The following is a 53,691-nucleotide window of genomic DNA, read 5'->3' as shown; positions in this document are numbered from 1 at the left end:
GGCCGGCGGCGCCGTGGCGCGCCGTCCCCTCCGGCGCTCCGAACAGCCAGACGGTGAAGCCGCCCAGCGCCCGTAGCCGCCGCCACAGCAGCCGGGCGGTGGAGGGCGGCGCGGGCGGCGGCGCGCCGCCGGGACCGCCGCCCAGGGCGGCCAGCATTTGCAGCATCTGCTCCGGGCTGGCCTGCGGCGTCGCCGGGGGTGGGGGAGGCGACGCCGATGGGGACGGTGGCGGCAGGCCGGTCATGTGGCCCCCCCGACGCCGATGCGGACGCCGCCGCCCAGCGGCGCGCTCGGTTGGGTGCCGATGCCGTGCGGCGGCGAAGGTGGCTGCGGCTGGCGCACGCCGAACAGGCGTTGCAGGGTCTCGGCGGCCGGGCCGGCGGCGGCGACCGAGCCCTTGTCCAGCACCACCACGTCGCGGCAGATGGGCAGCAGCACCGGGCTGTGGGTGACGATGACGATGGTGTGGGTCTTGGCCAGTTCCGCCAAGGTGGCGCGCAGATCCTCCTCGGCCTGACGGTCCAGGCTGGCCGAGGGTTCGTCCAGCAGCAGCACCGGCGGGTCGCCGATCAGGGCGCGGGCGATGGCGATGCGCTGGCGCTGTCCCGCCGACAGGCGCGACCCGGCCTCGCCGATGGGGGTGGCGTAGCCGTCGGGCAGGTCGACGATGTACTGGTGCACGCCGGCGATGCGGGCGGCGGCCAGGATGGCCTCGTCCGAACAGCCCGGCGCGCCGTAGGCGACGTTGTCGCGGATCGAGGCGTTGAACAGCACGCATTCCTGCGGCACGTAGCCGATCCAGCCGGCCAGTTCGGCGCGGGTGAACTGGGCGATGTCGGCGCCGTCCAGCAGGACGCGCCCCTTGGCGGGGTGATAGAGCCCCATGATGATCTTGAGCAGGGTGGTCTTGCCGCTGCCGTTGCGCCCCAGGATGGCGGTGATGCCGTTCGGACGGATGTCCAGGCGGTCGATGGCGGCGGCGGCCTGGCTTTTCTGGTCGTAGGCGAACGAGATGTCCTCCAGCGTCACCAGCCCGGCGGGACGTTCGCGGGTGATGCCGCTTTCCCGCCGTTCCTCGGCCTCGGCGAAGACCTCGCCAAGCCGCTCGACCGACTGGTGGAAGGCGGAAAAGCTCTTCCACGCCCCCACCAACTGGTTGATGGGGCCGTAGAGCCTGGACGACAGCATGTTGCAGGCCACCAGCGCCCCCATGGAAAGCTCGTGGTCCATGATGTAGACGGCGCCCACCGTGGTCAGGGCGACGCTGCCCAGCATGGTCAGCATCTGCCCCATGTTGACGTAGCCGTCGGCGGTGGCGCCGCGCTGGATGGATTGCTCGATGGTGCCGGCCTGCTTCTCCTCCCAGATGGGGCGGATGGCGCGGTCCAGCGCCACCGCCTTGACGGTGCCGCGTCCGGCGATGATCTCGGCCACCAGATTATCCCGCGCCGTCTGGACGTTCTTTTCCCTGTCGGCGCTTTCGGACACCGCCGTGCCCGAACGCCAGGCCAGCACGATGAAGATGGCGAACAAGACGATGAACACCATCGCCAGCGGCTTGCCGATCACGAAGATGACGCCCAGGAAGATCATGACGAAGGGCAGGTCGGCCAGCAGGGTGGCGGTGGCGCCCGAAATGGTGTTGCGGATGGTGTCGACGTCGCGGAACAGGGTCTGCCAGAACGAGGCCGGCCGGCTTTCCAGGGTGCGGAGCGGCAGGTGCATCACCTTGTCGAACAGCTTGGTTCCGACCTCGACGTCGATGCGCAGCGCCGCCGTCTGCATGATGCGCCCGCGCGAGGTGCGGATGATCAGGTCGAAGGCCAGCAGAATGCCGACGCCGATCACCAGCCCCTTCAGGGTGGCGAAGCCGTTGTGGCCGATCACCCGGTCGTAGACCTGCATGACGAAGATGGGAACCGCCAGCGCCATCAGGTTGATGAACAGCGACGCGGTCAGCAATTCGCGCATGACCGGGCGCAACGGCTCCATGATCGGCTTCAGCCAGACTTTCTTTTCGGTGCTCATGTCGCCTTGATTTGGGACCGGGACGGGCGGGGATGCAAATGGAAATTGGCGGGTCGAGGCTATTTTTCCGGTTGCCCGGGCGCCTCACCGCCAATAGTGGGATGCCACGGTCCGGCTGCGCTATTCCTTGCGGCCGAGGGCGTGCGGCCGGCGGGAGGGCGGTTTGTCAGCGCGTTGATATCAAACAATAAATCTTGGGGAGTTAAAAATATTTCGAACAAGGGAAAATTTTCACTTTTCATCGTCCGAAAACGGCGTATATAGCGGCCTTAGGACAGACGTACAGCGCACGTGCCTCTGACCACGGGTGGTCAGGCAACGACGTCAAAGGCGTCTTCTGGGTGCAAGCGGGGTGAAAGCCCCCGGTGCTTGGAGGAACTCTTATGAACTCGATTGCTCGGCACGCTTCGGCGTCGTCCGCTCTTCTTTTCTCCGCGTACAAGACGCCCGTAACGCGGCAGGGCTGGGCCCTGCTGTGGTCGGATGTCCGAAGTACGTCCAAACGGGCCTGACGGCATCCCTTCCATTGCCGTCACCGTCGGGTTCCCTCAGGTCGCCACCCGGCTGACCTAGGGGCTTCGACTCTGCCTTTTCGGCCGCAAGCCGTAGACCATCCGGTCCGTTTGGAGCATTTGCCATGACCGCCAAGATCGCCCGTTTCCTGGAAGAAGTTCAGCCCCCCACCCCCTGCCTGGTGGTCGACCTCGACGTGGTTCGCCAGAACTATCTCGACATCCGACGTTGGCTGCCGGTGGCCGAGGTGTTCTACGCGGTGAAGGCCAATCCGGCCCCCGAGATCGTCTCGCTGCTGACCGGCCTGGGATCGAACTTCGACGTCGCCAGCCCCGGCGAGATCGACCTGTGCCTGGAAGCCGGCGCCTCGGCCGACCGCATCTCGTTCGGCAACACCATCAAGAAGCAGCGCGACATCGCCTACGCCTATTCCAAGGGCGTGACCCTGTACGCCTTCGATTCCGAGGCCGAGTTGGAGAAGCTGGCCGAATCCGCCCCCGGCTCGCGGGTGTTCTGCCGCATCCTGATGACCTGCGAGGGGGCCGAGTGGCCGCTGTCGCGCAAGTTCGGCTGCGAGGTCGACATGGCCCGCGACCTGCTGGTCCGCGCCCGCGACCTGGGCCTTGATCCCTATGGCGTGTCGTTCCACGTGGGCAGCCAGCAGACCGACCTGGGGCAGTGGGACATCGCGGTGGGCAAGACCGCCATGCTGTTCACCGCTCTGGCCGAGGCCGGCATCGATCTGCGCATGGTCAACCTGGGCGGTGGTCTGCCCACCAAGTACCGCACCGACATTCCCGCCATGGACCGCTACGCCGACGCCATCATGACCGCCATGACCGATCATTTCGGCAACAACATCCCGACCATGATCATCGAGCCGGGCCGCGGCATGGTGGGCAATTCCGGCGTGCTGGAATCCGAGGTGGTGCTGATCAGCCGCAAGGGCTACGACGACGACGTGCGCTGGGTCTATCTGGACGTGGGCAAGTTCGGCGGCCTGGCCGAGACGATGGACGAGGCCATCAAGTACCGCATCGAGACCCCCCATGGTGACGACGAGACCGGTCCGGTGGCCCTGGCCGGTCCCACCTGCGATTCCGCCGACATCCTCTACGAGAAGTCGGGCTATCGCATGCCGTTGTCCCTGAAGGTCGGCGACAAGGTGCGCATCCTGTCCACCGGCGCCTATACCAGCAGCTATTCGGCGGTCAATTTCAACGGCTTCGCCCCGCTGAAGACCTATTTCGTCTGAGGATGCCGGAATGTCGGCGGGGGCGGGACGCCGGGCGTGTCCCGCCCCTTTTCCGTTCGCGCCGGCGCGGCCATGGGGAGGGGCGGGGTGAGCGGCCCGGCGATCGAGACCAGGGGATTGGGGCGGGTCCTGCCGGGCGAGGTGCCGGTGACCCTGGTCCAGGACATCGACCTGACCGTCGCGGCCGGCGAGTTCGTCGCGGTCACCGGCCCGTCGGGCTCGGGCAAGTCGTCGCTGCTCTACCTGCTGGGATTGCTGGATCTGCCGACCGCCGGCAGCGTCCGGATCGAGGGCGCCGACACCGCCGGGCTGTCGCCGGACCAACTGGCGGCCATCCGGCTGTCCCGCATCGGCTTCGTCTTCCAGTTCCACTTCCTGCTGCCCGAATTCACCTGCATGGCCAATGTGGAGATTCCCATCCGCCGGCTGGGGCGGCTGAGCGCCGCCCAGGCCCGGGAGCGTGCCGCCCTGCTGCTCGATTCGCTGGAACTGGCCGATCACCGCCGGAAATATCCCGACCAGTTGTCGGGCGGCCAGCGTCAGCGGGTCGCCATCGCCCGCGCCCTGGCCAACGATCCTCCGCTGCTGCTGGCCGACGAGCCCACCGGCAATCTCGACACCCGCACCGCCCATCTGGTGTTCGAACTGTTCGGCACCCTGGCCCGCCAGCAGGGCCGCAGCGTGGTGGTGGTGACCCACGACAACGATCTGGCCGCCATGGCGGATCGCCGCATCCATCTGGTTGACGGGCGCATCGTGGCCGATTGAGTATCGTCCGCCGCTGATTATCGTTACTGGTTGTCGGGCGAGAGCTGGGATACAGTTCCGGCTGGGAATGGCGCAAGGGGGGATGGCCATGGGGAAAGCGGGTATTTCTGTCAAGCTGATGTCGACGGCCGTTCTGGCGCTGTTCGGCTTTATCGTCCTGTCGTGGGTGGCGCTGGGCGAGTTGCGGCGGACCATGGTCGAGGACCGGCTGTCCAAGGTGGAGGCCCTGACCCAGGTCGCCGTCGCGACCGCCAAGGCGTTCGACGACCGCGCCAGGGCCGGCGAGTTCGATCAGGCCACCGCCCGCGCCCAGGCCATCGAGACGCTCCGCCACGTCCGCTACCAGGGGCAGGAATACTTCTTCATCTACACCGATGACGGCACCACCGTCATGCTGCCGCCCAAGCCGGAGCGGGAGGGCAAGAATTTCATGGACACCAAGGATGCCGACGGCGTCCCGTTCATCCGGCAGCTGGTCGAGGGCGCCAAGGCCGGCGGCGGCAAGGTGTTCTACAAGTTTCCCCGCGCCAATTCCGACCAGCCGGTGGCCAAGGTCTCCTATGCCGGCCCCTACCAGCCCTGGGGCTGGGTGATCGGGACGGGAATCTACCTGGACGACGTCGACGCCGAGTTCCGTTCGGCGGCGTGGCGATTCGCCCTGATCGCCCTGGCGGTCACCCTGGTTTCCCTGGTGCTGGCCGGCCTGCTGGCCCGGGGAATCGCCCGTCCGATCCTGCGCCTGTCCCACGCCGCCGAACGTCTCGCCCAGCGGGATTTCAGCATCGAGATCGACCGGACCGAACGTCACGACGAGATCGGCGCCCTGACCAGGGCCATCGCCGTGCTGCGTGACGAGGCCGCCCAGGTCGAGGCCACCCGCGCCGAACAGCAGGAAGGCTACAGGCTGGCGTCGATCCAGCGGCGCGAGGCGCGGCTGAAGCTGGCCGACGACGTCGAGGCCACCATCAAGCGGGTTTCCGACGTGCTGGTGGACGCGGTGGCCGATATGGAAGGCGCCGCCCGCACCGTGTCGGGCGCGGTGCAGAGCGCCGGCAACCAGGCGGCCGGCGTGGTCGCCACCGCCGAGCAGGCCTCGGCCAACGTCGCCACCGTCGCCGCCGCCGCCGAGCAGTTGTCGGCCTCGATTCACGAAATCGCCAGCCAGGTCCACCGTTCGTCCGACATGTCGCGCCAGGCGGTCGGCGAGGCCGAGCGCACCAACGCCCTGGTGCTCAGCCTGGCCGAGGCCGCCGGCCGCATCGGCGAGGTGGTCACCCTGATCAACGATATCGCCGCCCAGACCAACCTGCTGGCCTTGAACGCCACCATCGAGGCCGCCCGCGCCGGCGACGCCGGCAAGGGCTTCGCCGTGGTGGCGGGCGAGGTCAAGACCCTGGCCAACCAGACCGCCAGGGCGACCGAGGAGATTTCCAACCAGATCGGCGCGGTTCAGTCCCGCACCCGCGAGGCGGTGGCGGCCATCCGCGGTATCGGCGACACCATCGGCATCCTGAACGACATTGCCGGGGCCATCGCCGCCGCGGTCGAGCAGCAAGGCGCCGCCACCCAGGAAATCGCCCGCAATGTCCAGGAGGCGGCCAGCGGCACCCAGGAGGTGGCCGGCGTGCTGGGCCATCTCTCTGCCGCCACCGCCGAGGCCGGCGGCAGCGCCGAATCCGTGCTCTACATCGCCGGTCGCCTGACGTCCGAGGCCGGCAGCCTGGAAACCGAGATTCACAATTTCATGGATACGGTCCGCTCGGACAAGGGCGCCCAGGGATAGGGATCACCTCTTCCTTCGGTGCCGGGCCAGATAGAGCGGCGTCCGCGACTTCGGCACCTTGTGGATGAAGTTGTAGCGGGCGACGTGGTAGCTGGGATCGAAGCCGTAGAAGTTCAGCGTCATATGTTCCAGTTCCTCGGCCCGGTAGGATTCCAGCGGCTTGTCGGCCTCGTCGGCGGCGCGGGCCAGGCGCTTGGCGATCAGGCGTTCCTCCAGGGCCGGGTCGGCGGCGTGGGCCTCGGCCATCCCTTCGACCATCCGGCGGAATTCGGCCGGATCGCTTCCGAAATGGGCGTCGATCAGGCCCAGGCGTTCGGCCTCGGCGGTGCCCATGGGCAGGCGGGCCTCCACCACCTCCCTTGCCTTGTCGGCGCCGCAGCGCCGGGGCAGCAGATAGGTCCAGTATTCCGAGCCGTACAGGTTGCCCATGCCCTTGTAATGGGGGTTCAGCACCACGCCGTCGCGGGCCAGCACCAGATCGGCGGCCAGGGCCATGAACACCCCGCCGGCGCCGGCATTGCCCTGCATGGCCGCGATGGTGAGGTGGCTGCCGCAGGTGATGATCTCGCGGCACAGATCGTTCATGGCATTGATGTTGCGCCAGGATTCGTCCGCCGGGCTGGCGGCGGATTCGATGGTGCAGAGATGGATGCCGTTGGACCAGAAATCCGGCCCGCCCATCAGCGCGATCACCTTGGTGGGGCGGGAAGCCGCCTTGCGGAAGGCCGCCGTCAGCCGCTGGCAGCGTTCGGTGCTCATGGCGCCGTTGACGAACGGGAAGTGGAGATATCCCACGCCGTGGCGCTCGTCGTACCAGATGTCGTGATAGCCGGGGAGTTCCGGAAGATCGAGGCCATCCAGCACGGTGGCGGCCGGCAGCTTGAGGGCGTGGGGCTGCTTCAGGCGCAGATGGCCGATCCACACCGCGCCGTCGGTGGTGGCCCTGGCCACCGCGTCGCCGCTCCGCGCGATCAGGGCGCCGGGTTCGCCGTCCAGGCCGGCGGCGGCGTGGGCGTCGTGAAGGTAGACGTCCTGCCCATTGATGCGGTCCAGCAGACCCGGCGTGCCGTCGGCGGAACGGATCTTGCGCAGCACCGTGGCGGTGTCGTCCCTGGTCCAGTCGATAACGCGGTCGGCCTGCTTCATGGCCGGTTTCCAGGTGGTGGCGGTGGGACGGCGAGGCTCCGACGAGCCGGCGGCGGCCATTTCCACCGCCTCCATCACCGCATCGACCGCCGAATCCGCCACTTCGTTGCGGTACAGGCTGGATTTGGTCGCCGGACGCATGGGAAAGGTCCGGCTGGCCCAGACCGGGCCGCCGTCCATCTCGACCTCGGCCTGGAGCACGGTGACACCCCAGGTCTCGCGCCCTTCCAGGATGGCCCAGTCCAGTGCCGCCGGTCCCCGGTCGCCGGGGGGGCCGGGATGGACCACCAGACAGAGATGGTCGCGCCAGATCGCCTCGGGAATGGCGCGCTTCAGGAACGGCGCGATGATCAGGTCGGGCCGGGCAAGCCGGACCGCCTCGACGGTGACGGCATCGTTGACGTCGAACTCGCAGGTGACGTCGTGGCCGAGTTCGCCCAGCGCCACCCACAGCCGCTGGGTCAGCGAGTTGAACGAATGGGCGAGCAGCAAGATCCGCATCAGCAGATCCTCGGCAATTGCTCGCCGGCCAGCCAGTCCACCACCCGCATTCCGCCCATGCCGGTGCGCATCTGGACGAAGTGGTGGGAATCCTCGCGGCAGGTGCCGATGCGGGCGGCGTTGGCGCCCAGCGGATGGGCGCGCATTACCGCCAGCAGCGCTTCGGCGTCGTCCTCGGCGCAGATGCAGATCAGCTTGCCCTCGTTGGCGACGTAAAGCGGGTCGAGGCCCAGCAACTCGCAGGCGCCCCTGACCTCGGGGGCGACCGGCACCGCGTTCTCCTCGATCAGCATGCCGACCGCCGATTGCGAGGCGATCTCGTTCAGCGTCGCCGCCAGCCCGCCACGGGTGGGGTCGCGCAGCACATGGATGGCCGGCTGCGCCGCCACCATGGCGGCCACCATGGTGTGCAGCGCCGCCGAATCCGACAAGATGGCGGTCTCGAAGCCCAGGCCCTCGCGCTGGCTCATCACCGCCACGCCGTGATCGCCCATGGTGCCCGACACCAGGATGGCGTCGCCCGGCCGCGCCCGGTCGCCGGAAATCATGACGCCCGCCGGCACCATGCCGATGCCGGCGGTGGTGATGAACAGGCCGTCACCCTTGCCCTTCTCCACCACCTTGGTGTCGCCGGTGACCACCGGCACGCCGGCCTCCCTGCTGGCTTTGGCCATGGATTGGACGATGCGCTGAAGATCGGCCAGCGGAAAACCTTCCTCGATGATGAAGCCGGCCGACAGCGACAGCGGTACCGCGCCGGCCATGGCGACGTCGTTGACGGTGCCGTGAACGGCAAGCGATCCGATATCGCCGCCGGGAAAGAACAGCGGGCTGATGACATAGCCGTCGGTGGTCATCACCATGCGGCCGCCCTTCAGCAGTTCGGGGGGGACGTCGAAGGCGGCCTGGTCGTTGCGCTGATTCAGCGCCTCGTTGTCGAAGGCCCGGATGAACATCTCCTCGACCAACTGGGCCATGGCGCGGCCGCCGCCGCCATGGGTGAGGTCGACGCGGCCGTTCTCGACGTCCAGCGGGCGGGGATGGGCGCGGCGGGGCAGGGTCATTCAGTCTCCTTCCGGGTCCGGTCCGCTGGCGTGGCCGGGATCGGCGTCGCGGAAGCGGCCATAGGTCCAATGGGCGGCGCAGGCGCCCTCGGCCGAGACCATGCACGATCCCATGGGGTTTTCCGGGGTGCAGACCGTGCCGAACAGCTTGCAGTCGACGGGCTTCTTGACGCCCCGCAGGATGGCGCCGCATTCGCAGGCCTTGTTGTCGGGCGGGCTGTCCTGGGGCACGTCCCAGCGGCGCTCGGCGTCCCAGGCGGCGAAGCGCTCCTTCAGGCGCAGCGCCGAATAGGGCACCAGCCCCAGGCCGCGCCATTCGAAGGCGCGGCGAAGCTCGAACATGTCGGCCACCAGCGACTTGGCCTTTTCGTTGCCGTCGCGGGTGACGGCGCGCGCGAACTCGTTTTCGACCTCGAAGCGGCCGTCATTGATCTGGCGCACCAGCATGCGCACCGCCTGCATGACGTCCAGCGGCTCGAAGCCGGCGATCACCACCGGCCGCTGATACTCCTCGGCGAAGTATTCGTAGGGGCGCGAGCCGATGATGGTGGACACATGGGCGGGGCCGATGAAGGCGTCCAGCCTGACGGTGCCCAGCTCGCGCACTTCGGGACTGTCGAGAATCTGGGTGATGGCCGACGGCGTCAGGACGTGGTTGCAGAACACGCTGAAATTCCCCAGCCCCATGGCCTGAGCCTGCTTGATGGCCACGGCGGTGGGGGGCGTGGTGGTCTCGAAGCCGATGGCGAAGAACACCACCTGGCGCTCCGGCAGGCTTTGGGCCAGCTTCAGGGCGTCCATGGTGGAATAGACCATGCGGATGTCGCAGCCCTCGGCCTTGGCCTTCAGCAGCGACAGCCGCTTCGAGCCCGGCACGCGCAGCATGTCGCCATAGGTGCACAGGGTGACGCCGTCCTGGCGGGCCAGCCAGATGGCGGCGTCGATGCGCCCCACCGGCAGGACGCAGACCGGGCAGCCGGGGCCGTGGATCATCCGCACATTGGCGGGCAGCAGGTCTTCGAGGCCATAGCGCGAGATGGCGTGGGTGTGGCCGCCGCAGAATTCCATGATGTGATAGGCGCGGCCCGGGTCGGCCTCGGCCCGGATGGCCTTGGCGATGCCCTGGGCGACGGTGCCGTCGCGGAATTCGTCGATATATTTCACGCCGTTCCCTCCGGGACCAGTTCCCCCATCTCGGCGAACAGTTCCAGGGTGCGGGCGGCCTCTTCCGGGTCGATCACCGACAGGGCGTAGCCCACATGGACGATGACGTAATCGCCCACCGCCACGTCCGACACCAGGGCCAGCGACACCGTCTTGGCGACGCCGCCCAGATTGACCTTGGCGTTGTCGTCGGGCAGCAATTCGGTGACCAGGGCAGGCAGGGCAAGGCACATGGTTAAGGTCCTCTCAGAGACTCAACTCAACGCGGCGATCCAGGCCTGGCCCAGGCTGAGACCGGCATCGCCGGGCGAGACCCGGTGGGCTGTCAGTGGGCGCAGACCCCGGCGTTCCAGCCGCTCCACCACGCCCGCGCTCAGCACCCGGTTGAGGAAGCAGCCGCCGCCCAGGGTCACCGTCTCGACTCCGACGGCCTCGGCAGCGTCGCCGGCCCAGGCGGCCAGAGCCTCGATCAGGGTGCCGTGGAACAGGTTGGCCCCCCTTGCCGGATCGGGGCAGGACGACAGCAGCGCCAGGGTCGGCAACAGGTCGAGGATTCCGTCCTGGATGATCCAGCCGGCGGGCAGGGCTTCGGGCCGGGTCACCAGCGCTTCCAGCGCCATGGGGGCCTGGCCCTCGAATTCGGCGACGAGGTGAAGGCCCAGCAGGCCGCAGGCGGCGTCGAACAGCCGGCCGGCGCTGGAGGTTCGCGGGCAGTTGATGCCCTTGTCCAGTATCTGGGGCAGCATGGCGGCGGCGGGAATGGCCTTGAAGCGCCCGGCGATCTCGGCGCCCCGGCCCAACCGGTGCAGGGCGGCGGCGGCCATGCGCCAGGGCTCGCGCGCGGCGGCGTCGCCGCCGGGCTGGGGCAGCAGGGCCAGATGGCCCAGGCGGCGGTAATGGGGGCCGTCCACCAGCAGCAATTCGCCGCCCCACGACTGGTTGCCCGGCCCAAGGCCGAAACCGTCCAGCGACAGGGCGATCACCGGCCCGTCATGGCCGTGCTCGGCACTGATCGCGGCGGCGTGGGCGTGGTGGTGCTGCACCGGCACCTGGGGCAGGTCCAGGCCCTGGGCATAGCGGGTGGAATGAAAATCGGGATGCAGGTCGCAGGCGATTCGGACCGGGCTGACGCCCAGTTCCGCCACCAGGGTGTCCACCGAGCGGTCGAAGGCCTTGATGGCCTCTGGCGTGCCGAGATCGCCGTGAATTGCCGAGACGAAGGCCTCGGCGCCGCGGGTGACGCAGATGGTGTTCTTGAGGAAGGCGCCCACCGCCAGCACCGGCGGCACGGTGCGGGGCAGGGCGATGGTGGTGGCGATGGCGGTCATGCAACCATCATCCTTGTTCCTGTTGCGCGAGGGAAGGACCGATGCCAATGTGATGACGGAGCAGCAGGTGGTCGGATGTCCAATGACCTTGACGGAAATTGATCTTCATAATCGGGTCGAGCACCTGGAAACGGCGTTGTTGAAGCTTTGCGCCGCGACGATGACGCTGATTGCCCTTCCCCAGACCACGGGTGAGGCGGACGCGGCTGGTCAGAGAGAGACCGCCGTGAAGAAGGCTGTGGATTATGTCGTCCAGGCCGCGGAGATCGTGAGTGGTGAACATGCCCCCAGGGAGTGACACCGTCGATTTCACCAACGCTCAAAAATGGGCCGAGGGGCTGGCCGAGCGCGGGCGCCTGCCTCCGCAGGGGGGAGATCCTCCCCACGGTGGCGGCTTGGATGAGCTTTCGCGCCGAGTTGGCGTCCTGGAAGCCGACGTCAAGGAAATCAAGGTAGACCTCAAATCCCTGGTGAAGGATGCCGCCGCCATCAAGGAGCGTTTGGCAGGCATCGAAGGCCGTCTGTCCAACCTGCCGACCACCTTTCAGATGCTGACGTGGTTCGTCGGCATCTCTCTCGGTCTGGTGGGACTGGTGTTCACCATTGCCCGGACGGTTGCCCTTCATTAGCCGGCCAATCCCTTGCGATGGGCGGCCATCCTTCGGCGGCCCTCGGTGATCCAGGCCAGCCACTCGTCCATGCCTTCTCCGGTGCGGGCCGAGAGCTGAAGCACCACGATGTCGGGATTGACCCGCCGGGCAAAGGCGATGCAGCGTTCCACGTCGAAATCGCAATGGGGCAGCAGGTCGGTCTTGTTCAGGATCATCATGCCGGCGGCGTGGAACATGTCGGGGTATTTGAGCGGCTTGTCCTCGCCCTCGGTCACCGACAGGATCGCCACCTTGTAGGCCTCGCCCAGGTCGAAGGCGGCGGGGCACACCAGATTGCCGACATTCTCGATGAACAGCACCGAATCCGGGGCGATGTCCAGGCGTTCCAACGCGGTTTCCACCATGTGGGCGTCGAGATGGCAGCCCTTGCCGGTATTGACCTGAAGCGCGGGGATGCCGGTGGCGCGGATGCGGTCGGCGTCGAAGCTGGTCTGCTGGTCGCCCTCGATCACCGCCAGGGGAAAGCGGTCCTTCAGCGCCAGGGCGGTGCGGCACAGCAAGGTGGTCTTGCCCGAACCGGGACTGGACACCAGATTCAGCGCGAACACCCCGCGACGGCTCAGCCAGGCGCGGTTGCGGCCGGCATGGTCGTTGTTGTGGCCGAGGATGTCCCGCTCGATCTGGACGATGCGCGACTGGCTGAGCCCCGGAACATGCACCCCCGCGATGCCGTGGCCGAAATGCATATCGTGGTCGTGATCGTGATCATGGTGGTGATCATGGCCGTGATGGTGGTGTCCATGGCCGTGGGAATGGGAGTGGCCTTCCACCTTGGACTCGCCGCAGCCGCAAACGGTGCACATCACTCCACCTCCATTTCCTTGATCCGCATTTCCTCGCCGGTGGTGACGGCCAGCCTGGCGCCGCCGCATTTCGGGCAAAGGTCGATGCGCGACGTTACCGCGACGCTTTCCGAACACTCCATGCACCACGCCGTGCCGGGAATGCGGATGATCTCCAGCCTTGCGCCCTCGGTCAGCGGATTGCCCCGCGCCACGGCGTCGAAGCAGAATTCCATGCTTTCGGGGATCACGGTGGACAATTCGCCGATCTCCAGCCACACCGTCTTGACGCGGGTGAAGCCGTGGGTCTCGGCCTGCTGTTCCAAAATCCGCACCACGCCCTCGGTCAGCGACATTTCATGCATGGCGGGTGATCTCGATGGTGCAGGCGACGCAGGGGTCCAGGGCGGCGACGGCCAGGCGGGCGCGGCGCTCCAGGCCGGGGCCGGCCCCGGCCCCCAGCAGGCCGTGACGCAACGGCCCCCGGGGGTGGAAATTCCACTCGGTCGGAGCCAGAATCTGATAGCGGCGCACCACGCCTTCCTCCAGTTCGACGCCATGGACCAGCAGGCCGCGGGCGGCCTCGACACGTCCCAGGCCGCGCCCGCTGCCGGCGAGGTCGGCATCCGTGCCTGGGGCGTCGCATAAATCCTGCGCCAAATCCGCCGCTTCGCGCAACGACGCCGTGATCTCCACCAGTCGGGCGGCAAAGCGGGAGACAAGGCCGCCGCCGTGCCGTTCCAGCAATCCGGCGATCAGTGGATGGCGCATCCGGCGGGTCAGGGCGTTGGTTTCCTGGGGCTGGCCGGCGCAATCCGGCCGGGCGGCATAATGCCCGTCATGGTCGGCCCGCAGGCGGTCGTCCAGATCGGCCGGTCCGGACTCCGCCATGGGGTGGACCGGCGAACGGCCGAAGCCGTCCAGCCCGTCGCGATGGATATGGTTGAGCAGGGCGGCGGCTGGGCCTTCTCCCCGCGACACCCAGGCCGCGAAGGTATCGGGACTCTCGCAGCACTCGTCGGGCGCGGCTGCGAACAGGCGTTCGGCGATGCCGGACAGGATGCTAATCTGTTCGTCCAGGACCGGCCGCGCCACCGCAAGGCGGCCGCCGCCTGGCCGCGCCCAGTCGCCGTCGGGGTAGAGGGCGCGGCGGGTGGCGGCAAGGCAGGGCCGCAGCGTCTTGGCGGCGGCCAGATCGGGTTGCGTCCCGGTCAGGGCCGGCCAGTCGCGCAGAACTCCCAGGGCATGCTCGGCGATGGTCTCGACCAGCAGCAGCAGGCGTCGGGCCATGCGCTGAGGCGGCGGTGCCGGTTGGCCGAGGGCGTTTTCGACGGCGGCGGCGGCGGCCAGACCCTGGGCGGTGCCGCATAGCGCGAAGATGGTGGGAAGGATGGCGATCACCTGGGCCGGCGTGCGCCCGGCCAGCATGCGCGACGCCTGCACCAATCGGGTCGAGCGGATATCGACGCTGGCGACGGAGCCCCCCTCGATTCCGAGAGCGAGGCTGATGCCGGCCTCAAGTCCCTGCATCAGGCGAGGCCGCTGTCCAGCACGTCGGCGAGATAGGCCAGGGCTTCGGCCGCCACTTCGGGCTCGACCTTCTCGGCGGCGAAATTGCCGCCGGCACCCAGGATGACGTAATCGCCCACCGCCACTTCGTCCTCCAGCAGCATCAGGCTGGTGGTGCGGATGGCGCCGAACGCCTCGACGGTGGCCATGCCGTTGTCGATGGCGACGATGCGCGACGGAACCGCCATGCACATCTTACTTCTCCTCCCTCAAGCGCCGGGCGCCCTGCATCCGCAGGGCTGGGCTCCCGCGCCACGAGGCGCGCGCGCTCAACGCGCCAACTCCTCGCCAGGGGGCCTGGCTCGTCGATCGGTTTTTCATCCCCCTCAGGCCGCCTTGCGCCGCGCATCGATGCCGATGGCCTTCAATTCGGCGACGAGGCAGTCCACCACCTCGGGAATCCGGGCGGCGATGGAGGGCGACAGTTCCATGGCGGTGGCGAAGGACAGCGGCTCGATGCCGAACAGCACGATGTTGCGGGGCATCAGGCCGTGGAAGTTCAGCGCCGCCAGCATGTCGGAGATGCCGACCTGATGGGGGGATATCTTGGTCTTGAAAAAGGCGGGAATCTGGTCGCCGGCCAGCCGGGTGATGGTGCCGGGCTCCTTCTTTGCCCGCATGGCATCGGCGATCAGCAGGTGATCGGCGTCCGAGACCTGATCCAGGCAATCCATGCCCGAGGTGCCGCCGTCGATGACCTCGACCTCGTCGGGCAGGTCGTAGCGGGCGATAAGCTCGTTGACGGCGTGGACGCCCACGCCTTCATCGGTGAGCAGGATGTTGCCGACGCCCAGGATCACCACACGCATAGGAACCTCAATGCAAAGCCCCTCTCCCACGAAGGGAGAGGGGGAAGCCGCGACTTTACTACAGCGCCTTGACCTGGACGACTTCCTTGTTGTCCTCGACCACATGCACGGCGCAGGCGAGGCAGGGATCGAACGAGTGGATGGTGCGCAGCACTTCCAGCGGCTGTTCGGCGTCGGCGATGGGATTGTCCATCAGCGAGGCCTCGTAGGGGCCGATCTTGTCGGTGTCGTCGCGGGGGCCGGCGTTCCAGGTCGACGGCACCACGCACTGGTAATTGGCGATCTTGCCGTCCTTGATCACCGTCCAGTGCGACAGCAGGCCGCGCGGCGCCTCGTGGAAGCCGTAGCCCATGATCTCGCCCTTGGGGAAGGTCGGCTTGTTGAAGCTGGCGACGTCGCCCTTGCCGATATTGTCGATCAGGGCCTGCCAGTTCTGTTGCAGCACGTCCTGCATGACGGCGCAGCGCACGGCGCGGGCGGCGTGGCGTCCGATGGTCGAGTGCAGCGCCGCCAGCGGGATCTTGGAGCCCAGCAGCGACGACGCGGTGTCCAGCACCTTGGTGGCATAGTTGATGGTGGGCTGGTGACCGGCGGCGACGCCGGCCAGCACGGAAGACAGCGGCCCGACCTGGGCGCGTTCGCCGTAGAAGGTGGGTGCCTTCAGCCAGGAATACTTGCCGTCGTCCTGGAAGTCGGTGTACTCGGGTGTGGTCTCGCCCTTGTAGGGGTGCAGCGGGCCGGGCTTGGAATATTTGTACCAGGCATGCTTGACCCCTTCCTCGACGCCGTCGCGCAGATAGGCGTCGCCGAAGGCGGTGATGGGCTTGTACTTGGCCAGATCGGCATTGGGAATGTAGCCGCCGGGAACCAGGAACTTGGTGCCCTTGCTGTCCATGGGGAAGTCGGGGCAGGACAGGTAATTGGTGACGCCGGCGCCGTACTTGGTCCAGTCGGCGTAGAAGGCGCCGATGGCGGCGATGTCCACCAGATAGACCTTGTGGATGAAGTCAGACAGCGCATCCATGTGCATCTTCAGCTTCAGCAGGCGCTCGACGGTCAGCACCGACTGGCTGTCGGTGGCGATGGGGTTCGAGACGCCGCCCACCGCCACGTTCTGGATATGCGGGCTCTTGGACCCCAGCAAGGTGACGATCTTGTTGGCGTGGCGCTGGGCGTCCAGCGCCTGGAGGTAATGCGCCACCGCCAGCAGGTTGACCTCGGGCGACAGCTTCATGGCCGGATGGCCCCAATAGCCGTTGGTGAACGGCCCCAACTGGCCGCTGCCGACGAAGGTCTTCAGCTTTTCCAGCGTCTGGGTCATGACGTGGCGGTTGTTGAGCGGCCAGTCCGACAGGCTTTCCGCCAACTGGGCGGTCTTGATCGGATCGGCCTTCAGGGCGCTGACCACGTCGACCCAGTCCAGCGCCGACAGGTGGTAGAAGTGGACGATATGATCATGGATGGCGTGGGCCGAGATGATCATGTTGCGGATGAACTGGGCGTTCACCGGAATGTCCAGGTTCAGCGCGTTCTCGACGGCGCGGACCGAGGTGATGGCGTGCACGGTGGTGCAGACGCCGCAGATGCGCTGGGTGATGGCCCAGGCGTCGCGCGGGTCGCGGCCCAGCAGGATCAGTTCGACGCCGCGCCACATCTGGCCCGACGACCATGCCTTGGTGACCTTTCCCCCATCGACTTCGACGTCGACGCGCAGATGGCCTTCAATCCGGGTGATGGGATCGATGGTGATTCTCTTGGACACTGCTCAGGTCTCCTTACTCGGCGGCCGCGGTGGTGGAGTGGCCGGGTAGAACGGGGAATTTCCGGACGAAAACGATATAGGCCAGCACCTCGACGGCGATCACTCCGATGGTGACCAGCATCTCGGGCGCACTGGGGAAGTAGCTCCAGCCGGGGCCGGTGTCGTAGGCCACCAGGAAGGCGTCGATGCGGTACAGCACCGCGCCGGTCAGCATGCTCATGGCCGCCGCCAGCAACCTGGACAGCCGTGCCCGGTTGGCCGGCTTGGACAGCACCGCCACGGGATAGGCGAACAGCGCCATCTCGATGATGAACATCACGCTCTTGGTGCCCGAGGTGAAGGCGGTGCCCATGGCGCCCCTGACGATCAGGTCGCCGATGCGGATGACCAGATAGGCCACCAGGATGCCCATGATGATCTTGCCGATCTTGGAAAGCAGGGGCAGTTCCGGTCCGATGTCGCGCTTGAATCCGGCGGCCGCCAGGGTGGCCTCCAGGATGACGATGGCGAAGCCCATGCAGATTGCGGTCAGCAGGAACAAGAGCGGCAGCAGCGGCGTCTGCCACAGCGGGTGGATCTGGTAGCCGTACACCACCAGCAGCGAGCCCAGCGACGATTGGTGCATGGTGGGCAGCAGCACGCCGAGGCCGATAAAGATGAACATGACCTTGTTCAGCTTGGCCTTGACGTCCTTCAGCCCCAGGTGTTCCAGGAAGGCGGGCGAGAACTCGATCCACAGCACCACCACGTAGAGGCTGATGCAGACCGCGACCTCGAACATCACCGAGCCGGGCTGGGCGTAGGTGGGCGACAGGATGTGCCAGAAGTTCCAGTAGCGGCCGAGATCGATCAGCACCGACAGGCCGCCCAGCGAATAGCCGAACAGCGAGGCGGTCAGCGCCGGGCGGACCAGGGGGTGGTACTCGCCCTTGTTGAGGATGTAGGTGACCAGGGCCATGGCGTAGCCGCCGCAGGCGAAGCCGGTGGCGATCACCACGTCCCAGACCACCCAGACACCCCAGGGATAGCCGTTGTTGATGTTGGTGACCGCGCCCAGGCCGTAAATGAAGCGCTGGGCCAGGAAGTACATCGCGACGGCGATCAGGACGCCCAGCGCCAGGGTGAAGGGGGTGAACAGCGGGCCGCCGATGGCGGCGTGGCCGTCCCGGGGCTTTTGCAGCCGGCGGGCGACCTCGCTCGGGATGGGGTGGTTAACCATGATTCTGCCCCCCTTGGTCGTCATCGTCGTGATGGGTCTTCGATCCGCGCCATGCCGCCGCCACCAGTCCGGCCAGGGCGATTCCCGGCAGGATCAGGCCGCCGTACAAGGTGGTCTGGAGCGTCTCGGAATCGGCGGCGTAGGACCGTTCCGGCAGGCCGACCGGCAGGGCCAGCTTGTCGAACGGCACGCCGGACAGGTAGCGGACCTGGGTGCCGCCGGCGTCCTTCTCGCCGTAGACGTGATCGACGTATTCCGCCGCCGCCTTCTCGTGATTGTCGCCCGAATCGATGGTGCGCCGAGGGAACAGGTTGGGCTCGCCCGGCTTCATGGCCTTGCGCCGGGCGATTTCCGCCGACAGCGCCTGATGGGTGCCGAACAGGGTGGCTCCGGTCGGGCATTGCTCGGCGCAGGCCGGGATCTTGCCCTCGGCCAGCCGGTGCTTGCACAGCTGGCACTTGGCGATTTCCGGCTTGGGGGTGTCGTACTGGAACTGGGGGACACCGAACGGGCAGGCGGCGACGCAATAGCGGCAGCCGATGCAGGCGTCCTTGTTGTAGGTGACGACACCGTCCTCGGGACGCTTCTGCATGGCCGAGACCGGGCAGGCGGAAACGCAGGAGGGATCGACGCAATGCAGGCACTGGCGCTTGATGTGGGCGAAGCCGTTCTCGGCCTTGTCCTTGTTGGCCATGGTGCCGTGCTGGTAAATCTTGATGACGGTGTAGGTCTTGCCCGACAGCTCCAGCGGCGTGTCCCACAGCTTTTCGCCGATGGTGTCCTCCAGAGGCAGGTTGTTGGCGTCCTTGCAGCCGGACATGCAGGCCTTGCAGCCGATGCACAGCGTCGAGTCGTACAAGAGCCCGATGGCTTTCTCGGGCACCTTCAGGTTGTCGCGCGCTTCGGCGGGGCTGGGGGCCAGGGTGGCGCAGGCGGCTGCCGCCGCCGTTCCACCCGCCGCCTGGCGCAGGAAGTTGCGTCTGGTGATGGTCATGACGACTTACCCCTGCTTGCCGGAATCCTGGCCGTTCTCGTTCTTGCCGAGGTTGCCCACCAGCTTGGCGCCGGCCCCGATGGCCAGGCCGCCGACGGCGGCCACGGTGGCGATGGCGGCGATGGAGGCACCCGTTCCCTGCTCCTCGACCACGCGGGGATACCCCGCCGGCGGGCGCTGGTTCTGCAACTCGGCCAGGGCGTGGATCGGCTTGTGGAAGCCGATGCCCTTTTCGGTGCAGCCGATGCAGGGATGGCCGGTGCCCACCGGCCACGACCCCGAGCCCACATCGTTGAACAGGATCGACGGGCAGTTGGCGTAGGTCTCGGGCCCCTTGCAGCCGATCTTGTACAGGCAATAGCCCTTGCGGTGGCCCTCGTCGCCGAATTCCAGGGCGAAGCGGCCGGCGTCGAAATGGGCGCGGCGCTCGCAGTTCTCGTGGATCAGGCGGGAATAGGCGAATTTCGGCCGTCCCAGGTGATCGAGGGCCGGCAGGGCGCCGAAGGTCAGGAAATGGACCACGGTGGACAGGAAATTGTAGGGATTGGGCGGACAGCCGGGGATGGTGACCACCGGCTTGCCGGCCAGGATCTCGGGCACGCCCGAGGCGCCGGTGGGATTGGGCGGCGTCGACGGCATGCCGCCCCACGACGCGCAGGACCCGATGGCGATCACCGCGGCGGCGCCTTCGGCGACTTCCTTGGTGAGTTGCAGGGCGGTCTTGCCGCCGACCTTGCAGTAGATTCCGTTGTCCTTGACCGGAATGGCGCCTTCCACCACCAGGACGTATTTGCCCCAGTTCTTCTTCATGGCGGCCTCGCGGGCGGCTTCGATCTGATGGCCGGCGGCGGCGAACAGGGTCTCGTGGTAATCCAGCGAGATGATCTCCAGGATCAGCTTCTCGATGGTGGGATGCTCGGCCCTGAGCATCGATTCGGTGCAGCCGGTGCATTCCTGGAAATGCAGCCAGATCACGCTAGGGCGTTCCTTGGCGGTGATGGCCTTGGCGATCTCGGCGTCCGCCCCCTTGGGCAGGCCCATGGTCGCGGCCATGGCGGCGCAGAACTTCAGGAAGTCGCGGCGCTCGATATTGAAGCGGTTCGCGATCTCGCGGGAAATCTCGGTGTCGTCGTACATTGTCCCCCACCTTGTCTGGCGCGTCGGGCTGGCGAAATCCGGAAGGCGCCATCGCGGCCGTCCGGACGTCGTGATCTCGGTTGTGCGATGCAGAGACCGCAAATGCCGTGCCAGGGGATTCGGGTGGGATCGGACGGGTGGGGGAATGCCACCAATGCCGTTGGCGCAAGGCTCTGGCGGACGCTCGTGGAATGCGTCCAGGGCGCGTTGCCTGAGGGCGGTGGAATGATTGTTTGCATCAATGAAAACAATCATTCCACCGGAGCGGCCCGGGCCGGGCGAGTCTGAACCGGGAATGAACGAAGCGGTCAGGTTCGGTTCAGCTTGCCGCGGATAAAGTGTCTTCAGTCGACCCGAATCGACAGCCCGTCCGTCGGAGACCGCCATGAAATACGACCCCTTGACCCGAATCCTGCATTTGCTGGTCGCCGCCGGAGTGACGGCGCAACTGCTGAACAGCCTGGTGATGATTCACCCCAAGCCGGGGCGGTTGCCCAATGTCTGGTACGAGGTTCACGAAGGCGTCGGACTGGCGGTTCTGGCCGTGGTGATGGCCTATTGGCTGTGGGTGGCGGTCCGAAGCGTCGCCCAGGGCGAGGCGCCGATGCTGTTTCCCTGGTTCTCGCGGCGACGTCTGGCCGAACTTGCCGATGACGTCCGGGCCACCGGAAGGGAACTGAGGCGGTGCCGCCTGCCGGCGGAAACCCAGTCGCGGCCGCTGCCGGCCGCCATCCAGGGAATCGGCCTGCTGCTTGCCTTGTTCCTGGCTGCGAGCGGGGCGGTTCTGGCCGTGGGGGCGGCTCCCACTGGCGGATGGCCGCCGGCCGTGCGGATGGTGAAGGAGGCTCACGAGGCCGTGGCCCCGCTGATGTGGGCCTATCTGGCGGTCCATCCCTTGCTGGGGGTGTTGCATCAGCTGGCCGGCCACCGCAGCCTCAGCCGGATGTTCGGCCCGGGCTGAAGCGGTGCGGGGGACGCGCCTTATTCCGGCCAGGTGACGATATGGTAGTCCAGCAGTTCGGCGCGGGCCTCGGCCACCACCCGGCCCCGCACCGAGATGCCGGCGCGGTGCACGGAATCGGGGTCGCCCGACACCAGGGGGTGCCACCACGCCAGCGGCTTGCCCTCCGACAGCAGACGGTAGGCGCAGGTGGACGGCAGCCACTGGATATGGCGCATGGCCGCCGGGCTGAGCTGGACGCAATCGGGCACATGGTTCCAGCGGCCGGGATAGTCCTTGCACTGGGCGGTGCCCAGGTTGAGCAGCCGGCAGGCCACCTCGGTATAGTGGACACGGCCGGTGTCGGCGTCCTCGACCTTGTGCAGGCAGCAGCGGCCGCAACGGTCGCACAGGCTTTCCCACTGCTCGTCGGTCATGGCCGAAAGCGGGGTGGTGAGCCAGAACGGGGCCTCGGCTTCAGTCGCGGTCGTGGGTGCGGATGAATTCGCGGACATGGGGGTAGACCTCTTCGCGCCAGCGGCGGCCATTGAAAACGCCATAATGGCCCACTTTGGGCTGAAGGTGATAGCGCTGCCTGGACGGGTCCAGGTTGACGCACAGATCGTGCGCCGCCCGCGTCTGGCCAAGCCCGGTGATGTCGTCCTTCTCGCCTTCCACCGTCATCAGGGCGGTGTGGCGGATCATCGACGGATCGACCCGCCGGCCGCGGGATTCCATGATTCCGCGCGGCAGGTGATGTTCCTGGAACACCTTGCGCACCGTTTGCAGGTAGTAATCCGCCGGCAGGTCCATCACCGACAGGTATTCGTCGTAGAACGCCCGGTGCTCCTCGGCGGAATCGCCATCGCCCCGCACCATGTTCTGGAACAGCTTCACATGCTCGCCCACATGGCGCTCCAGGTTCATGCTCATGAAGCCCTGAAGCTGGAGAAAACCGGGATAGACCTGCCGGCCGCGACCGGCATAGCCGACCGGCACGGTGTGGATGACGGTCCGCTCGAACCACTCCAGCGGCTTTTGCGTGGCCATCTCGTTGACCTTGGTCGGGTTGGCGCGGGTGTCGATCGGTCCGCCCATCAGGGTCATGGAGCGCGGCTGGCAGGGATGATCCTCGGCCGCCATCAGCGACACCGCCGCCATCACCGGCACCGAGGGCTGGCACACCGCGATGATGTGGGTGTCGGGCCCCAGGAAGGTCAGCAACTCGGAAATCAGGTCGATGTAGTCGTCCAGGGAGAATTCACCCTCGGACAGCGGCACATGACGGGGATCGATCCAGTCGGTGATGTAGACGTCGTGTTCGGGCAGCAGCGTCTCGACGGTGCCGCGCAGCAGGGTGGCGAAATGCCCGGACATGGGCGCCACCAGCAGGACCTTGGGGTCACGCCGGCCCAGCAGGGCGCGGCGGAAACGCAGCAGATGGCAGAAGGGGGTGGCCAGCACCACCTCCTCGGTCACTCCCACCGCCTCGCCGTCGACCATCGTGGTGGGCAGGTTGAACGGCGGCTTGGGATAGCGCCGGGTGGTGCGCTCGATCAGCTCGGCGCCGGCCGCCACCGCCCGTCCGAACCGGGTGTAGGACAGCGGCACCCAGGGATGGCTGTAGACGGTCTGCATGGTCTCGGCCAGCAGCCGCATGGGGGCGAAGGCATGGTGCTGGAATTCGTGCAACTGGTACAGCATCGCTGATCCCCCTTGATACGAGTCATTCGACGGTTCATTCGTTACAAAAAACGATGGCGTCGTGCAATAAAATTATGTGGTATCGGCATGCGTATTTCGGCTTGACGTGGCGGGGCTCTCCTGCCTTCGTCCGCCGACGGGGGCGCGGGACCGGGAATCGGGGCGCGTCAGGCCCGGTCGATCAGATGAATGAACGATCCGGCCACCCGGCCGTTGATCAATCCGTGGCGGCCGATCTCGGAGCCGGCGGCGTCGCCGGCCTGGAACAGGGGGGGGCCGTCTTCCCGCAAGATGCAGGCATAGTGGAATTCGTGGCCGCGAAAGCCGTCGCCGGCCCGGCCCGGCGGCGCGTCGGCCAGCAGGCGGGCGCGGCGGTAGCCGAGATGCAGGCGGCGGGTGGCGAACGACGTCTCCAGTTCCAGCAATCCCGCCATTTCGTGGGCGGTCCCGTCGGCGTCGATCAGGACGCGGCCCAGCACCATGTAGCCGCCGCACTCGCCGAACAGGGCGGCGTCGCGCCGGGCGGCGTCGCGCAGGCCGCCGAGAAAGCGGGAATTGCCGGCCAGTTTTCCGGCATGCAGCTCGGGATAGCCTCCCGGCAGATAGACCGCGTCGGCCGAGGCATCGGGAGCCTGATCGGCCAGCGGCGAGAATGGCAGGATCTCGGCTCCGGCGGCGCGCCAGCCCTCCAGCAGGGCGGCGTAGGCGAAGGCGAAGGCGATGTCGCTGGCCACCGCCACCCGGTTGCCCGGCGGCGGCAAGGACGGCGCGTGTCCCGGGGCGGGCAGACGCGACGGACAAGCCAGTGCCACCAGCGCCTCCATGTCCAGGTGGGTCTCCACCAGGCCGGCGGCATGATCGAGAAAGGCGGCGAGATCGCTCCGCTCGGAGGCCTGGACCAGGCCGAGATGGCGGGACGGCAGTTCCAGGCCGGAATCGGCGGGCAGAAAGCCCAGCAGGCGGATATGGGGACAGGCGCGCCGGCAGGCGTCGGCGATGGCGGCCTTGTGGCGCTCGCCGGCGACCCGGTTGAAGATGACACCCCGGACCGAGACGTCCGGCCGCAGCCCGGCGAATCCCGCCAGCACCGCCGCCGCCGATCCGGTCATGCCGCGTCCGTCGACCAGCAGCACCACCGGCCAGCCGGTCAGCGCCGCCAGGTCGGCGGTGCTGCCGTCGGGCTGGCCGGCCGGCACGAAGGCGCCGTCGAACAGGCCCATGACGCCTTCGCACACCACCAGTTCGGCGTCTTCCGCCAGCCTTGCGGCAAGGCCGGCGACGGTGGCCGGCCGCATCGCCCAACTGTCGAGGTTGAAGCAGGGACGTCCCGAGGCGGCGGCGTGAAAGGCCGGATCGATGTAATCCGGCCCCACCTTGGCCGAGGCCACCTTGAGGCCGCGCCGCGCCAGCAGCCGCAGCACGCCCAGGGTGGCCGAGGTCTTGCCGCTGCCCGAGGACGGCGCGGCGATGACAAGCCCGTTACCCAATGTGCTTCTTCAGTCCGGCGATCAGGTCGTCCACCGAGATGCCGTGGGTGAAGTGGGCGACGAAGCGCCCGTCCGGTCCCAGCAGATAGAGAATGGCGGAATGGTCGACGGAATAGCTGTCGGGGGTGTCGCCCTTGACCTTGGCGGCGTAGACCTTGAAATCCTTGGCGACCTGGGTGATCTGCTCGGGTGTGCCGGTCAGTCCCTGGATGCCGAAGCCGAACGCCTCCACATAGGTTTTCATGGCGGCGACGGTGTCGCGCTCGGGATCGACGGTGATGAAGATGGGAACCACCTTGTTGGCGAAGCTTGGTCCCAGCTTCTCCATGGCGCCGGCCACCGTCGACAGGGTGGTCGGACAGACGTCCGGACAATAGGTGTAGCCGAAGAACACCAGCATGTAACGGTTGCGGTAGTCGCGATCGGATACGGCCTTGCCGTCCTGGTCGGTCAGGGTGAACGGTCCGCCGATGGCCGGGATGGGCTTGCTGGCCTCGCTGTTGCCGCCGGTCCAGATGACGATGCGAACGCCGATGACGACGAAGGCCACCACCACTAATCCGGTCAGGACGATCAGGGTACGCGAGAATTTCATTACTTTGGTCTCCGGCATCAGGTCACGAGCATCCGCCAGGCCATAAAGCCCAGCACAGCGGCATTCAAAATCAGCATCGCCGGCGCCAGCCGCAGCAGCGGCCCGCGCCAGTGGGCCAGGGCGGCGTGGCCGACCGCCCCCACCAGGATCAGCATGGGCACGGTTCCGGCGGCGAAGGCCAGCATGCCCAGGGCGCCGGCCACCGGATTGCCCGCCGCCGCCGCCGCCGCCAGGGCGGCGTAAAGCAGGCCGCAGGGAATGAAGCCCAGCGCCACCCCCAGCAGCCAGCCGCGCCAGCCGGACGGGCTGGCGAACAGCGGCCGCGCCAGCCGGCCGACGCGGGCCGACCACCAGGTCTCGCCGCTGCCGGCCATTCCCCGCAATCCCGGCACCGCCAGCGCCAGCAGCGCCAGGGCGGCCAGGGACAGCAGCAGGGCCGCCACCCAGCCGAAGGCGGGGGTTCCGCCCGCCAGCCCGGCCAGCGAGGCGGCAAGCGCCCCCAGTCCGGCATAGGTGGTGGCGCGGCCGAGATGATAGGGCAGCAGGGCGGCTCCCGCCAGTCTCCGCGTTTCGGTCATGCGATCCGGCGGCAGGGACTGCATGCGGGCCGCCACCTGCGACAGCACGAACGGGCCGCACATGCCGCCGCAATGGCTGAGGCTGCCGACCAACCCGGTCAGGAACAGGCCGCCGATCAGTCCCTCGCGCCCATCCATGCCGGTCCGGCAGATGGCCATGCCGGACTGGAGCAACGTCCCCAGGTCGCTCATAAGGCCAGCCCCTCAAGTGCCGGGCGCTCGCTTTGCTCGCTCATTCCGGCCGCCACCAGTCCAGCCGCGAGCGCAGCCCGACCACCTCGCCCACCACCAGCAGGGCCGGCGGGACCAGGCCGGCCACCGCCACCGTCGCCGCCAGATCGGCCAGGGTGGTTTCAACCACCTTTTGCCGCGGCGTGGCGGCGTCGCACACCACCGCCACCGGTTCGGCGGGCTTGCGCCCGGCCGCCAGCAGTCGCGCCACCATGCGCTCCAGATGCTTCAGTCCCATGTAGAACACCAGGACCGGCGCGCCTCGGGCCAGGGCATCCCAGTCGAACCCGTCGGGGATGTCGCCGTCGGCGCCGTGGCCGGTGACGAAGGCCACCGCCGCGTTGGTGTCCCTGGATGTCACCGGAATTCCGGCATAGGCCAGTCCGCCGATGCCGGCGGTGATGCCGGGCACCACCCGGAACGGGATGTGGGCGGCCGCCAGGGCCAGCGCCTCCTCCGGGCCGCGTCCGAACACGAACGGGTCGCCGCCCTTCAGCCGCAACACCCGCGACCCCTGCTTCGCCAGTTCGATCAGGCGTTCGGTGATGTCGGCCTGCCGGGACGAGGATTGCTGGCCGCCGCGCTTGCCCATGGCCTCGGTCACCGCGCCCGGCCGCGCCAGGGCGACGATGCGGGAATCCACCAGGGCGTCATGGATGACGTGATCGGCGTTCCTCAGCGCATGCAAGGCCAGCAGCGACAGCAGGCCAGGGTCGCCCGGCCCGGCGCCCACCAGCCAGACGCTGCCCGCCTCGAACGGCGGGAAATCGAAGGGAAGGTCAAACATGGCCGGCAGTATAGGCACGCCTTGCCGATCCGGCCCCTGAAATTTTGTTAATCGCCGGCGGCCGCGTGGGCCGGGCATCGTCCGAAATCCTTGACGCGCCCGCCGGTCCTGGGGCAGTGTTGGGCCATGATGACCATTGCCGCAACCGCCCTGCTGCTGCTTAGCCGCCCGGTGTCGTAAGGACGACGCCGGGATTTCGCGCGTTCCAGCACTCTTGGTCGGATTTGCCCTGATGTCGTCACTCTCCTTCCCTCTCCGCCGTTCTCCCGTTCGTGCCGCCCTGCTGGCGTTGCGACTACTCCGCGGTCGCCGGGCCTGATCCGCATGGCCGCCCGGCGGCCGAACGTCAAGGGCCGCAACGTTTCAGACAAGAAGGAGGTCGAGGCCATGATGCCCGCCGCCCAGAGCAAGTACCGCCCCTACGCCACCGTCCGTCCCGCCGTCCGCACCTGGCCGGACGCCGTCATCTCCAGGCCGCCGGTCTGGTGCAGCGTCGACCTGCGCGACGGCAATCAGGCGCTGATCGACCCCATGGGCACCGACCGCAAGATGCGCATGTGGGACACCCTGGTGGGAATGGGGTTCAAGGAGATCGAGGTGGGCTTTCCCGCCGCCTCGCAGACCGATTTCGACTTCATCCGCGCCCTGATCGAGGGAGGCCATGTTCCCGCCGACGTCACCATCCAGGTGCTGGTGCAGTCGCGGGACGAACTGATCCGCCGCACCTTCGAGGCGCTGGAGGGGGCGAAGAGGTGCATCGTCCACCTGTACAACTCGACCTCCGAGGCCCAGCGCCGCATCGTGTTCGGCATCGACCGCCAGGGCTGCGTCGATCTCGCCCTGGCGGGGGTCAGGCTGATCCGCCAGCTTTCGGCGGCGCGGCCCGAGGGCGAGGTCACGCTTCAGTACTCGCCGGAGAGCTTCACCGGCACCGAGCCCGATTTCGCGGTGGAGATCGTCGAGGCGGTGGCGGCGGAATGGGGGGCGACGCCGGCCCGGCCGCTGATCTGCAACCTTCCTGCCACGGTGGAGATGTCGACCCCCAATCTTTACGCCGACGTCATCGAGTGGTTCTGCGCCACCGTTCGGAACCGCGAGTCCCTGGTCGTCTCGGTCCATCCCCACAACGACCGTGGCTCCGGCGTGGCGGCGGCGGAACTGGCGGTGATGGCGGGCGCCGACCGGGTGGAGGGAACCTTGTTCGGCAACGGCGAACGCACCGGCAATGTCGACGTGGTGACGCTGGCGCTCAACCTTTACACCCAGGGCGTCGACCCCGGCCTTGACCTGTCCGACATCGATTCGATCCGCCGCGCGGCCGAGTATTGCACCGGGCTGCCGGTCCATCCCCGTCATCCCTATGCCGGCGATCTGGTCTACACCGCGTTTTCCGGTTCGCACCAGGACGCCATCAAGAAGGGATTCGCGGCGCGCAAGACCGCCAACAACCCGATGTGGGAAGTTCCCTACCTTCCCATCGACCCGGCCGATGTCGGTCGCACCTACGAGGCGGTGATCCGCATCAACAGCCAGTCGGGCAAGGGCGGCATCGCCGCCGTGCTGGAACGCGATCACGGGCTTGAACTGCCGCGCCAGCTTCAGATCGAGTTCGCCCGCATCGTCCAGGACATCGCTGACCGCGAGGGCCGCGAACTGAATTCGGCCGAGATCATGCAGGCGTTCCGCGACACCTATTTCCGGACCGGCAGGCTTGAACTGGTGGACTACACCACCGTGCCGGTGGGCAAGGGGGGGCAGCGGGCGCTGACCGCCACCATTGCTCTCGACGGCAAGGAGCGGGTGGTCCAGGGGGTTGGCGCCGGTCCGCTGGACGCCTTTGTCCATGCCCTGGACAAGGAACTCGGCCTTGCCGTCAAGGTGCGGGACTACCACGAGCACGCCATTGGCGGCGGCGCCGATGCTCAGGCCGCCTGCTATGTCCAGATCACCGGCACCGATGGCCGCAACGTCCACGGCGTCGCCACGGATTCGGGCATCACCATGGCCTCGCTGAAGGCCTTGGTCAGCGCGCTGAACCGATAGGGGGTGAGTGCGGCGTCAGGACGGTCCGGCGCCCTGGCGCCGCACCAGCCTTTCGACCTCGGACAGCACGAGGAAGGCGATATCCTGTTCGCGGATATCGTGGGGGCGCCCGGCCTCGCGCACCCGTTCACGGGCGATATCGATGGCGTGGGCGCCGTAGCTGACCAGCATGCGGTGCGCCGAACGGGTGATTTCCTCGGGGTCTGCGGTCAACATATTGACCTCCAGAGATGTTTCGCCAACATCATGTGGTGGTTCGTGCGGGGGATGCAAGGGAATGATACATAGCGGGGCGCGGTGATGAAATATGTCGTCGTGATGTGGGGTGTTCTACTGACGACCCTATGGGGTGGGGTGGCGCCGGCCGCCGAGACCTCGCCCATGATTCAGACGCTGCGCTCGCTGGCCGATCACGGCGACATGGCCGCCCAGGTCAGGATCGGCCGTCTCTACGAGGCCGGAGAGGGGGTGGGCCGGGATATGGTGGAGGCGGCCCGCTGGTACCGCATGGCCGCTGAACAGGGCAACCGTCCAGCCCAGGCGGCGCTTGGCCGTCTCCACGCCCAGGGGACGGGCGTCGCCGTCGACCCGGTGCGGGCGCATGTCTGGTTAAGTCTGGCCCTGTCGGGGCCGACGGCCGGGACGGACGACCACGACCGCCTCGCCGCCCTGCGGGCCGAGGTCGCGGCAAGCCTCGCCCCGGACCAGCTGGCTGAGGCGGAACGGCTGGCGCGGGCCTGGAAGCCCAGGTAACCCGGCGCCGGCCGGTGGGAAAAGGGGGATTACGCCCCCTTCTTGATCTCGAAGGTATAGACGCCGCCGGCTTCCTTCTGGCTGACCAGCTCGTTGCCGGTCTGGCGGCAGAAGGCGTCGAAATCCTTGACCGAGCCCGGGTCGGTGGCGATCACCTCCAGCACGGAGCCGGTGGCGATGTCCTTGATCGCCTTCTTGGCCCGCAGGATCGGCAGCGGGCAGTTGAGGCCCTTCACATCCAGAACGGTCTTCGACATGGTGCGTTTCTCCCTCAGATGAACAGATTGATGTCGGATTTGGTGGCGGTCTCGATATAGGTGGCGGCCCCCGCCAGCTCGATGCCGTCGATCAGGTCGCCCGGCTGGTATTCGAACAGATCCAGGGTCATCTGGCAGCCGATCATGCGGATCTCGGCCTCTACCGCCAGATCGCGCAATTCCTCGATCGAGGCCACCCCCTTCTTCTTGATGAGGTTCTTCATCATGGTGGTGGTCAGGCTTTCCATTCCCGGCATGGCCCCCATCAGGTTGGGCATCGCCATGTGCATGCCCATCATCGGCATCTCCATGGCGGCGTTGCCCAGCGTGGTCACCCGCAGGTCCAGCTTCTTCCTCAGCAGGGTCAGGCCGTAGAAGGTGAAGAACATGCTGACTTCCAACCCCATGCTGGCGGCGGTGGTCGCCAGGATGAACGGAGGATAGGCCCAGTCAAGGGTCCCCTTGGTCACGATCAGCGACATGGACTTTCCGGTGGCGGCCATCATGCATCCTCCCCAGTTAATCAGGACACACTAATATTCTGCGTGGTCGCAGGCTACTAGATTCGACGACAATATCACAGTCTTATCATATAGCTGTTGCGCCGGGGTGGCCGGCTCCATTAGCATCGAAAGTCCCGCATGACCGAATAGAGGGAGACGATCCGGTGGATATCCACGCAGCCCTCAGCCGCCGCCATTTGCTGGCGACCGGCGCCGCCGCCGCCGCCGCCGTCGCCTCGGCCCTGGCGCCGCCCGCGCGGGCCCAGGCCGCGGACGCCGACGGCCATGCCCGCAAGCTGATGGGGCCGTTCACCGCCAAGGAGGGCCGGGTCCACCTCAAGATCAAGGACGTGGCGGAAAGCGGCACCAACGAGCCGGTCGGGGTGTCGGTGGACAGCCCCATGACGCCGGCCGATTACGTCAAGGCCATCCATGTCCTGGCCGAGGGCAATCCCTATCCGGTGGTGGCGTCATGGTACCTGACCCCCCGGTCCGGCCGGGCCGAGGTCAATTTCCGCATGCGTCTGGCCAAGACCCAGATGGTGCGGGCCTATGCCGTACTCAGCGACGGTTCGGTCTGGATGACCCGCCAGGAGGTCAAGGTCACCATCGGTGGATGCGGAGGATGACGATGGCCAATTCCGATCGGGTCAAGGTTCGCATTCCCGCCAAGGCCAAGAAGGGCGAGATCATCGAGATCAAGACCCAGCTCAGCCACGACATGGAGACCGGCCAGCGCAAGGACGCCGCCGGCAAGCCCATCCCCCGGCGGATCGTCAACCGTTTCACCTGTACCTGGAACGGAGAGCCGGTGGTCAGCGCCGACTGGTATCAGGCCGTCTCGTCCAACCCGTTCAGCAGCTTCTTCGCCGTCGCCACCGCCAGCGGCAAGATCAAGCTGTCATGGTGGGACGAGACCGGAGAGGTGTTCGAATACACCCACGACATCGTGGTGGAATAGAGCGTCTGTGGCGTCCTACCGCCCCGCCATCACGTAATCGCGCAGGGAATCCGCCTCCATCCTGGTTTCGTCCAGCCGCGACTTGACCACGTCGCCGATGGTGACGATGCCGGCGACCTTGCCGTCGCCGTCCATCACCGGCAGGTGGCGGATGCGCTTGGCGGTCATCACCTGCATCAGGTGCTCGACGGTGTCGTCCTCGCCGCAGACGAAGACCTCGGACGTCATCAGGTCGCGGACCTGGGCGGTGGAACAGACGTCGACCGCCTGGGCCAGTCCGCGCACGATATCGCGTTCGGACAGGATGCCGGCCACGGTGTCGCCGGTCATCACCAGCAGGGCGCCGATGCGGTGCTGGGCCAAAAGCCGGGCCGCATCGCCGACCGGTGTGTCGGGGGATATGGTGACGATGCCCGTCCCGCGGGATTTTGCCTTGAGAATGGTCTTGACGATCATGATCGTTCCCCTTGCTCCGAGACGCTACACCATGATGATGGATAAGGGAGTGAACCGAGGCATGTTCAAGGCCTCCTGACCCAATAGCATATCCATACGGAACCTATGGACAGTCGGTGAGCGGGGCGGTCCGCCGGTCGGCCAGCTTGCCCAGGAAGCGGCCGGCGCCTTCCGTAAGGGCCGGATGGGTCCGGGTCAGCCGGCAGGGCAGGCGCAGCCCGGCGCCATCCAGCGCCGAGGGCTGGGCCGAGCGGCGGCTGACCAGGTCATAGCCTCTCAGATCGGCCAAGGCCTCGGCCAGCAGCAGGGCGTCGGTCTTGCGCAGCACCACCGCCAGGCGATTGAAACCCCGAACCTGGGGATCGGCGTCCTCGGCCTCGGGCAGCAGTTCGAAATAGCTCACCAGCCATTCCTCGCGCCCGGCTTGTCCGGGGTCGGCGAGCATCTGGCTTTCGGTCGGCAGGTGGTGCTCGATTTCGGCCTCGATCTCGTCCAGCAGGCGGTCGGCCTCGGCGAGGTCGCCGGCCAGGATGGCGCGCAGAGCCTCGGCGGCCGGTTCGGTCGTCGCCTTGCCCTCGGCGGCGGCGGCGAGGGCGGCCTGAATGCGGGCAAGGCCTGCCATGCCGCCTTCCTCCACCACGTCGGGCGGCGGCGCCGGCGGTTGGAGCCAGAAGGCTGCCGCCAGGACGAGCAATAGCAATGCGGCGGCGGCCAGTCCCTTGTTCATGGCGTCTTCCCATCCAGCCGGCGCCGCAATTCGTCCAGGCAGGCCTGACGGTCGGGGCGGTAGTCACGTTCCTCCCACCAGGCGTCGATGGCGGCGAGATGGCGGCCGATCTCGGGGCCGTGGGGAAGTCCCAGGGCCAGGAGGTCGCGTCCCTTGACGGGCAGCTCCACCGGCCGCCAGGATCGCGCCAGGTCCAGCAGGGCGGTCCAGGCGCGGGTTTCGTCGGGGCAGGGCCGCGCCTCGACGCTGCGCCGCCCGGCCCAGGCCAGCAGCGCCAGATCACGGAACTCGGCCTCTCCGACCTTGCGCAAGGCCCGGCGGGTTCCGGCCGGATCGAGGTCGTGGCGAAGCTCGACCCGCGGTTCGGCCATGGCCACCAGCCGTCTGGTCTGGAGTCCGGACAGCTTCAGCCGCTCTCCCGTCGCCTCGGCGCCTCGGCGGTCGGTGGTCAGCATGGCGGCCAGCCGGCGGATGGAATCGGGGGCGATCTCGTCGCGGGCCAGCCCCCGGCTTTCCAGCCAGGACAGCACCCGCAGGCGGCCGAAATCGCGAGCGTCGGGCAGCAGGTGGGACAAGATGCCGTTGGCGTGCATGGCCAGCAGCACCGTCGCCGGATCGTCGGCCAGCAGCAGCCGCAGCATCTCGCCGGCCACCCGTTCGCCCGACAGGACATCCAGCCGGGGGGCCAGCTTGCGGCAGGCGGCCAGGGCGCGGGCGTCCAGATTGGTGCGGCGGCCGTAATGGGCGTGAAAACGGAAGAAGCGCAGCAGGCGCAGCCCATCCTCCTCGATGCGGCTCGCCGGATCGCCGACGAAGCGCACCCGTCCCGCCCCCAGGTCGGCCAGGCCGTCGAACGGGTCGAAGATGTGACCCTCGGGATCGGCCGACAGGGCGTTCATGGTGAAGTCGCGGCGCGAAGCGTCCACCAGCCAGTTGTCGGTGTACTCGATGCGGGCATGGCGGCCGAAGCTTTCCACGTCCACCCGAAGCGTGGTGATCTCGAAATGGGCCTTGCCGATGACGGCGGTGACGGTGCCGTGATCCATGCCGGTGGGAATGGCGTGGATGCCGGCCTCGTCCAGCAGCGCCAGGACCCGTTGTGGCGGGTCGGGGGTGGCGATGTCGATGTCCTTGATGGGACGCTTCAGCACCGAATCGCGGACGCAGCCGCCGACGAAGCGGACCTCGGCGCCGTCGGCGCGCAGGGCGGCGATGACGGCTCGGGTCTCGGGCGCCTCCATCCAGACCTGCGGTTCCAGTTGTCCGATGGGATCGCCCGGCCTCAGCGCCAGCGAACCTCCGGTGCCGAGCCTGTCCCTAGCCACGATCCGCCAGCACGTCGGACAGGTTGACGAGAATTCCGGCGGTGGCGCCCCAGATCAGCCTGTCGTTCCAGGTCAGCGCCCAGAACGGCCGCTGGCGGCCCCGGACCTCGCGCCGTTCCAGGCTGTGATTGGCCTGGTCCAGGACGAAATCCAGCGGCACCTCGAACACCTCGGCCACCTCGAACGAATCGGGGGACAACTGGAACGGCGGCCGGATCAGTCCGACCACCGGGGTGACGATGAAGCCGGTGCCGGTGACGTAGTCGTCAAGGCGGCCCAGGACCCGGATCAGGGCGGGGTCCAGCCCGACTTCCTCGGCGGTTTCGCGAAGCGCGCAGGCGATCAGGTCGCCGTTGTCGACCTCTTCCAGCCGGCCGCCGGGAAAGCTGATCTGGCCGGGGTGGTGGGCCAGATGGGCGGTGCGCTTGGTCAGCATGACGCTCAGCCCTCCGGGTCGCTCGACCAGCGGCACCAGCACCGCCGCCGCCGTCAGTTCCGCCTCGTCGTCGACCGCCTCGCCGGGCCGGATGGCGCCGCCGTCGATCATGGCTTCCAGGGCCATGTCCGAACGCCCGCGCGCGTCGAAGCCCAGGGCCAGACACCGCGCGATGACGTCGCCGGTCAGTCGGAAAGGTCCAGCCTCCCCAGTGGAAAGAATATCCCGCTGCTCCATAACCCGTAGACTTTCTCGTCTCCCCTCTCTTCCTCCCATCCCTGGGAGACCAGGTCATAGTACACGGATCGGGTCAGGCGTGCCTCCAATCCATTGCGCACCATGACATATGGCGAGGGCTCCCCCGTGCCGTCGCCGGTTTCGATGCGCAACGGGTGTTCGGCGTCGACGGTGACCATCTCGTCCATGTTGGTGCGAAAGCTGATCACCCTGTCGCGGCCGCTGCCGCAGGCGAACATCTCCACCGCCAGGAAGGGGACGTCCTCGACCTCGATCCGCCCCATCTCGCCAGGGGTGATCAGAAGATAACCGCCGTCGGGGGCGCGATGCATCACCGAGGCGAACAGGCAGACCATCTCTTTGCGGTTGATCGGCGTGCCGTGGTAGAACCAACGCCCCTGCCGGTCGATGCTGATGCCGAGATCGCCGCAATCGCCGGGATGGTCGCCGTTGAAATCCAAATCCTGGGAAGGCATGTCGCTCCGCCGCTCCTCCGCCAATTCAGGTGCTCCCCCATGAACACCGTCATCCTGTCTTCTTCCGGCGGCCATCCCCCGCTGTCGGACATCGAGGCCCTTGAAGCCCGTCTGGCCGAGGCCCGCGCCGAGATCGGCCGGGTGATTTTCGGCCAGGAGCGGGTGATGGACGAAAGTCTTATCACGCTGCTGGCAGGGGGTCACGCCCTGTTGATCGGTCTGCCCGGCCTGGCCAAGACCCGGCTGGTGCAGACCCTTGGCACCGTCCTGGGACTGGCCGACAACCGCGTCCAGTTCACTCCCGATCTGATGCCTGCCGATATATTGGGATCGGAAGTGCTGGAGGAAAGCCCCTCGGGTGAAAGGGCCTTCCGATTCGTCAAGGGGCCGGTGTTCTGCCAGTTGCTGATGGCCGACGAGATCAACCGCGCCAGCCCGCGCACACAGTCGGCCCTGTTGCAGGCCATGCAGGAAAGCCGGGTCAGCATCGCCGGAATCTCGCACGATCTGCCGTCGCCGTTCCACGTTCTCGCCACCCAGAACCCGCTGGAGCAGGAGGGAACCTATCCGTTGCCCGAGGCCCAGCTTGACCGCTTCCTGATGCAGATCGACGTGGGCTATCCCGACCGCGCCGCCGAGCGCCGCATGCTGATCGAGACCACCGGCGCCGCCCAGCCCCAGGCCCGGCCGGTGATGACCGCCGCCGAGTTGCTGGCCGCCCAGGCGCTGGTCCGGCGGCTGCCGGTGGCCGACGGGATCGTCGACGGCATCCTGGCCCTGGTGCGGGCCGGCCGGCCGGACGGGTCCGGGCTGGATCTGGTCAGGGCCGCCGTCGCCTGGGGGCCCGGCCCCCGCGCCGCCCAGGCGCTGATGCTGGCGGTGCGGGCCCGTGCCCTGCTGCAAGGCCGGCTCAGTCCGTCGCTGGACGACGTCGCCGCCCTGGCGCCGCCCATCCTGCGTCACCGCATGGCGCTGGGTTTCGCCGCCCGCGCCGACGGCGTCACCATGGACGAGGTGATCTCCGCCCTGGTGGATGGCGTCGTCGGCTGAGCGGCGGCCATGACTGACGCCCCGCTCCGCAAGGGATGGACCACCGGCGCCTGCGCCGCCGCCGCCGCCAAGGCCGCCTGGCAGGCGTTGCGGGGCGACGGCTTTCCCGATCCCGTCGCCATCCGCCTGCCCAGGGGCGAGACCCCGTCGTTTGCCCTGTCGCGCAAGCGGCTTGAGCCCGGCCGCGCCGTCGCCGGGGTGATCAAGGACGCCGGCGACGATCCAGACGTCACCCATGGCGCCGAGATCATCGCCTGCGTCGAGCCGGCGCCTCCCGGCAGCGGCATCGTGTTCCGGGCCGGGGACGGGGTGGGAACCGTCACCCTGCCGGGCCTGCCGGTCCCGCCGGGCGAGGCCGCCATCAATCCGGGGCCGCGCCGACAGATCATGGACAATCTCGGTCCCGCCGACGTGGTGGTGACGCTGTCCATTCCCGGCGGCGAGGCGTTGGCCGCCCGGACGCTGAACGGCCGGCTGGGCATCCGGGGCGGGCTGTCCATCCTGGGCACCACCGGGGTGGTCATCCCCTATTCCTGTTCCGCCTGGGTCCATTCCATCCACCGGGGCATCGACGTCGCCCGCGCCCTGGGGCTGGACCATGTCGTCGCGGTGACCGGCAAGACCTCGGAAGCCGCCGCCCGCCGGCTGTTCTCGCCCCCCGATCCGGCTCTGATCGACATGGGCGACATGGCCGGCGCGGTGCTGAAATATCTGCGCCGTGCCCCGGTGGAACGGCTGATTCTGGTGGGTGGCTTCGCCAAGCTGGCCAAGCTGGCGGCGGGAGAACTGGACCTGCATTCGGGTGCCAGCCGGGTGGATGTCGGTTTCCTCGCCGGATTGCTGGCCGAGCTGGGCCGCCCGCTCCCGATGGAGGCCGATGCCAGCGCCGCCCAGGTCCTGGCCCTGGCCGGCGGTCTGCCCCTGGGCGATCTGGTGGCGCGGCGGGCGCGCGAGACGGCGCTGGCGGTGCTGTCGGGCGGCACCCGGGTCGAGGTGATCGCCATCGACCGGGCGGGAAAGGTGGTGGGCCGTGCCGGGTAAACTCCTCATACTGGGAGGAACGGCCGAGGCCGCCGCCCTGGCCCGCGCCGTCGCCGGCCGGATCGAGACCGTCACTTCGCTGGCTGGCCGCGCCGGAATTCCAAGTTTGCCGGGACGGGTGCGGGTGGGCGGTTTCGGCGGCGCCGCCGGGCTGGAGGCCTTCCTGCGGACCGAGGCCATCGGACGGGTGATCGACGCCACCCACCCCTTCGCCGCCCGCATCTCGGCCCATGCCGGAACCGCCTGCGCCGCGCTGGGCATCCCCCGCCTGATGCTGCGCCGCCCGGAATGGCCCCGCCACCCCGAGGATCGCTGGACCGAGGTGGCTGACATGGCCGGGGCGGCGGCGGTTCTGCCCGGTCTGGGCCGGCGCGCCTTTCTCACCGTCGGAGCCGGCGAGGTCGCCGCCTTCGCCCCCGTGCCCGACGTGTGGTTCCTGGTGCGGCTGCTGACGGCCGGACCCTTGCCGCTGGCCGATCACGCCGTGATCACCGGCCGGCCGCCCTTCGCCGAGGCGGCCGAGCGGGCGCTGATGGCCGAGCACCGCATCGACGTCCTGGTCAGCAAGGCCTCGGGCGGTTCAGCGACCTATGGCAAGATCGCCGCCGCCCGCCATCTCGGCATTCCGGTGCTGATGATCCGCCGCCCCGCGCCGCCCGCGGGGGCAGCCGTGGACTCGGTGGCGGCGGCGGTGGAATGGTTGCGCTTGGATCGGCCCTCTGATGAGTGCTAATATGAGTGCTGTTCATAGCACCAAGAGACGGTCATGACTCACCTGATCCTGACGGACGTGACGGCCAGCGTATCCGAACTGAAGCGCAATCCCATGGGCACCATGGCGGCGGGCGACGGGGCTCCGGTGGCCATTCTCAACCGTAACGAACCGGCGTTCTACTGCGTTCCAGCCAAGGCTTACGAAGCCCTGATGGAGCGGCTGGAGGATCTGGAACTGAACGCGCTGGCCGATGCCAGGCGCGACCAGCCTGTCATCAAGGTGACGCTGGATGAGCTTTGACCTCGGCTTCCTCGATGAAGCCCTGAAGGAGTGGCGCAAGCTCGACAACGCCGCTCGCGAACAGTTCAAGAAGAAGCTGGCCGAGCGCCTGGACAATCCCCGCGTGCCATCGGCCAAGCTGGCCGGCCATCCCGACCGCTACAAGATCAAGCTGCGCAGTGCCGGCTATCGCCTGGTCTACGAGGTTCGCGATGCCGAAGTCGTCGTGGTCGTCATCGCCGTGGGAAAGCGCGACCGCAATCTGGTCTACAGGGCCGCCGAGAAACGCTGAGCCTACGCTCCCGGCCGCAGCACATGGGTGTGGTCGGCGGCGTAGAGCCGTGAATCGGTGAAATCGGCCTCCTCGCTCAGCACGCGGCCCACCAGGATCAGGGCGGTGCGGGTCAGACCCGCCGCCTTCACCTTGTCGCGGATGTCGGCCAGGGTGCCCCGGATGAAGGTCTGGTCCGGCCAGCCCACCCGGAAGGCGACGACCACCGGGCAATCCTCGCCGTAGAGCGGGCTCAGTTCCTTGACCACATGGGCGAGATTGGTCACCGACAGATGGATGGCGAGGGTCGCGCCGCTGCGTCCCAGGGTGGCGAGGTCCTCGTTGTTGGGCATGGCCGACGAGCGCACCGAGGTCCGGGTCAGAATCACCGTCTGGCTGATGTCGGGCAGGGTGAGCTCGGTGCACAGCGCGGCGGCGGCGGCGGCGAAGGCCGGCACCCCCGGCGTCACGTCATAGGCGATGCCCAGGGCGTCCAGCCGGCGCATCTGCTCGGCGATGGCGCCGTACAGCGAGGGATCGCCGGAATGAACGCGGGCCACGTCCAGACCCTTGGCGTGTGCGGCCTCAATCTCGGCGACGATCTGGTCCAGGTCCAAGGGCGCGGTATCGACCACGCGGGCGTCGGGCGCCGCCTCGGCGACGATCTCGGCCGGCACCAGCGAACCGGCATAGAGCACCACCGGGCAGGACCGGATCAGTTTCAGGCCGCGGACCGTGATCAGGTCGGGAGCCCCCGGTCCGGCACCGATGAAATGAACGGTCATGGCTTGTTCCGGAAGGCCTCATCCTTCGAGACGACCCTGGCGGGCCTCCTCAGGATGAGGGCTTGATTGACGGTCGGGATGGGGATCGCGCCGGCGTTCCCCGTCACCTCACCCTGAGGCGCGAAGCCTCGAAGGGCGAGGTGACGGGGGAATAATCAATGACCGGCGCACATGCAGCCGCCGGACTCCGGCTTGACGTGCAGGGCGGCGACGCCCGGCAGTTCCTTGCCCTCCAGCCATTCCAGGAAGGCGCCGCCGGCGGTGGAGACGTAGGAGAACTTGTCCTCCACCCCCGCCTTGGCCAGGGCCGAGACGGTGTCGCCGCCGCCGGCCACGGTCAGCAGCCTGCCTTGGCGGGTGCGCTCGGCCGCCCACTGGGCGACCGCGTTGGTGGCGGCGTCGAACGGCTTGATCTCGAAGGCGCCGAACGGGCCGTTCCACACCAGGGTCTTGCAGCCGCCCAGACGGTCGATCACCGCCTCGGCCGAGGCCGGGCCGGCATCGAGGATCATCATGTCGTCGGGCACCGCGTCCACCGAAACCACCCGGCTGGGGGCGTTCTCGGCGAATTCGGCCGCCACCACCGCATCGGTGGGCAGCACGATGTGGCACTTGGCGGCCTTGGCCTTTTCGAGGATTTCGCGCGCCGTGTCGGCCATCTCCTTTTCGCACAGCGACCTGCCGACCGACTTACCCTGGGCGAACAGGAAGGTGTTGGCCATGCCGCCGCCGATGATCAGGTAATCGACCCGGGCCACCAGATTGCCCAGCAGGTCCAGCTTGGTGGAAACCTTGGCGCCGCCGACGATGGCGGCCACCGGCTTTTCCGGATGCTCCAGCGCTTTGCCCAGCGCTTCCAGTTCGGCCTGCATCAGCCGGCCGGCGGCGGCCGGCAGCAGCCGGGCCAACCCCTCGGTGGAGGCATGCGCCCGATGCGCGGTGGAAAAGGCGTCGTTGACGTAGACATCGCCGAGGCCGGCCAGGGTCTTGGCGAAGTCGAAGCCGTTCTGCTCTTCGTCGGGATGGAAGCGGACGTTCTCCAGCAGGGCGATGTCGCCGTCCTTCATGGCGGCGATCAGCGTTTCCGCCTCCGGCCCGATGCAGTCGTCGGCCCAGGCCACCGGCTTGCCCACCGCCTTGGACAGCGGCTCGACCAGAAGCTTCTGGGAGTACTTGTCCTCGCGGCCCTTGGGGCGGCCGAAATGGGTGAGAACGATGACCTTGGCCCCCTTGGCGGCCAATTCGGTCAGCGTGGCTGCCGAGCGGTCGATGCGGGTGGTGTCGGTGACCTTGCCGTCCTTGGCCGGGACGTTGAGGTCGGAGCGCACCAGCACCCGCTTGCCCTTGACGTCGAGCTTGTCGATGGTCCTGAACATGGCCCGGTCTCCTGAAATCTCGCGGATGGGCGAGCCCCGGAAGCGGCTCGCCCGATTGCCCCGTCGGTCTTAGTTCTTGGCGATATGCTGGAGGAAGCGCAGCATGTTGCAGGTGTAGCCGTATTCGTTGTCGTACCAGGTCACCACCTTGACGAAGGTGGAATCCAGCGCGATGCCGGCGTCGGCGTCGAAGATGGACGGCAGGTTGCAGCCGACGAAGTCGGTGGCGACCACCTTGTCCTCGGTGTAGCCCAGCACGCCCTTCAGCGCACCTTCGGAGGCGGCCTTCATGGCCTTGCAGATGTCCTCGTAGCTGGCGTCCTTGTTCAGTTCGACGGTGAGATCGACCACCGAGACGTCGGAGGTGGGAACGCGGAAGGCCATGCCGGTCAGCTTCTTGTTCAGCTCGGGCAGCACCTTGCCCACCGCCTTGGCGGCGCCGGTCGACGACGGAATGATGTTTTCCAGGATGCCGCGGCCACCGCGCCAATCCTTGGACGAGGGGCCGTCGACGGTCTTCTGGGTGGCGGTGGCGGCGTGGACGGTGGTCATCAGGCCGCGCTTGATGCCCCAGTTGTCGTTCAGCACCTTGGCGACGGGGGCCAGGCAGTTGGTGGTGCAGGACGCGGCCGAGACGATCTTCTCGCCGGCATACTTGGTGTGGTTGACGCCGTAGACGAACATGGGGGTGTCGTCCTTGGACGGCGCGCTCATCAGCACCTTCTTGGCACCGGCCTTCAGGTGCTTCTCGGCGACGTCGGCTGACAGGAACAGGCCGGTGGATTCGATGACGATGTCGGCCTTGACCTCGTCCCACTTCAGCTCGGCCGGGTCCTTGACGGCGGTGAGGCGGATCTTCTTGCCGTTGACGATCAGGGTGGAGCCGTCCACCGACACGTCGCCGTTGAAGCGGCCGTGCACCGAATCGTACTTCAGCATATAGGCCAGGTAATCGGGCTCAAGGAGGTCGTTGATGCCGACGATCTCGATCTCCGGGAACTCCTTCGCAACGGCGCGGAACACCATGCGACCGATACGGCCGAAACCGTTGATGCCGACACGAACAGTCATAATACCCTCCACATTGAATGCCGCGAGGCAGGCCGCCACGCCACGGGGGCCGGCACGGATGCCGCCGGAACCGGCGCCGGCGCGGGACGCCCGCGCCCGGACCTGCCAAAGTCGGGAAATCATATTGCACAGAGTCGGGGCCGAATCCAGCCCCAAACGATACCACAGTCAATCATGCGTATAACAAATTCACACTAAAACGCCGCCCTACCCAAAGGTATTGGGGCGGGGTTACCCTGATTGATGGTTAAGTAATATCCGAATGGCCTGGACAGAACTCACTCCGCTATCCTGCCCGATTGTGATTGATACATATTTTTCGCAGCGCAGCATGGTGGATTATTGATTTGACTTTACTTGTCGCGATCAGGGCGATTGCGGTCTGGCCTCGGGGAGAGGCGTCGAGTCGGGAAACGGCCTCGGCGCATATCACCCAAGCCGGTACTTGTGTGGCCTGCGCGGTTGTGCTTCATACCCGGCATGGATATCCCGGCCGGAGCGGCTGTCGCCCCCGGTCTCGCGACGAGAAGGATGATTCGCCCATGATGACGCTGTTCGCGCGCCGCTCCGCCCTTGCCCTCGCCCTTGCCATGGCGGCGGGGCTGGCCGCCAGCCCCGCGTTCTCCGCCGACGCCGGCAAGAAGGACACCGTGGTCGCCAACGTCAACGGTGCCGACGTCAGGCTGTCCGCCCTGGCCGATTTCGCCCGTCAGATGGGGCCCGACGGCGCCAAGGCGCCCTACGAGATGCTGCTGGAGGTCGCCATCAACAACCAGCTGGTCTACGAGCAGGCCAAGAAGGAAAAGCTGGACGCCGACCCCGAGGTCAAGGCGGCGCTGAAGAAGATCGAGATGCAGATCCTGACCCAGGCCTACATGCAGAAGAAGGTCAAGCCCAGCATCGGCGACGCAGCCGTCAAGGCGCGCTATGACCAGCTGGTCAAGGATTTCGTCCCGGCCGAGGAGGTGCGCGCCCGCCATATCCTGGTGGAAACCGAGGAGGCCGCCCGTTCGATCATCGCCGAGCTGACCCGTGGCGTCGATTTCGCCGAACTGGCCAAGACCCGCTCGAAGGATCAGGCCCCCGGCGGCGATCTCGGCTACTTCACCAAGGGCGACATGGTGCCGGAATTCGCCAACGCCGCCTTCGCCATGCGTCCGGGCGAACTGTCCAAGACCCCGGTGAAGAGCCAGTTTGGCTATCACGTCATCAAGGTCGAGGACAAGCGCATGTCCTCGATTCCGCCGTTCGACAAGGCCAAGCCGATGGTCGCCCAGGAAATCGCCTCCGGCATCCAGAACAAGCTGGTCGGCGACCTGCGCGAGAAGGCCAAGATCAAGCGCTTCACTCCCGACGGCGCCCCGATGGGCGAGGCGCCCCGGAACTAAGTCGCAAAGGAAGGCCGGAGCCGGGCGCAGGCCCGGTTCCGGCCGGCTCACAGGAACGACCGTCATGACCACCGTCTCGCCGCTTGCTCCCGCCCGTTTTCCCGACATGCCCGTGATCCGGGGCGTCACCCTGGCCAGCCATGCCTGCGGCGTCCGCTATGCCGGCCGCACCGACCTGCTGATGGTCGAGATGGCCGAGGGCACCACCGCCGCCGGCGTCTTCACCCGCTCGCTGACCGCGTCGGCCCCGGTGGACTGGTGTCGCAAGGCCGTCGCCAAGGGCCGCGCCCGCGTGCTGGTGGTCAATTCCGGCAACGCCAACGCCTTTACCGGCTCGGTGGGCGAGGCCTCGGTGCGGCGCACGGTGGACGAGGCCGCCAGGGTCGCCGGGTGCAAGGCCCGCGAGGTCTATGTCGCGTCGACCGGCACCATCGGCATCCGGCTGCCCGACGAGAAGATCACCGCCGCCCTGGCCGAGGTCCGGGGCAAGCTGAAGGCCGATTCCTGGTTCGAGGCGGCCTCGGCCATCATGACCACCGACACCTATCCCAAGGGCGCCAGCCGCACCGCCGTGATCGACGGCACCACCGTCACCATCAACGGCATCGCCAAGGGGGCGGGCATGATCGCCCCCGACATGGCGACCATGCTGTCCTACGTCTTCACCGACGCCGCCTTGCCGGCCGAGGTGCTTCAGGATCTGCTGTCCAAGGGGGTCGACCGCTCGTTCAACTGCATCACCGTGGACAGCGACACCTCGACCAGCGACACCTTGATGCTGTTCGCTACCGCCAAGGCCGGCAATACGGTGATCAAGGACGCCAAGGACCGGCGCTTGGCCGATTTCAAGGCCAAGCTGTTCGACCTGCTGACTGATCTGGCCCATCAGGTGGTGCGGGACGGCGAAGGCGCCACCAAGTTCGTCGCCATCACCGTGACCGGTGCCGCCAGCCGGCGGGCGGCCCGCAGGATCGGCCTGTCCATCGCCAATTCGCCGCTGGTCAAGACAGCGGTGGCCGGCGAGGACGCCAATTGGGGCCGGGTGGTCGCCGCCATCGGCAAGGCCGGCGAGAAAGCCGACCGCGACCGCCTTTCGATCCGCATGGGAGGAATCCTGGTGGCCGACAAGGGCGAGATGGCGCCCGATTACGACGAGGCGCCGGTGGCCGCCCACATGAAGGGCCGGACCATCGTCATCGAGGCCGACGTGGGGGTCGGCAAGGGCAAGGCGACGGTGTGGACCTGCGACCTGACCCACGCCTATATCGACATCAACGGTTCCTACCGGACCTGACGCGCGAAAAAGCCCCCCTGACCGGAATCAGGGGGGCGATGACGGCGCCGGCGTTGCGGTCCTACTTCTCGAAGCTGATCTCGACGCGGCGGTTCTTGCCCTCCTTGACGTTGCCCTTGGTGGGCACCGCCAGCTTGGTCATGCCGAAGGCCTTCTGGTCGATCTTGCTGCCGACGCCCAGCTTGGACAGGCCGGCCGCCACCGCCTTGGCGCGGCTGTTGGACAGCTTGTCGTTGTAGGCGCTGTTGCCGACGGTGTCGGTATGGCCGGAAACGTAGATGCCGGTCGGCTTGATCTCGGCCTGGGCGGCGGCCACTTCCTTCAGCACCCGCTGGGCGTCCTTGGTCAGGGTCGCCTTGTTGAAGTCGAAATAGACCACGAAGGTCTTGACGATCCTCGGCGCGGCGGGGGCCATGGCCGGCTTGACCTGAAGCTCGGGCTCGATCTTCAGGAAGGCGGCGCGGCAATCGGAATTGGCGTCGTTCTCCGCCTCTTCCTCCATCCAGCAATCGAACTTGGCTTGGGCCTTGGCGGCGGCGGCAGGCACGCGCTCGCGGGCGCCGTTGCCGAAATAGCCGATCAGGCGGGCACGGGCGTCGGTCAGTTCCTTGACGCGGCTGTCCGGGGCGTACCAGGTGGTGTTCACCTCCTCCGGGCCGACCATCTCGCCGGCGGCGGCGCGCAGGCCCTTGCGGGCGAAGATCGCGGCGTGGTCCCATTCGTATTCGTTCTTGGCTTCCTGGGCGGTCTCGGCCTTGTATTCGGCGAACAGGGCCTTGGTGAAGGCGCTGCCGGCGGTGGGGGCGGGGGCCTCCATGATGGTGTTGACGTCCGACACCTCCCAGGGGGTGGCGCAGGCGGCGAGCAGGACGCTCATGCCGAGGGCGGCGCTAAGGCGGGAAAGCTTCATGGGCTTGGTCTCCGGTTCCAGTTATTTGGTTGATTGCGAAACTCAGCGGCCGAACAGCTTGAGTGGATTGAGGCCGCCGCCCGATTCGGTCGGCTTGACGCCGCCGAGGAGGCCCTCCACCGCCTTGCCGACGTTCTGGACATTCTGCTTCAGCAGGGCTTCCAGATCGGGGCGGTAACCGAGATTGTCCCAAGGTCCGCTCACCAGGACCGGCACGACGATGCCGGCGGCCGAGGACGAACCGCCCTGGCCCTCCAGGCTGGCCACCACCTTGGGGTCGATGCGGTAATTGACGGTTCGCTGGGGCAGGTCGACGGTGCCCCTGCCCTCGACGCGCAGCAGCGGCGATTTCAAGGCGAGATCCTTGTTGGACACGATGCCCCTGGCGATGGTGAAGGTGCCGCCAAGCTCGGCGAAGTCGGTCTTTTCGGTCGAGGCCGGGCCGCCGGTGAAGGCGGTGGCGACGTTGCGGACCATGGCGGCCAGATTGATGCCCTTGATGGCGCCGTCGAGGAAGGTTGCCGCGCCCTTGCCGTCCAGCGACGAGACAATCTGGCGCTGGCTCTTGCCGCGCCCGGCGACGGTGACGTCGAAATTGCCGGTGCCCGACAGCCGGTCCATGGCGGCGGCGTCCATCAGGAACGGTTCGGCCTGGAGGCCCTTCAACTGGAAGGAGGCGTCGAGCCCGACGCCCGGCTGGGTTCCGTCCAGCGCCACCCGACCCTTGCCGGCCCCCCGATAGAGCGCCAGTTCGGTGAGGTCGGCCACCATCCGGCCATCCTTCAGCGCCAGTTTCAGCGCGCTTTTGCCCACCTTGATCTTGCGGATATTGATGCCGGCGCAAGACAGCGCGAAATCCACGTCGGCGGCCTTGAGGCCGGAGGCGTCGATGGGGTCGTCGCTCCAGCCGGCCTTGGCCTGGGTCTGGGATTGGGGCGGCGTCTCCTTGCCGCCGCCGCCGGCTCCGCCACCGCCGGCCTTGGCCGGAGCGGCGTCTTCCGGCGGCAGGTAGGGATTGAGATCGAGCATGTCGACGTCCAGCCGCCCCCGGATGTTCGGGCGGATGCCGCCGGTGTCGACGGTGACGTCGCCGCTGGCCTTGATGGCGTCCAGGCCGATGGCGGCTTTGGTGAAGGCGACGCGGGTGCCGGCGGCGGCCAGATGCCCCTTGATGGCGAGCGGCCCCAGGCCGCTGCCGGCCATGGCGATGGGGGCGCCGGCCCAGGCGGCCAGAGTGCGCACCGACGGCACGTTCAGGTCCAGGTCGCCGTCCACTCCGGCGGCGGTTCCACCCTTGGCGCTGCCCTTGAAGCCCAGCGTGACCGGCTCGGAATCGACGGACAGCGCCATCTTGGTGGCGCCGCCGTCCATCAGCGCCTTCAGGCTGTCGATGCCCAGGTCGATCTGAACCGCCTTGCCGTTCCAGGTGAGGCCGCCCTTGGCCGACAGCGGCGAGTCCAGGCTTTTCAGTCCGACCTGGAGGTTGATGCCGCTTACCTCCTGGCGGGTGCCGGTTTTGCCGTCGATCTGGATCAGCCGGCCGTTGGATATGCGCACGTCGCCCAGGCGAAGGTCACTGGGGCCGGCGGCGGCGGGCGCCTCGTCGGGCTTGGCGGCCCCGGGCTTGGCCGTGGACTTCGCCTCGGGAGGAGAGCCGGCCTCGGCGGCGGGGGCGTCGAAAACCCAGTTGCCCTTGCCCTGGCGGTCGGTTTCAAGGGTGATCACCGGATCGACCAGGACGAAGCTGTCCACCTCGATCCGGCCCGACAGCAGCGGCATCAGCTTGAGGCGGACGTCGACGGCGCCCAGGCGCAGCAGATCCTTGGAGGAGAAGCCGGGCGGATTGGACAGCGCCACGTTGCCCACCTGCACCGACAGGGACGGAAACACCGCCACCGCCACCTTGCCCTGGATGGACAGATCGCGGCCGGTGGCGGTCTTGACCCCGGTGACCACCTCGTCCTTGATGCGGTCGGCCGGCACCAGTCCGGGCAACACGATCAGGGCGGCGACGGCCAGGATGACCATGACGCCAAGTGCGATCAGAATCTTCTTCATGCGTTCCCCCGCTGACGATGGTACGCCTGCCCAGCTATTGCGAAAAGCATATACCGTGGCGCATAGCTGGTCCAGCCGCAGAGTGGAATCGTTTCGGAAACGTCGGTGACGACGCGGATTTACTGGGTTTTCTCGGGGCCGTAGCGCAGAACCTGTATCTTCTCCAGCGTGATCAGCCCCCGGTCTCCCAGCAGGATGTCGAGTATCGGCAGGAAGGCGTTGACGCGCTCGGGACCGTCGATCATCTCGATCACCAGCGGCAGGTCCTCGGACAGGCGCAGGATCTTGGCGGTGTGCAGGCGCGACGAATGGCCAAAGCCCATGGGGCCGCGCAGCACCGTGGCGCCGGCCAGATGATGGCGGCGGGCTTCCAGCACGATGGTCTCGTACAGGGGCCTGCCCTCGTGCCGGTCGGTTTCGCCGAGGAAAACGCGGAGCAGCACGGCGTCCTTGGGGATTCGCATGTCGGTCTCCTATCTGTTCAGCGCCATGGCGCAGGCATGGCCCAGCCACACCGCCACCAGGCAGGCGGCCACCGAGCCGGCGATGTTGAGGCCGGCTGGCAGCCACTCGCCATCCTGGACCAGGGCCAGGGTTTGCAGGCTGAACGACGAGAACGTGGTGTAGCCGCCGCAGATTCCGATCATGAAGAATGTCCGCGCCTCGGTCGGGACCAGCAGGCGGCCGTCGGGACCGGCCAGGGTGGCGAACAGGCCGATGGCGAAGGAGCCGCTGACGTTCACCGCCATGGTGCCCCAGGGGAAGGCGCCGCCGATGGATTGGGCGACGACGCCCGACAGCCAGTAGCGCAGGGTGCCGCCGATGGCGCTGCCGAGCGCGACCAGAGCGTAGGTCAGCATATCGATGTTTCCCGTTGATCGACTGTTGCGACTATGCGCCCTGGGTCCGGCCGGTCAACCGGGAAATGGCAGGACCATCCTGGCCAGTCGTCCGACATTGACGCTGCACGGCAGGGCCGGGTCGTCGATGGCGGCTGGGGCGAACCAGCCCGCCGCCGCCGCGTCGTCGGCGGCCACCGGCTCTCCCGCCCGCCAGCGGCACGATACCACGTTGAGGACGAAGTGGTAGCGGACCAGACCGTCATCGTCGCGGGTGATGACCTCGAACACGTCGATCACCCCTTCGGCCTCGGCGACGATTCCCGTCTCCTCGCGCAGTTCCCGCAGCGCCGCCTCGGCGACCGTCTCGCCCAGTTCGACCAGTCCGCCGGGAAATCCCCACTTACCCCGGTCGGGGTTTTTCGCGCGCTGCACCATCAGCACGCATCCGTTCCTGACCACCAGCGCCAGCACGCCGGGAAGCGGGTGGGCGGGATATTGCCTCGGCATGGTGTTTCGGTCTCCTCGAACGGCTTGCCCGTCATGTTAGCGCCCCTTAATGTGGGCGTCATGGGCGTGGATGAAAGACATCACTCTTCCGGCAACGGAATCGGGACACGGCTGGCCGCGTGGATGGCTCTGTCGGGAGGGGCGGTCGCCCTGTTGCCGGCCGGGGCGTTCCTGGTCCGCGATGGCCTGGGGGGCGGCGCGATCGCCCTGGCGGCGGGCTTCGTGCTGATCGGCTTCCTGGCCGGCCTGGTGGCGGGACGGCGGCTGCGGCGGCTGCTGGAGCGTCAGCGCCAGGATTCCGAAACCCTCCGCGAGGAAGAGGTCCGGCGCAGCCGCGCCCTGCTGTCCAATGCCGAGCGGGTGGCCCAGCTGGGCAGCGCCGAGCGCGATCTCCGCACCGGTCAGTCCAGATGGTCTGACGAATTTCACGCGATTCTCGGGCTGATTCCGGGCGAGTGCCGGCCATCGCGGATGCTGTTCCTCGACTGCGTCCTGGATTCCGACCGTCCCGCGGTGGAGCAGGCGCTGGAATCCGTGGCGCGGGATGGGCGGCGGATGGAACGGACCTTCCGGATCGTCCGTCCCGATGGCGAGGTCCGGGCGCTGCTGGGGCAGGCCGAACTCGGCCGCGACGAGGATGGTTCGCCGGTCCGGTTGGACATCACCATCCAGGACATCACCGAGCGCAAGCGCCTGGAAGGCGAACTGGACGGCCTGATCCGCGAATTGTGGCGCTCCAACGAGGAGCTGGAACAGTTCGCCTACGTGACCTCCCACGACCTGCGCCAGCCGTTGCGGGTGGTCAACAGCTACGTGTCGCTGATGGAGGAGGAGCTTCAGGGCAGTCTCACCGGCGAGACCCAGGAATACATGGCGTTCGTCCGCGACGGCGTGCGCCGGATGGATCGTCTCATCACCGATCTCCTGACCTATTCCCGCGTCGGCCGGACCGCGGCGGATCAGGCCGTCGCCATGGGCGACGCCATCCAATCCGCCCTGACCGACCTGCAATTCGAGATCGAGGACGCCGAGGCCGACATCCGCATCTCCGGCTCTCCCCCGGTGGTGCTGGGCGACGAGAGCGAGATGGGGCGCTTGTTCCTCAACCTGATCGGCAATGCCATCAAGTACCGCCGACCCGATCACCAGCCCGAGATCGAGGTGCGGATAGACGAGACCGCGGACGCCTGGCGGATTGCCATCTCGGACAACGGCATCGGCATTCCGGCCGAGCATGCCGAGCGGGTGTTCGGAATCTTCCAGCGCCTGCATGCCCGCGACGAATTCGAAGGCACCGGCGTCGGGCTCGCCATCGTCAAGAAGATCGTCGAGCGCCACGGCGGCACCATCATGGTCGAATCCCGGGACGGCCCCGGCGCCACCATCGTCTTCACCTGGCCGAAACTGCACGCGCCGCTTCGGGGCGGTTTGGACCAGGGATAGGCGGCCGTTTTCCTACCCGATCTCAGGAGCCCAGATTTCCAGGCTGGCCGGCAGCGCGTTGCGGGCGCCGAGATGGGCGTTCATGAAGGCCACCAGCAACGGCACGTCGGCGCCGGGCGGGGTGGTGGAGCGGGCGGTCATCTCGATGACGAACGAGTCCTCTCCCTGCCGCTCGTGCCACGACAGCAGCTCGAAGCCATTGCCCTCGGGCAGGGTGGCATGGCTGCGCCGGGTGCCGGCGGGCAGGGGCGATGGCCAGGCCAGGCGCAGGCCGATGGTTCCGTCCCCGGGCACGCCACCTTGGAAATTGACCCGGGCGACCATGCCGAAATTGCTGTCGGTGCTGGAATAATGGGCGATGCCGCCATCCATGTCCGGCTGGACCCGATCGCTGCCGACGCTGCCGACCATCAGCCGCAGGACCTCGCCGGCGCCATCGACCCGCGCAAGCGGTCTTCCGAACGGGTCGACGCGCTGGTTCGCCTCGCGGCGGTTCCGGTTCAACTGGTCCAGCACTCCCCGCAAGGTCGCCGCCGGCTCGGGCTGGCCGCCGTCCTCGAAGATGGCGATGGCCTCGGAAAACGACTCGCGCCAGCCGTCGATGCCGTCCAGCAGGACGGGATAGCGCAGCACGTCCTCGCGATACAGCGCCTCCTCGTTGCCGCGGGTGAACACCAGGGTCTGGAAATAGGTGCCGATGCCGTTGTCGACGTGAAAGCGGGCGAAGGCCGGCAAGGCGGCGACGCCGGTGCGGGTCAGCAGCGCATTGGTGTCCAGCCGCCAATGGGGATGGCTGGTCCGGATGATATCGCGCACCCGCAGCAGATTGTCCCGCACCTGGGGCCAGGCGCCGCCGGCCCGGATGGCCTCGTAGGCCTCCGCCACGGAATCGATGCTGACGTTGAGGCTGACCCTCTCCTTGGCCATCAGCCAGTCCAGATGCTTGTGCAGCACGGTGCCGTTGGTGGTGACGCGCAGCCTGACCGGCTCCATGTCGGGGGCGGCGGCGAATTTGCGCATGAAGGCGATGGCGGGTGGGATGGTGAAGGGCTCGCCGCCGATGCATTCCACCTGGATGGCGCTGGCGAAGTGGCCGCGCCATTGCTCGAACAACTCGTCGGACAAGGTGGCGGCCATGTGGTCGCGGTGGGGCACCTGATTGCAGATGGTGCAGGTCAGATTGCAGAACCAGCCGAAGAACAGGACATAGCGCACCGGCACGGTGTCGAGGTGAAGGGCGCCTTCCCGCCGCAGGCGGGCGCAACGTTCCAGATTGGAGCGCTGCGCCTCGGTCAGGCAATCCATGGAGGTGAATTCGAAGAAGGGAAGGCGCCGGTCGGGCGCGGTCTCGATGGAATGGGCGCATCCGGCGCAGCCCGCCGTGTGCGCCCCCCCCGATTGCAGCCGGCGGATCGCCATGATCTCGGGGGCGTTCCACAAATCCGCCAGCGGCGGAACCTTGCCGTCGCGCCCGAAGGTCGCCGGGGCCGTTCCATAGAAATTGCAGCAATTGGTGACGCGGTTGTCGGCCGAGGAGACGATCAGATCGCTCCAGGGGGCCGCGCATCCGGGATGAGGCTCAGTCATCTGTGGTCCAGACTTCCAACCGGTGGGGCAGGGCGTTGCGGGTGTTGATCCTGGCATTCATCATGGTCAGGACCATGGAAACATCGGTCCTGGCGGCAGTGGTGTCGCAGATCACCATATCGACGACCCGTTCGTCGCCCCGGCGATATTCCGTCCAGGACAGCAGAAGGAACGGCGGGAAATCATAGAATATGGCGTGGCAGCGGCGGATGTCCGGCGGAAGCGTGGCCGGCCAGGACAGCCGGATTCCGACGATGCCGCCATTGGGGACGCCGCCCCTGAAATTGAGGCGCAGCCCCAGCCCGAAATCCGGATCGGCGCTGGTGAAGCCGGCCATGCCGCCCTCGACGACGGGTGGCGACGTCCGGATGCCGGCATCCTTTTCCTTGCCGACACTGCCGACCACCAGCCCCAGGATGCCGTCGACACCCTCGGCGGCTCCCAGCAGGCGGCCGAACGGGTCAAGGTTGCGGCGGGGCTCGGCCCGCGTACGCCTGATGCGGTCGAAATAATCGCGCAATCCCTTGGCGGCTTCCGGCTGTCCCGATGTTTCGAAGATGGCGATGGCCTGCTTGAAACAGTTCTCCCAGTCCGGAAGGTCGTCGAGCAGATGGGGGAAGCTGAGGATATCCTCGCGGTACAGGACCTCCTCGTTGCCACGGTCCGGCTTGAGCGCCTGAAAGAAGGTGGGGATGCCGGACTCGACGTGGAAGCGGGCAAATTCAGGCAGGAACGGAACTCCCGAACGGGTCAGCAGGGCATTGGTGGAAACCGTCCATTCCGGCCGTTCGGCGCGGGCGATCTCGCAGGCCGCCAGCAGGTTGTCGCGCACCTGGGCCCATTTGCCGCCGGCGCGGACATGTTCGTACCCGTCGCCGATGGAATCGATGCTGATGTTGAAGCTGATGCGTTCCTTCCGCCTCAGCCAGTCCAGGTGCTTGTGCAGCAAGGTGCCGTTGCTGGTGATGCGCAGGCGGACGCCGGCCAGATCGGAATCGGCGACGAACTTGCGCATGAAGGCGATGGCGGGCGGAATGGTGAAGGGCTCGCCGCCGATGCAGTCGATCATGATGGCGGCGGCGAAGTGGTCGCGCCATTGCTCGAACAGGTCGTCCGGCAGGGTGGCGGGCATCTGGTCGCGGTTCGGCAACTGGTTGCAGATGATGCAAGACAGGTTGCAGAACCAGCCGAAATAGAGGAGGTAGCGTAGCGGCAGCGATTCCGGCGTCAGGCTGCCGGCGGCCGCCTCTTGCCGGGCAAGGTCGAGATTGGCCTGCTGCCGCTCGCTCAGGCGGCCCTGGCTGCTGAAGTCGAAATAGGGTTCGCGCCGGCTGGGCGGCGCCTCGATGGAGTGGACGCAGGCGGCGCAGCCCGGGGTCGGTTCTCCTCCCGATTGCAGGCGGCGCACCGCCTGTAGTTCGGGGGCATGCCACAATTCCCGAAGCGGCCGGACCCGGTTCCCGGAATCGAAGGTATCCGACGCCTTGCCCAGGAACATGCAGCAGATGCTGGTCCGGTTGTCGGCGGAAGAGACGATCAGATCGCTCCAGGGGGCGGTGCATCCGGCGCGCAACAGACCCGCTCCTTATATCGTGACGGCAACCGGAAATATCCTAGCCGCCACAGTCTTTACGACGGCTTAATCCCGCCGATGCGCGGCCGATTCCGGGCCGGGATTGGTGGGGGCGCGATTCGCTCGGAAAGACGCTTGCGTCCCGGGAAAGCCTGTGGCATAAAGCGCCCCTCTTCACGGGCTGGGTTTTCCGGCTCCCGGTGTTGCTGCCGTAGCTCAGTCGGTAGAGCATACCCTTGGTAAGGGTAAGGTCGATGGTTCGATTCCATTCGGCAGCACCATTTTTCTCCTGATATATCAGGACGTTGCAGAGGCCCGCCCCCAAGGCGGGCCTTTCCGTTTCGTGCCGGATATCGTGCCGGTTCCCTCACATGAAGTTTCTGAAGTCGCAGACGGAATCGACGATGTTCGGATTCTGTCTGGCTTTCTTCCATCACCCCCTCGATCGAGCGGCACGGCCGGCTGTGGGCGAGTGTATTGAAACGCCGGGACGGAGCATACCCTATCCCGGT

At 67.5% G+C, this 53,691-nt stretch carries 58 protein-coding genes and 1 tRNA gene (1 of these 59 only partly in view); 19 read left to right on the top strand and 40 right to left on the bottom strand.

Annotated features, from left to right (window positions below; all coding sequences use genetic code 11):
- Together MTBSS4_RS20545 and MTBSS4_RS20540 are read right to left on the bottom strand one after the other, a co-directional pair.
- A protein-coding gene (locus MTBSS4_RS20545; RefSeq protein WP_173985241.1) for an HlyD family type I secretion periplasmic adaptor subunit crosses the window boundary here: on the bottom strand, window positions 1–244 show its 5' portion. 1,409 nt of this gene lie to the left of the window's left edge; the window shows 244 of its 1,653 coding nt (coding positions 1–244); it begins with the start codon at window positions 242–244; the stop codon falls past the left edge of the window.
- Window positions 241–2,028 (bottom strand): peptidase domain-containing ABC transporter, encoded by a 1,788-nt coding sequence (locus tag MTBSS4_RS20540; RefSeq protein ID WP_173985240.1) that lies wholly within the window; start codon window positions 2,026–2,028, stop codon window positions 241–243. The genes MTBSS4_RS20545 and MTBSS4_RS20540 overlap by 4 nt, the downstream gene beginning before the upstream one ends.
- Before the next feature lie 637 nt (window positions 2,029–2,665).
- On the opposite strand from MTBSS4_RS20540, the gene MTBSS4_RS20535 reads away from it, so the two are divergent.
- The 3 genes from MTBSS4_RS20535 to MTBSS4_RS20525 all read left to right on the top strand — a co-directional run bounded on the left by MTBSS4_RS20535 (window position 2,666) and on the right by MTBSS4_RS20525 (window position 6,347).
- Window positions 2,666–3,796 (top strand): type III PLP-dependent enzyme, encoded by a 1,131-nt coding sequence (locus tag MTBSS4_RS20535; protein ID WP_173985239.1) that lies wholly within the window; start codon window positions 2,666–2,668, stop codon window positions 3,794–3,796.
- 87 nt (window positions 3,797–3,883) lie between these two features.
- Entirely contained in the window at window positions 3,884–4,564 is a 681-nt protein-coding gene (locus MTBSS4_RS20530) for an ABC transporter ATP-binding protein (protein WP_254432690.1), read from the top strand.
- A 118-nt stretch (window positions 4,565–4,682) separates the two neighbouring features.
- The gene (locus MTBSS4_RS20525) at window positions 4,683–6,347 is read left to right on the top strand and encodes a methyl-accepting chemotaxis protein (protein WP_254432689.1); all 1,665 of its coding nucleotides are present in this window, start codon (window positions 4,683–4,685) and stop codon (window positions 6,345–6,347) included.
- A gap of 3 nt (window positions 6,348–6,350) precedes the next feature.
- On the opposite strand, the gene MTBSS4_RS20520 is transcribed toward MTBSS4_RS20525, so the two are convergent.
- The 5 genes from MTBSS4_RS20520 to MTBSS4_RS20500 are packed head-to-tail and all read right to left on the bottom strand — an operon-like array spanning window position 6,351 to window position 11,550.
- Window positions 6,351–7,994: an enoyl-CoA hydratase-related protein gene (locus MTBSS4_RS20520; protein WP_173985237.1), complete on the bottom strand. Its 1,644-nt coding sequence runs from the start codon at window positions 7,992–7,994 to the stop codon at window positions 6,351–6,353.
- Window positions 7,994–9,058: a hydrogenase expression/formation protein HypE gene (gene hypE, locus MTBSS4_RS20515; protein ID WP_173985236.1), complete on the bottom strand. Its 1,065-nt coding sequence runs from the start codon at window positions 9,056–9,058 to the stop codon at window positions 7,994–7,996. Before hypE ends, MTBSS4_RS20520 begins: the two co-directional genes overlap by 1 nt.
- Window positions 9,059–10,222, bottom strand: a complete 1,164-nt coding sequence (hypD, locus tag MTBSS4_RS20510) for a hydrogenase formation protein HypD (protein ID WP_173985235.1) — start codon at window positions 10,220–10,222, stop codon at window positions 9,059–9,061.
- Window positions 10,219–10,455: a HypC/HybG/HupF family hydrogenase formation chaperone gene (locus MTBSS4_RS20505; RefSeq protein ID WP_173985234.1), complete on the bottom strand. Its 237-nt coding sequence runs from the start codon at window positions 10,453–10,455 to the stop codon at window positions 10,219–10,221. The genes hypD and MTBSS4_RS20505 overlap by 4 nt, the downstream gene beginning before the upstream one ends.
- A 21-nt stretch (window positions 10,456–10,476) precedes the next feature.
- On the bottom strand, window positions 10,477–11,550 hold the full coding sequence (locus MTBSS4_RS20500) for a hydrogenase maturation protein HypF (protein ID WP_173985233.1): 1,074 nt from the start codon (window positions 11,548–11,550) through the stop codon (window positions 10,477–10,479).
- Here MTBSS4_RS20500 and MTBSS4_RS20495 point away from each other — a divergent pair.
- Window positions 11,528–11,848, top strand: a complete 321-nt coding sequence (locus MTBSS4_RS20495; RefSeq protein ID WP_173985232.1) for a hypothetical protein — start codon at window positions 11,528–11,530, stop codon at window positions 11,846–11,848. The two genes, MTBSS4_RS20500 and MTBSS4_RS20495, sit on opposite strands and share 23 nt — an antisense overlap.
- The gene (locus MTBSS4_RS20490) at window positions 11,823–12,179 is read left to right on the top strand and encodes a hypothetical protein (protein WP_173985231.1); all 357 of its coding nucleotides are present in this window, start codon (window positions 11,823–11,825) and stop codon (window positions 12,177–12,179) included. The genes MTBSS4_RS20495 and MTBSS4_RS20490 overlap by 26 nt, the downstream gene beginning before the upstream one ends.
- On the opposite strand, the gene hypB is transcribed toward MTBSS4_RS20490, so the two are convergent.
- The 9 genes from hypB to MTBSS4_RS20445 form a co-directional block, all read right to left on the bottom strand.
- Window positions 12,176–13,024 carry a hydrogenase nickel incorporation protein HypB gene (gene hypB, locus MTBSS4_RS20485; protein WP_173985230.1) on the bottom strand — a complete coding sequence of 283 codons (849 nt, stop codon included), beginning with the start codon at window positions 13,022–13,024 and terminating at the stop codon, window positions 12,176–12,178. The genes MTBSS4_RS20490 and hypB overlap by 4 nt on opposite strands.
- Window positions 13,024–13,368, bottom strand: coding sequence for a hydrogenase maturation nickel metallochaperone HypA (gene hypA / locus MTBSS4_RS20480; RefSeq protein WP_173985229.1), 345 nt, complete (start codon window positions 13,366–13,368; stop codon window positions 13,024–13,026). Before hypA ends, hypB begins: the two co-directional genes overlap by 1 nt.
- Window positions 13,361–14,533, bottom strand: coding sequence for a nickel-dependent hydrogenase large subunit (locus tag MTBSS4_RS20475; protein WP_173985228.1), 1,173 nt, complete (start codon window positions 14,531–14,533; stop codon window positions 13,361–13,363). The genes hypA and MTBSS4_RS20475 overlap by 8 nt, the downstream gene beginning before the upstream one ends.
- Window positions 14,533–14,766 carry a HypC/HybG/HupF family hydrogenase formation chaperone gene (locus MTBSS4_RS20470; RefSeq protein ID WP_173985227.1) on the bottom strand — a complete coding sequence of 78 codons (234 nt, stop codon included), beginning with the start codon at window positions 14,764–14,766 and terminating at the stop codon, window positions 14,533–14,535. Before MTBSS4_RS20470 ends, MTBSS4_RS20475 begins: the two co-directional genes overlap by 1 nt.
- Window positions 14,767–14,898: 132 nt before the next feature.
- Window positions 14,899–15,381 carry a HyaD/HybD family hydrogenase maturation endopeptidase gene (locus MTBSS4_RS20465; RefSeq protein ID WP_173985226.1) on the bottom strand — a complete coding sequence of 161 codons (483 nt, stop codon included), beginning with the start codon at window positions 15,379–15,381 and terminating at the stop codon, window positions 14,899–14,901.
- Window positions 15,382–15,439: 58 nt separating this feature from the next.
- Window positions 15,440–17,143 (bottom strand): nickel-dependent hydrogenase large subunit, encoded by a 1,704-nt coding sequence (locus MTBSS4_RS20460; protein WP_173985225.1) that lies wholly within the window; start codon window positions 17,141–17,143, stop codon window positions 15,440–15,442.
- Window positions 17,144–17,156: 13 nt separating this feature from the next.
- Window positions 17,157–18,362, bottom strand: coding sequence for a Ni/Fe-hydrogenase cytochrome b subunit (hybB, locus tag MTBSS4_RS20455; RefSeq protein ID WP_173985224.1), 1,206 nt, complete (start codon window positions 18,360–18,362; stop codon window positions 17,157–17,159).
- Window positions 18,355–19,356, bottom strand: a complete 1,002-nt coding sequence (hybA, locus tag MTBSS4_RS20450) for a hydrogenase 2 operon protein HybA (protein ID WP_173985223.1) — start codon at window positions 19,354–19,356, stop codon at window positions 18,355–18,357. The genes hybB and hybA overlap by 8 nt, the downstream gene beginning before the upstream one ends.
- Window positions 19,357–19,362: 6 nt before the next feature.
- Window positions 19,363–20,493: a hydrogenase small subunit gene (locus tag MTBSS4_RS20445; RefSeq protein ID WP_173985222.1), complete on the bottom strand. Its 1,131-nt coding sequence runs from the start codon at window positions 20,491–20,493 to the stop codon at window positions 19,363–19,365.
- Between the two features lie 385 nt (window positions 20,494–20,878).
- Between MTBSS4_RS20445 and MTBSS4_RS20440 the strand changes: the two genes are divergently transcribed.
- Entirely contained in the window at window positions 20,879–21,454 is a 576-nt protein-coding gene (locus MTBSS4_RS20440; protein WP_173985221.1) for a cytochrome b/b6 domain-containing protein, read from the top strand.
- 20 nt (window positions 21,455–21,474) lie between these two features.
- Here MTBSS4_RS20440 and MTBSS4_RS20435 read toward each other — a convergent pair whose 3' ends face one another.
- The 6 genes from MTBSS4_RS20435 to cobA form a co-directional block, all read right to left on the bottom strand.
- Window positions 21,475–21,948: a YcgN family cysteine cluster protein gene (locus MTBSS4_RS20435; protein ID WP_173985220.1), complete on the bottom strand. Its 474-nt coding sequence runs from the start codon at window positions 21,946–21,948 to the stop codon at window positions 21,475–21,477.
- Window positions 21,911–23,137, bottom strand: coding sequence for a polyhydroxyalkanoate depolymerase (locus MTBSS4_RS20430; protein WP_173985219.1), 1,227 nt, complete (start codon window positions 23,135–23,137; stop codon window positions 21,911–21,913). The genes MTBSS4_RS20435 and MTBSS4_RS20430 overlap by 38 nt, the downstream gene beginning before the upstream one ends.
- A 167-nt stretch (window positions 23,138–23,304) precedes the next feature.
- The gene (locus MTBSS4_RS20425; protein ID WP_173985218.1) at window positions 23,305–24,624 is read right to left on the bottom strand and encodes a cobyrinate a,c-diamide synthase; all 1,320 of its coding nucleotides are present in this window, start codon (window positions 24,622–24,624) and stop codon (window positions 23,305–23,307) included.
- Window positions 24,617–25,219, bottom strand: coding sequence for an SCO family protein (locus MTBSS4_RS20420; protein ID WP_173985217.1), 603 nt, complete (start codon window positions 25,217–25,219; stop codon window positions 24,617–24,619). Before MTBSS4_RS20420 ends, MTBSS4_RS20425 begins: the two co-directional genes overlap by 8 nt.
- A 17-nt stretch (window positions 25,220–25,236) precedes the next feature.
- Complete coding sequence (locus MTBSS4_RS20415; protein ID WP_173985216.1) at window positions 25,237–25,989, bottom strand: sulfite exporter TauE/SafE family protein; 753 nt, start codon at window positions 25,987–25,989, stop codon at window positions 25,237–25,239.
- A 40-nt stretch (window positions 25,990–26,029) separates the two neighbouring features.
- Window positions 26,030–26,815, bottom strand: coding sequence for a uroporphyrinogen-III C-methyltransferase (gene cobA / locus MTBSS4_RS20410; RefSeq protein ID WP_173985215.1), 786 nt, complete (start codon window positions 26,813–26,815; stop codon window positions 26,030–26,032).
- Window positions 26,816–27,202: 387 nt separating this feature from the next.
- Here cobA and leuA point away from each other — a divergent pair, with 387 nt between their 5' ends.
- Window positions 27,203–28,858, top strand: coding sequence for a 2-isopropylmalate synthase (leuA, locus tag MTBSS4_RS20405; protein WP_173985386.1), 1,656 nt, complete (start codon window positions 27,203–27,205; stop codon window positions 28,856–28,858).
- Window positions 28,859–28,873: 15 nt separating this feature from the next.
- Here leuA and MTBSS4_RS20400 read toward each other — a convergent pair whose 3' ends face one another.
- On the bottom strand, window positions 28,874–29,074 hold the full coding sequence (locus tag MTBSS4_RS20400) for a hypothetical protein (protein WP_173985214.1): 201 nt from the start codon (window positions 29,072–29,074) through the stop codon (window positions 28,874–28,876).
- Between the two features lie 84 nt (window positions 29,075–29,158).
- Between MTBSS4_RS20400 and MTBSS4_RS20395 the strand changes: the two genes are divergently transcribed.
- Window positions 29,159–29,611 (top strand): tetratricopeptide repeat protein, encoded by a 453-nt coding sequence (locus tag MTBSS4_RS20395; RefSeq protein ID WP_173985213.1) that lies wholly within the window; start codon window positions 29,159–29,161, stop codon window positions 29,609–29,611.
- Between the two features lie 29 nt (window positions 29,612–29,640).
- On the opposite strand, the gene MTBSS4_RS20390 is transcribed toward MTBSS4_RS20395, so the two are convergent.
- Together MTBSS4_RS20390 and MTBSS4_RS20385 are read right to left on the bottom strand one after the other, a co-directional pair.
- A complete protein-coding gene (locus MTBSS4_RS20390; protein ID WP_173985212.1) occupies window positions 29,641–29,868 on the bottom strand; it encodes a sulfurtransferase TusA family protein in 228 nt (75 codons plus the stop codon).
- A 14-nt stretch (window positions 29,869–29,882) separates the two neighbouring features.
- Window positions 29,883–30,374 carry a DsrE/DsrF/DrsH-like family protein gene (locus MTBSS4_RS20385; RefSeq protein WP_254432687.1) on the bottom strand — a complete coding sequence of 164 codons (492 nt, stop codon included), beginning with the start codon at window positions 30,372–30,374 and terminating at the stop codon, window positions 29,883–29,885.
- Between the two features lie 161 nt (window positions 30,375–30,535).
- Between MTBSS4_RS20385 and MTBSS4_RS20380 the strand changes: the two genes are divergently transcribed.
- On the top strand, window positions 30,536–31,000 hold the full coding sequence (locus MTBSS4_RS20380) for a thiosulfate oxidation carrier protein SoxY (RefSeq protein ID WP_254432686.1): 465 nt from the start codon (window positions 30,536–30,538) through the stop codon (window positions 30,998–31,000).
- 2 nt (window positions 31,001–31,002) lie between these two features.
- Window positions 31,003–31,332 (top strand): thiosulfate oxidation carrier complex protein SoxZ, encoded by a 330-nt coding sequence (gene soxZ / locus MTBSS4_RS20375; RefSeq protein WP_173985211.1) that lies wholly within the window; start codon window positions 31,003–31,005, stop codon window positions 31,330–31,332.
- A gap of 15 nt (window positions 31,333–31,347) precedes the next feature.
- On the opposite strand, the gene MTBSS4_RS20370 is transcribed toward soxZ, so the two are convergent.
- The 5 genes from MTBSS4_RS20370 to MTBSS4_RS20350 form a co-directional block, all read right to left on the bottom strand.
- The gene (locus tag MTBSS4_RS20370; RefSeq protein WP_173985210.1) at window positions 31,348–31,788 is read right to left on the bottom strand and encodes a CBS domain-containing protein; all 441 of its coding nucleotides are present in this window, start codon (window positions 31,786–31,788) and stop codon (window positions 31,348–31,350) included.
- A gap of 103 nt (window positions 31,789–31,891) precedes the next feature.
- Window positions 31,892–32,515, bottom strand: coding sequence for a hypothetical protein (locus MTBSS4_RS20365; RefSeq protein WP_173985209.1), 624 nt, complete (start codon window positions 32,513–32,515; stop codon window positions 31,892–31,894).
- The gene (locus MTBSS4_RS20360; protein ID WP_368667809.1) at window positions 32,512–33,840 is read right to left on the bottom strand and encodes a CCA tRNA nucleotidyltransferase; all 1,329 of its coding nucleotides are present in this window, start codon (window positions 33,838–33,840) and stop codon (window positions 32,512–32,514) included. The genes MTBSS4_RS20365 and MTBSS4_RS20360 overlap by 4 nt, the downstream gene beginning before the upstream one ends.
- Entirely contained in the window at window positions 33,833–34,402 is a 570-nt protein-coding gene (locus MTBSS4_RS20355; RefSeq protein ID WP_254432685.1) for a CoA pyrophosphatase, read from the bottom strand. Before MTBSS4_RS20355 ends, MTBSS4_RS20360 begins: the two co-directional genes overlap by 8 nt.
- 59 nt (window positions 34,403–34,461) lie before the next feature.
- Window positions 34,462–34,989 carry a DUF1285 domain-containing protein gene (locus tag MTBSS4_RS20350; protein WP_173985207.1) on the bottom strand — a complete coding sequence of 176 codons (528 nt, stop codon included), beginning with the start codon at window positions 34,987–34,989 and terminating at the stop codon, window positions 34,462–34,464.
- Window positions 34,990–35,028: 39 nt separating this feature from the next.
- Between MTBSS4_RS20350 and MTBSS4_RS20345 the strand changes: the two genes are divergently transcribed.
- From MTBSS4_RS20345 to MTBSS4_RS20325, 5 genes are read left to right on the top strand one after another with little or no spacing between them, the layout of a single operon-like run.
- Window positions 35,029–36,039, top strand: coding sequence for a MoxR family ATPase (locus tag MTBSS4_RS20345; protein ID WP_173985206.1), 1,011 nt, complete (start codon window positions 35,029–35,031; stop codon window positions 36,037–36,039).
- A 9-nt stretch (window positions 36,040–36,048) separates the two neighbouring features.
- The gene (locus MTBSS4_RS20340; protein WP_173985205.1) at window positions 36,049–37,080 is read left to right on the top strand and encodes a cobalt-precorrin-5B (C(1))-methyltransferase; all 1,032 of its coding nucleotides are present in this window, start codon (window positions 36,049–36,051) and stop codon (window positions 37,078–37,080) included.
- A complete protein-coding gene (locus tag MTBSS4_RS20335; RefSeq protein ID WP_173985204.1) occupies window positions 37,070–37,813 on the top strand; it encodes a cobalt-precorrin-6A reductase in 744 nt (247 codons plus the stop codon). Before MTBSS4_RS20340 ends, MTBSS4_RS20335 begins: the two co-directional genes overlap by 11 nt.
- 33 nt (window positions 37,814–37,846) lie before the next feature.
- Window positions 37,847–38,095: a type II toxin-antitoxin system Phd/YefM family antitoxin gene (locus MTBSS4_RS20330; RefSeq protein ID WP_173985203.1), complete on the top strand. Its 249-nt coding sequence runs from the start codon at window positions 37,847–37,849 to the stop codon at window positions 38,093–38,095.
- Window positions 38,085–38,366, top strand: a complete 282-nt coding sequence (locus tag MTBSS4_RS20325; protein WP_173985202.1) for a type II toxin-antitoxin system RelE/ParE family toxin — start codon at window positions 38,085–38,087, stop codon at window positions 38,364–38,366. The genes MTBSS4_RS20330 and MTBSS4_RS20325 overlap by 11 nt, the downstream gene beginning before the upstream one ends.
- Window positions 38,367–38,368: 2 nt before the next feature.
- Here MTBSS4_RS20325 and cobM read toward each other — a convergent pair whose 3' ends face one another.
- The 3 genes from cobM to gap form a co-directional block, all read right to left on the bottom strand.
- Window positions 38,369–39,130, bottom strand: a complete 762-nt coding sequence (cobM, locus tag MTBSS4_RS20320; RefSeq protein WP_173985201.1) for a precorrin-4 C(11)-methyltransferase — start codon at window positions 39,128–39,130, stop codon at window positions 38,369–38,371.
- 155 nt (window positions 39,131–39,285) lie between these two features.
- Window positions 39,286–40,506 carry a phosphoglycerate kinase gene (gene pgk, locus MTBSS4_RS20315; RefSeq protein ID WP_173985200.1) on the bottom strand — a complete coding sequence of 407 codons (1,221 nt, stop codon included), beginning with the start codon at window positions 40,504–40,506 and terminating at the stop codon, window positions 39,286–39,288.
- 69 nt (window positions 40,507–40,575) lie between these two features.
- On the bottom strand, window positions 40,576–41,577 hold the full coding sequence (gap, locus tag MTBSS4_RS20310; protein WP_173985199.1) for a type I glyceraldehyde-3-phosphate dehydrogenase: 1,002 nt from the start codon (window positions 41,575–41,577) through the stop codon (window positions 40,576–40,578).
- Between the two features lie 542 nt (window positions 41,578–42,119).
- On the opposite strand from gap, the gene MTBSS4_RS20305 reads away from it, so the two are divergent.
- Together MTBSS4_RS20305 and argJ are read left to right on the top strand one after the other, a co-directional pair.
- Entirely contained in the window at window positions 42,120–42,965 is an 846-nt protein-coding gene (locus MTBSS4_RS20305) for a peptidylprolyl isomerase (RefSeq protein ID WP_173985198.1), read from the top strand.
- Window positions 42,966–43,029: 64 nt separating this feature from the next.
- Complete coding sequence (gene argJ, locus MTBSS4_RS20300) at window positions 43,030–44,259, top strand: bifunctional glutamate N-acetyltransferase/amino-acid acetyltransferase ArgJ (protein ID WP_173985197.1); 1,230 nt, start codon at window positions 43,030–43,032, stop codon at window positions 44,257–44,259.
- A gap of 61 nt (window positions 44,260–44,320) precedes the next feature.
- Here the strand turns inward: argJ and MTBSS4_RS20295 are convergent, their stop codons facing one another.
- From MTBSS4_RS20295 to MTBSS4_RS20275, 5 genes are all read right to left on the bottom strand, one after another.
- Window positions 44,321–45,169, bottom strand: a complete 849-nt coding sequence (locus tag MTBSS4_RS20295) for an OmpA family protein (RefSeq protein WP_173985196.1) — start codon at window positions 45,167–45,169, stop codon at window positions 44,321–44,323.
- 42 nt (window positions 45,170–45,211) lie between these two features.
- Window positions 45,212–47,227: an AsmA family protein gene (locus tag MTBSS4_RS20290; RefSeq protein ID WP_173985195.1), complete on the bottom strand. Its 2,016-nt coding sequence runs from the start codon at window positions 47,225–47,227 to the stop codon at window positions 45,212–45,214.
- 119 nt (window positions 47,228–47,346) lie between these two features.
- Window positions 47,347–47,691, bottom strand: a complete 345-nt coding sequence (locus MTBSS4_RS20285) for a DUF190 domain-containing protein (RefSeq protein ID WP_173985194.1) — start codon at window positions 47,689–47,691, stop codon at window positions 47,347–47,349.
- A 9-nt stretch (window positions 47,692–47,700) separates the two neighbouring features.
- Window positions 47,701–48,084 (bottom strand): fluoride efflux transporter CrcB, encoded by a 384-nt coding sequence (gene crcB / locus MTBSS4_RS20280; protein WP_173985382.1) that lies wholly within the window; start codon window positions 48,082–48,084, stop codon window positions 47,701–47,703.
- A 57-nt stretch (window positions 48,085–48,141) separates the two neighbouring features.
- A complete protein-coding gene (locus tag MTBSS4_RS20275) occupies window positions 48,142–48,576 on the bottom strand; it encodes an NUDIX hydrolase (protein WP_173985193.1) in 435 nt (144 codons plus the stop codon).
- A gap of 123 nt (window positions 48,577–48,699) precedes the next feature.
- On the opposite strand from MTBSS4_RS20275, the gene MTBSS4_RS20270 reads away from it, so the two are divergent.
- Window positions 48,700–50,019, top strand: a complete 1,320-nt coding sequence (locus MTBSS4_RS20270) for an ATP-binding protein (protein ID WP_173985192.1) — start codon at window positions 48,700–48,702, stop codon at window positions 50,017–50,019.
- 12 nt (window positions 50,020–50,031) lie between these two features.
- On the opposite strand, the gene MTBSS4_RS20265 is transcribed toward MTBSS4_RS20270, so the two are convergent.
- On the bottom strand, window positions 50,032–51,606 hold the full coding sequence (locus MTBSS4_RS20265) for a radical SAM/SPASM domain-containing protein (RefSeq protein WP_173985191.1): 1,575 nt from the start codon (window positions 51,604–51,606) through the stop codon (window positions 50,032–50,034).
- Entirely contained in the window at window positions 51,599–53,179 is a 1,581-nt protein-coding gene (locus MTBSS4_RS20260; RefSeq protein WP_173985190.1) for a radical SAM/SPASM domain-containing protein, read from the bottom strand. Before MTBSS4_RS20260 ends, MTBSS4_RS20265 begins: the two co-directional genes overlap by 8 nt.
- A 205-nt stretch (window positions 53,180–53,384) precedes the next feature.
- Between MTBSS4_RS20260 and MTBSS4_RS20255 the strand changes: the two genes are divergently transcribed.
- Window positions 53,385–53,460, top strand: a tRNA-Thr gene (locus MTBSS4_RS20255).
- Window positions 53,461–53,691 lie beyond the last annotated feature (231 nt).

The sequence above is a fragment of the Magnetospirillum sp. SS-4 genome (genome assembly GCF_902729425.1).
Classification (GTDB): domain Bacteria; phylum Pseudomonadota; class Alphaproteobacteria; order Rhodospirillales; family Magnetospirillaceae; genus Phaeospirillum.
Note: the sequence above shows the minus strand (reverse complement) of the source record. Positions and strands in the feature narration are given on the sequence as shown.

Excerpts from the sequence above, each read along its gene's own strand:
- MTBSS4_RS20540 (WP_173985240.1), bottom strand. The coding sequence starts at position 2,028 with ATGAGCACCGAAAAGAAAGTCTGGCTGAAGCCGATCATGGAGCCGTTG.
- MTBSS4_RS20535 (WP_173985239.1), top strand. The coding sequence starts at position 2,666 with ATGACCGCCAAGATCGCCCGTTTCCTGGAAGAAGTTCAGCCCCCCACC.
- MTBSS4_RS20525 (WP_254432689.1), top strand. The coding sequence starts at position 4,683 with ATGTCGACGGCCGTTCTGGCGCTGTTCGGCTTTATCGTCCTGTCGTGG.
- MTBSS4_RS20520 (WP_173985237.1), bottom strand. The coding sequence starts at position 7,994 with ATGCGGATCTTGCTGCTCGCCCATTCGTTCAACTCGCTGACCCAGCGG.
- hypE (WP_173985236.1), bottom strand. The coding sequence starts at position 9,058 with ATGACCCTGCCCCGCCGCGCCCATCCCCGCCCGCTGGACGTCGAGAAC.
- MTBSS4_RS20505 (WP_173985234.1), bottom strand. The coding sequence starts at position 10,455 with ATGTGCCTTGCCCTGCCTGCCCTGGTCACCGAATTGCTGCCCGACGAC.
- MTBSS4_RS20495 (WP_173985232.1), top strand. The coding sequence starts at position 11,528 with ATGGTGGTGGCGATGGCGGTCATGCAACCATCATCCTTGTTCCTGTTG.
- MTBSS4_RS20500 (WP_173985233.1), bottom strand. The coding sequence starts at position 11,550 with ATGACCGCCATCGCCACCACCATCGCCCTGCCCCGCACCGTGCCGCCG.
- hypB (WP_173985230.1), bottom strand. The coding sequence starts at position 13,024 with ATGTGCACCGTTTGCGGCTGCGGCGAGTCCAAGGTGGAAGGCCACTCC.
- hypA (WP_173985229.1), bottom strand. The coding sequence starts at position 13,368 with ATGCATGAAATGTCGCTGACCGAGGGCGTGGTGCGGATTTTGGAACAG.
- MTBSS4_RS20475 (WP_173985228.1), bottom strand. The coding sequence starts at position 14,533 with ATGCAGGGACTTGAGGCCGGCATCAGCCTCGCTCTCGGAATCGAGGGG.
- MTBSS4_RS20470 (WP_173985227.1), bottom strand. The coding sequence starts at position 14,766 with ATGTGCATGGCGGTTCCGTCGCGCATCGTCGCCATCGACAACGGCATG.
- MTBSS4_RS20465 (WP_173985226.1), bottom strand. The coding sequence starts at position 15,381 with ATGCGTGTGGTGATCCTGGGCGTCGGCAACATCCTGCTCACCGATGAA.
- hybB (WP_173985224.1), bottom strand. The coding sequence starts at position 18,362 with ATGGTTAACCACCCCATCCCGAGCGAGGTCGCCCGCCGGCTGCAAAAG.
- hybA (WP_173985223.1), bottom strand. The coding sequence starts at position 19,356 with ATGACCATCACCAGACGCAACTTCCTGCGCCAGGCGGCGGGTGGAACG.
- MTBSS4_RS20445 (WP_173985222.1), bottom strand. The coding sequence starts at position 20,493 with ATGTACGACGACACCGAGATTTCCCGCGAGATCGCGAACCGCTTCAAT.
- MTBSS4_RS20440 (WP_173985221.1), top strand. The coding sequence starts at position 20,879 with ATGAAATACGACCCCTTGACCCGAATCCTGCATTTGCTGGTCGCCGCC.
- MTBSS4_RS20435 (WP_173985220.1), bottom strand. The coding sequence starts at position 21,948 with ATGTCCGCGAATTCATCCGCACCCACGACCGCGACTGAAGCCGAGGCC.
- MTBSS4_RS20430 (WP_173985219.1), bottom strand. The coding sequence starts at position 23,137 with ATGCTGTACCAGTTGCACGAATTCCAGCACCATGCCTTCGCCCCCATG.
- MTBSS4_RS20420 (WP_173985217.1), bottom strand. The coding sequence starts at position 25,219 with ATGAAATTCTCGCGTACCCTGATCGTCCTGACCGGATTAGTGGTGGTG.
- MTBSS4_RS20415 (WP_173985216.1), bottom strand. The coding sequence starts at position 25,989 with ATGAGCGACCTGGGGACGTTGCTCCAGTCCGGCATGGCCATCTGCCGG.
- cobA (WP_173985215.1), bottom strand. The coding sequence starts at position 26,815 with ATGTTTGACCTTCCCTTCGATTTCCCGCCGTTCGAGGCGGGCAGCGTC.
- leuA (WP_173985386.1), top strand. The coding sequence starts at position 27,203 with ATGATGCCCGCCGCCCAGAGCAAGTACCGCCCCTACGCCACCGTCCGT.
- MTBSS4_RS20400 (WP_173985214.1), bottom strand. The coding sequence starts at position 29,074 with ATGTTGACCGCAGACCCCGAGGAAATCACCCGTTCGGCGCACCGCATG.
- MTBSS4_RS20395 (WP_173985213.1), top strand. The coding sequence starts at position 29,159 with ATGAAATATGTCGTCGTGATGTGGGGTGTTCTACTGACGACCCTATGG.
- MTBSS4_RS20390 (WP_173985212.1), bottom strand. The coding sequence starts at position 29,868 with ATGTCGAAGACCGTTCTGGATGTGAAGGGCCTCAACTGCCCGCTGCCG.
- MTBSS4_RS20385 (WP_254432687.1), bottom strand. The coding sequence starts at position 30,374 with ATGATGGCCGCCACCGGAAAGTCCATGTCGCTGATCGTGACCAAGGGG.
- soxZ (WP_173985211.1), top strand. The coding sequence starts at position 31,003 with ATGGCCAATTCCGATCGGGTCAAGGTTCGCATTCCCGCCAAGGCCAAG.
- MTBSS4_RS20370 (WP_173985210.1), bottom strand. The coding sequence starts at position 31,788 with ATGATCGTCAAGACCATTCTCAAGGCAAAATCCCGCGGGACGGGCATC.
- MTBSS4_RS20365 (WP_173985209.1), bottom strand. The coding sequence starts at position 32,515 with ATGAACAAGGGACTGGCCGCCGCCGCATTGCTATTGCTCGTCCTGGCG.
- MTBSS4_RS20355 (WP_254432685.1), bottom strand. The coding sequence starts at position 34,402 with ATGGCCCTGGAAGCCATGATCGACGGCGGCGCCATCCGGCCCGGCGAG.
- MTBSS4_RS20350 (WP_173985207.1), bottom strand. The coding sequence starts at position 34,989 with ATGCCTTCCCAGGATTTGGATTTCAACGGCGACCATCCCGGCGATTGC.
- MTBSS4_RS20345 (WP_173985206.1), top strand. The coding sequence starts at position 35,029 with ATGAACACCGTCATCCTGTCTTCTTCCGGCGGCCATCCCCCGCTGTCG.
- MTBSS4_RS20340 (WP_173985205.1), top strand. The coding sequence starts at position 36,049 with ATGACTGACGCCCCGCTCCGCAAGGGATGGACCACCGGCGCCTGCGCC.
- MTBSS4_RS20330 (WP_173985203.1), top strand. The coding sequence starts at position 37,847 with ATGACTCACCTGATCCTGACGGACGTGACGGCCAGCGTATCCGAACTG.
- MTBSS4_RS20325 (WP_173985202.1), top strand. The coding sequence starts at position 38,085 with ATGAGCTTTGACCTCGGCTTCCTCGATGAAGCCCTGAAGGAGTGGCGC.
- cobM (WP_173985201.1), bottom strand. The coding sequence starts at position 39,130 with ATGACCGTTCATTTCATCGGTGCCGGACCGGGGGCTCCCGACCTGATC.
- pgk (WP_173985200.1), bottom strand. The coding sequence starts at position 40,506 with ATGTTCAGGACCATCGACAAGCTCGACGTCAAGGGCAAGCGGGTGCTG.
- gap (WP_173985199.1), bottom strand. The coding sequence starts at position 41,577 with ATGACTGTTCGTGTCGGCATCAACGGTTTCGGCCGTATCGGTCGCATG.
- MTBSS4_RS20305 (WP_173985198.1), top strand. The coding sequence starts at position 42,120 with ATGATGACGCTGTTCGCGCGCCGCTCCGCCCTTGCCCTCGCCCTTGCC.
- argJ (WP_173985197.1), top strand. The coding sequence starts at position 43,030 with ATGACCACCGTCTCGCCGCTTGCTCCCGCCCGTTTTCCCGACATGCCC.
- MTBSS4_RS20295 (WP_173985196.1), bottom strand. The coding sequence starts at position 45,169 with ATGAAGCTTTCCCGCCTTAGCGCCGCCCTCGGCATGAGCGTCCTGCTC.
- MTBSS4_RS20290 (WP_173985195.1), bottom strand. The coding sequence starts at position 47,227 with ATGAAGAAGATTCTGATCGCACTTGGCGTCATGGTCATCCTGGCCGTC.
- MTBSS4_RS20285 (WP_173985194.1), bottom strand. The coding sequence starts at position 47,691 with ATGCGAATCCCCAAGGACGCCGTGCTGCTCCGCGTTTTCCTCGGCGAA.
- MTBSS4_RS20275 (WP_173985193.1), bottom strand. The coding sequence starts at position 48,576 with ATGCCGAGGCAATATCCCGCCCACCCGCTTCCCGGCGTGCTGGCGCTG.
- MTBSS4_RS20270 (WP_173985192.1), top strand. The coding sequence starts at position 48,700 with ATGGCTCTGTCGGGAGGGGCGGTCGCCCTGTTGCCGGCCGGGGCGTTC.
- MTBSS4_RS20265 (WP_173985191.1), bottom strand. The coding sequence starts at position 51,606 with ATGACTGAGCCTCATCCCGGATGCGCGGCCCCCTGGAGCGATCTGATC.